A 57,097-nucleotide genomic window follows, 5' to 3' on the forward strand; every position below is an offset into this window, starting at 1 on the left:
GGCCATGTACTTGCCGATGATGGCAATCGTTTTGAAGGAAATTGGATTGGAATCTGGCTTGGAAGGCAACATGCAGCAGATTAGACCATAATTTAGTCGTCCTTTACAGGATCGCATCGTTGAAAGAAACCGTTTAGAGCCCATATGTCAATTATTAAAGCCGTCTTGTTCGATCTCGACGACACCCTGTGGCCGATCGTGCCGGTGATCAAGCGCGCCGAGAACGTGCTGTATGATTGGCTGACGGTGCATGCGCCGGCGGTTGCGCAAAGCGTCACCATCGAAAGCATGCGCGAACGTCGGCAAGCCTTGATGGCAAGCGATCCGGTGTACCAGCTGGATCTGCGCCGCCTGCGACGTGCCGTGTTGCTGGAAGCCTTTATCGGCGCGGGACTGGATCCCGCGATGGCGGATCAGGCAATGGATGTGTTTTCGCGAGCGCGCAACGAGGTGACACCGTTTGAAGATGTCTTGCCGACACTGGGCAGTCTGCGAAACCGTGTGGCCCTTGGCTCGGTGTCAAACGGAGTCGCGGATTTGCGGGCGATTGGCATTGCGCATTTCTTCCAGGTTTCCGTAGCGGCCCATCACTTTGGCTGCGCGAAACCCGACGCGGCCATTTTCCATGCCGCGTGCGACGCGCTTGGCGTGTTGCCGGAAGAAGCCGTCTATATCGGCGACGACCCTTTGCTGGACGTGGAGGGAGCGCAAAGAGCAGGCTTGCAGGGCGTGTGGATGAACCGCCTGGAATTGAAGCCGGTACGTGTCCTGCCGGACCATGTGCGACCGGATGCTACCTGCACAAGTCTGTATGAGCTGGATCAATGGCTGAACGAGCGGATGGTAAAAATCTGATAACAATCAACCGTTAAGACGACCCAGTCCTGCAACACACTATGGCGGCTGCTACAGCGGCTCGTTACAATACCAATATGCAACTCGATACTCGCGCACAGACCTTGCTCAAGGCATTGGTCGAACGATACATCGCCGACGGTCAGCCGGTCGGTTCGCGCGCCCTGTCCAAGATCTCCGGACTGGAATTATCCCCGGCGACCATTCGCAACATCATGGCGGATCTGGAGGACATGGGTTTCGTTGCCAGCCCGCATACCTCGGCTGGCCGAATTCCAACGCCGCGCGGCTATCGGGTGTTCGTCGATACCTTGCTCACTGTGCAACAGATCGATGAAACCACGGTGGAGTCGAAGCTGCAGTCGCGCCTGCAGAGCAATTCACCGCAAAAAATCATTTCCAATGCGGCACAAGTGTTGTCGTCGCTGTCGCAATTTGCCGGCGTGGTGCTGACGCCGCGACACGAATCCGTCTTCCAGCAAATCGAGTTTCTGCGGCTTTCCGAAAAACGCATCCTGTTGGTGATCGTCGCACCGAACGGCGATGTGCAGAATCGCCTGCTGCTGACTGATGTCGACTACACGCCATCGCAACTGGTACAGGCCGCGAACTATATCAACCAGCATTACGCAGGCCTGAGCTTCGATGATGTGCGCGTGCGTCTGCAGAGCGAATTACGCCAATTGCGCGACGATATGACGCGCCTGATGCAGGCGGCAGTGGAAGCAGGCAGCGATGCGATGGCTGAAAATGAAGACGAGGTCGTGATTTCCGGCGAACGCAACCTGCTCAGCGTAAGCGACTTGGCCTCCAATATGAGTTCGCTGCGCAAACTGTTCGACCTGTTCGAGCAAAAGACGAGCCTGATGCAACTGCTCGATGTCTCCAGCAAGGCAACCGGTGTGCAGATTTTCATCGGCGGCGAGTCGCAACTGGTGCCGGTGGATGAAATGAGCGTGGTGACCGCGCCCTATGAAGTCAACGGCAAGATCGTCGGCACGCTCGGGGTGATCGGCCCGACGCGCATGGCTTATGAACGGGTGATACCGATCGTGGACATCACTGCGAAACTTTTGTCGAACGCCCTCAGTCATTCCTGAGACCGGGCTCGCATGCGAACGCGGCAAGACAATGGCGCGCCAGATCAGAGCATGAGTTCGGCCAGCGTCTTGTTGTTCGCAGCATCCAGATGGACGAACTGCAAGCCGACCCGAAAGCCGTCGGTGCCGCCGAGAATGCAGTAAATCACCTTCGCGGTTGCGCTCACCTTAACCATATTGCCGTTCAGCGGTGCTTCGAAGATCACATTGCAGCTAAGGCCAAGCGCAACTTGTTCGGTCAGCTGCAAGCATACGCCGCCCAGCGACAAATCCTTCGCACGCCCGCGCAACACTGCACCGCCCTGCAAGATGACCGCGGCATGGCCGTGAACCACCTTGCGCGTGAAGTTTCTTGTTTCCGTCTTCATTGCTTTATTGAATGACATCTTTGCGCGCCGGCTCCGCGATGATTGCATGCGGATGCCCGGCACGGAATTGAAATTGCAGAGATGGGATTAGTATGGTTGAATGCGCGCCTTACGCAAGGCTTGCACGGCGCGAGGTTTCATCGCGGCCGGTGCGGGCAATCCTTCTTGGTGCAATGACCGTACAGCGCCAACGCGTGCTCGGCGATATCGAATCCATGCTCCCTGGCCACGCCTTGCTGACGTTTTTCGATTTCTTCATCATAGAACTCTTCCACCCGTCCGCAATCGAGGCAGACCAGGTGGTCGTGATGCGATCCCTCATTCAGCTCAAAAACGGCCTTTCCGGTTTCGAAATGATTGCGATGCAACAAACCGGCCTGCTCGAACTGGGTGAGCACACGGTAGACCGTTGCCAGACCGACATCCATGTTTTCGGTCAGAAGGATCTTGTAGACATCCTCGGCGCTGAGATGGCGCACCTGGCTGTTCTGGAAAATATCGAGGATCTTCAAGCGCGGCAAGGTTGCTTTCAGGCCGCTGGCTTTCAACTCGGAAGGATTGCTAGGCATGTTATTGGTCGGATTACGGTTATCTGCTTTATCATATAGCGTTTTGGCCCAATTGCTCAATGAATTGAATCCCTTTATGCGAATGTCATCCTGCCGCACCAATCGTACACCCGCCTTGGCCGGTACGCTGATTCTGGCCCTTGCAGCCTGCCTGACAGGGTGCGCATCCAGGAACCCATTGATGGAAGAGCCTGCGCCATCAGCGGCCGCGAGCGCAGCCAAGCCGGCCGAAGCGGTCGCACAAAACGCAGCGTCTGCGCCTGCAGCGACCCCGGCCCCGGGTGCAAGCGGCGTCACGACCACCAAACCCACCGGCGTGCAGCGCTTCCTCGGCATCTTTACTCCGTACCGGATCGACGTGCAGCAGGGGAATTTCGTTTCGCGCGAAATGGTCAACCAGCTCAAGGAAGGCATGCAGCGCAAGGAAGCGATCACGCCGGAGCAAGTGCGCTTCGTCCTTGGTACGCCGCTGCTGACCGATATTTTCCACGCGAATCGCTGGGATTATGTATTCCGTCTCAAGAAAGGCAGCGGCGAGGTCATTTCCAGCCGCGTCACCGCCTACTTCAAGGATAACCGCCTGGTTGGTATTGACAGCGGCGTGCTGCCGACCGAGCAGGAATACCTTGCCTTCATCGCCGGCGCCGCACCGGGGTCGGCGCCGAACAAATAACAATATCGAGCATCATCATGAATCAAATGAAAATCGCCGTTGCAGGCGCATCCGGCCGCATGGGCCATATGTTGATTGAAACCATCCAGAATGCGGACGACGCCGTGCTGACCGGCGCGCTCGATGTCGCCGGCTCGCCGGCGATCGGCAACGACGCCGCTGCCTTCCTTGGCAAGCCGGCCGGGGTGCTGATCGAATCCGACCTCGCGAAAGGCCTGGCCAATGCCCAGTTCCTGATCGATTTCACCCGCCCGGAAGGTACGCTGAAGCATCTTGAATACTGCGCTGCGCACGGCATCAAGATGATCATCGGCACGACCGGTTTCGACGAGGCCGGCAAGGCTGCAATCGCCGCGGCGGCCGAGAAAACCGCCATCGTGTTCGCGCCCAACATGAGTGTCGGCGTCAATGTGACCATGAAATTGCTGGAAATGGCGGCCAAGAGTTTCTCGCACGGCTACGACATTGAAATCATTGAAGCGCACCATCGCCACAAGGTCGATGCACCATCGGGCACCGCAATCAAGATGGGCGAGGTCATCGCCGATGCGCTCGGGCGCAAGCTGAAGGATGTCGCGGTCTACGCGCGTGAAGGCGTCACTGGCGAGCGCGATCCGTCCTCCATCGGATTTGCGACGATCCGCGGTGGCGACATCGTGGGCGATCACACGGTCTTGTTCGCCGGCATCGGCGAACGCATCGAGATTTCGCACAAATCGTCCAGCCGTGTCAGCTACGCGCACGGCAGCCTGCGTGCAGCCCGCTTCCTGGCCGACAAGACAGCTGGCCTGTACGACATGCGGGATGTGCTAGGACTGCACTGATGCCCGAGATGTCCCGGCCGTGAAATTCGCGCCGCAAGCCCTTGCCATCGCGGCCACCCTGTTGTTGCATGCTGCAGTGGCCGCGATAGTGGCAGTCGGCCTGTTTCTTGATCAGAAACAAGCAACACCCTCCAAGTCGGTCGAAATCCGCCTGATGCCGTCGCAACCGCAGGCCGCACCGATGGTACAGGCAGCGCCGCCCGCGTCTGCACCCACACCTGCACCTGCACAACCCAAGGCCAGGCATCAAGCAAGTTCGAAACACCGCCCACAGCCGAAGTCTGCCGTCGTCGAACCGCACGAAGCTCCGCATATGGCGCCGCCCGAGGCCAGCACGGAATCAAAGGCAGCTTCCGCCAGCCCATCTGCCACCATTGCTGCGCCGGCCGCCGCTCCGGCTGCGGTCCCCGGCCCACCCGTGAAGACATCCGCATCCGATGCAGCTTATGCCTCGAGCAACCGTGTGCCGCCGTATCCGCGGCTGTCGCGCATGAATGAAGAGCAAGGGACCGTCGTGCTGCGTGTCCTTGTCAAGGGCGACGGTACGGCCGGCGCGGTTGAAATCAAGAGATCCAGCGGATATCCGCTGCTCGATGAATCAGCGCGAAGCACCGTGCAGACGTGGCGCTTCAAGCCGGCGACGATTGACGGCAAACCAGTCTCCGAGTGGTATCAAGTTGCCATTCCGTTTACACTTCAGAACAATTAATTCTTCTTCGTACACCATGAATCAAACACTGGGATTTGCTCATTACTGGGCACAAGGCGACGTCATCACCCATTCGGTCGCCTATCTGCTGCTCTTGATGTCCGTGGTCAGCTGGTACTACATTTTTTCCAAGGCGTGGAGTTCATGGCGCATTCGCAGAAGCGCCGGTGCGCTGGACGGGTTCTGGAAAGCACCGACCCTCAATGACGCTATTTCCATCGTGAAAAATGCCGACAGCGAAAATGTTTATGCACCACTCGCGGCGCAAAGCGCGCAGGCCGCCAATGTCAGCTCGCAAACCGGCTCCCTGAATGCCAATGTCGATCCCAGCGAACTGATCACGCGCACCTTGCGCCAGGAAATCAACCGCGTCTCCTCGCGCCTGGAAAGCGGCCTGACACTGCTGGCCTCGGTCGGCTCGACCGCGCCATTCGTGGGCCTCTTTGGCACCGTCTGGGGCATTTACCATGCACTGGTGGCGGTGTCGACCGCGGGCACAGTGCAAATCGACAAAGTGGCCGGCCCCGTCGGGGAAGCCTTGATCATGACTGCGCTCGGACTGGTGGTGGCGATTCCGGCCGTGCTGGCCTATAACGCGTTCACCCGGGTCAACCGCGTGACGCTGGCCGAACTGGATGGCTTTGCGCATGACCTGCATGCCTATCTGACCACCGGCGCCCGCGTCGGCAAGCAATAGCAGAGGCAATCATGGCATTTGGCGGATTCAACGACGACAAGCATCAGGCCCCGATCGCGGACATCAACGTCACTCCAATGGTGGATGTGATGCTGGTGCTGCTCGTGATTTTCATCATCACCGCGCCACTGTTCACGCACGCGATCAAGCTCGATTTGCCGAGCGCGCAATCGGCCGCAGCGCCGGAAAAACCCGAGACGATCTCGCTGTCGATCAATGCCGAAGGAAAAATCTTCTGGAACAACGAGGCGATCGAACAAAAGGATCTCGGTTCGAAGTTCGCCGAAGCAGCGCAGAAGAATCCGCAGCCCGAGCTGCAGCTGCGCGCCGACAAGTCAACGCGTTATGAAACCATCGCGCAGGTGATGTCGGCCGCCCAAACCAGCGGAATGACCAAGATGGGGTTTGTCACCGAGGCAAAGGAAACGGCCCAGTAATGCCCTCCGTTCACCTGGATGGCCGGGAAATCAAGGACTGGCGCGCCTTTCACGCGCAATGCAAGACCGCGTTCGGCTTTCCGGATTTCTACGGGCAAAACATGGATGCGTGGATCGATTGTCTGAGCGGCCTTCGCGATGATGACGGCATGTCAAGTATCCGGCTTGGACCGGACGAGGTCCTTGAAATCTCCGTCCTGCATTCAAACAGCCTCCGGCAGTCGGCTCCCGGCATTCTCGCCGCGCTGGAAGATTGCGCCGCCGAGGTCAACCAGCGTTACGTCGAACAGGGCGAAAAGCCGGCCCTGGCTCTGCTACTGCGCTGATTTTTCGGCCAAATTAGCGCCCTCGGGCGGCGCTATGGACGGTGCTGAACCAGTATAATGGCTGGTTTACATCCACTTCCAGCTCCATTCGTCATGCAAGAAAAATATCTCCCCGCCGATGTCGAAAAGGCGGCGCAAGACCATTGGCACGCGATCGACGCGTACAAGACCGTCGAACATGCGAAAGACAAGAACGGCAAGGACAAGAAGAAGTTCTACGCCTGCTCGATGCTGCCCTACCCCTCGGGCAAGCTGCACATGGGTCATGTGCGCAACTACACCATCAACGACATGCTGGCGCGCCATCTGCGCATGAACGGCCACAACGTGCTGATGCCGATGGGCTGGGATGCATTCGGCCTGCCGGCGGAAAATGCGGCGCTCAAGAACGGCGTGCCGCCGGCCAAATGGACCTACGAGAACATCGCCTACATGAAGAAGCAGATGCAGGCGATGGGTCTGGCGATCGACTGGTCGCGCGAAGTGGCGACCTGCGATCCGAGCTATTACAAGTGGAACCAGTGGCTGTTCCTCAAGATGCTGGAAAAGGGCATCGCCTACCGCAAGACCCAGGTCGTGAACTGGGACCCGGTCGACCAGACGGTACTGGCCAACGAGCAGGTGATCGACGGCCGCGGCTGGCGCACCGGCGCGCTGGTCGAGAAGCGCGAAATCCCCGGTTACTACCTGAAGATCACCGATTACGCCGAGGAATTGCTGGACCATGTACTGCACAAGCTGCCCGGCTGGCCGGAGCGTGTGCGCATCATGCAGGAAAACTGGATCGGCAAGAGCGAAGGCGTACGCTTCGCCTTCCCGCATGAGATCCGCGATGCACAGGGCAACCTGATCCAGGACGGCAAGCTGTACGTGTTCACCACCCGTGCCGACACCATCATGGGTGTGACCTTCTGCGCGGTGGCTCCGGAACATCCGCTGGCAACGCATGCGGCGGCATCCAATACCAAACTGGCTGCGTTCATCGAGGAGTGCAAGCGCGGCGGCACCACCGAAGCCGAGATGGCGCTGAAGGAAAAGGAAGGCCTGCCCACCGGCTTGTTCGTCACCCATCCGCTGACTGGCAAGCAAGTCGAGGTGTGGGTCGGCAACTACGTGCTGATGAGCTATGGCGACGGCGCCGTGATGGGCGTGCCTGCACACGACGAGCGCGACTTTGCGTTCGCGAAGAAATATTCGCTGCCGATCCAGCAGGTCATCGCCGTCGAAGGCGAGACCTACTCCACCGACGCGTGGCAGGAATGGTACGCCGACAAGCAGCGCGGCGTGACCGTGCATTCCGGCGCCTATGACGGCCTGAACTACAAGGCCGCTGTCGACAAGGTAGCAGCCGACCTGATCGCCAAGGGCATCGGCGAGAAGAAGACAACCTGGCGCCTGCGCGACTGGGGCATCAGCCGCCAGCGCTACTGGGGCACGCCGATTCCGATCATCCACTGCGAAAGCTGCGGGTCGGTGCCCGTCCCGGAGAAGGATTTGCCCGTCGTGCTGCCGCAGGATTGCGTGCCCGACGGCACCGGCAATCCGCTCAACAAGCGCGAGGACTTCCTGCATGTCGACTGCCCGCAGTGCGGCAAGCCGGCGCGTCGCGAGACCGACACCATGGATACCTTCGTCGATTCGTCCTGGTACTTCATGCGCTACTGCGACCCGAAGAACGACGACAAGATGGTGGCCGAAGGCGCGGATTACTGGATGCCGATGGACCAGTACATCGGCGGCATCGAGCATGCCATCCTGCACCTGCTGTATGCGCGCTTCTGGACCAAGGTCATGCGCGATCTCGGCCTGGTGAAGGTCGACGAGCCCTTCGTCAACCTGCTGACGCAAGGCATGGTGCTCAACCACATTTATTCGCGCCGCACGCCGCAGGGCGGCATCGAATACTTCTGGCCGCAGGATGTCGAGAACGTGTACGACGATGGCGGTCGCATCATCGGGGCAAAACTCAAGAGCGACGGTTCGGCCGTGAACTACGAAGGTGTGGGCACGATGTCGAAGTCGAAGAACAACGGCGTCGATCCGCAGGAGCTGATCAATCAGTTCGGCGCCGACACCGCACGCCTGTTCGTCATGTTCGCCTCGCCGCCGGAGCAGACGCTGGAGTGGAACGACGCCGGCGTCGAAGGTGCGAACCGCTTCCTGCGCCGCGTCTGGGCCTACGCGCATGCACAGTCGGACCGCGTGAAGGCTTCGTCGGAAATCGACTTCAGCGCCCTGCCCGAAACGCACAAGACACTGCGCCGTGAAATCCACAAGATCCTGCAACAGGCCGATCACGACTTCCACCGCCTCCAGTACAACACCGTGGTGTCCGCCTGCATGAAGATGCTGAACACGCTGGAAGGCGCCAAGCTGGAAGACTCGGCGCAGACCAATGGCGTGATCGCGGAAGGCCTGTCGATCTTCCTGCGCGTGCTGTACCCGGTCGCGCCGCACATTACCCACGTGCTGTGGCAGGAACTCGGCTTCGCGACGGCGTTTGGCGATCTCCTCGATGCACCGTGGCCGCAAGTCGATCCGGCTGCGCTGGAGCAGGCTGAAATCGAGCTGGTGGTGCAGGTCAACGGCAAGCTGCGCGGCAGCGTGAAAGTGCCGAAGGATGCCGACAAGGCCGCGATCGAAGCGGCAGCGCTGGCCAACGAGAACGTGAAGAAATTTGTCGAAGGCACGCCGAAGAAGGTCATCGTGGTGCCCGGCAAGCTGGTCAATATCGTCGCTTAACAGTTTTCACTGGAGCCTGCATGAAACGCCGAGCCGTCCTTGCCATGACATCTGCCCTTGCCCTGTCCGCATGCGGTTTTCAGCTGCGCGGCGCGAACGGCCAGGCCAACCTGCCGTTCAAGACGATCTACATCGGCGTTCCGGAAACTTCGCAGCTCGGCGCGGAGCTGCGCCGGAATATCCGTGCCAGCGGCGAAACGACCATCGTGAGCGATCCGAAAGCGGCGCAAGCCATTGTGGAAGTGCTGTCGGAGACGCGCGACATCGCGATCCTCTTGAATGCGCAGGGCCGTCCGCGCGAACACACGCTGTACTACAAGCTGCGTTTTCGCGTGACGAATCCCAAGGGCGCGGAAATGCTTGCTCCGACGGAAATCACGCTCAAGCGTGACCTCAGTTTCAACGAAGCGCAGGCAATCGCCAAGGAGAAGGAAGAGGAAATGCTGTACCGCGACATGCAGACCGACCTGGTGCAGCAGATCATGCGCCGGCTGGCCGTCCTCAAGCCTGCTTGACGAGGACGACACATGCAATTGCGGCTCGACGCCCTCGAAGCGCATCTGGCGAAATCGCTCGCGCCGCTCTATGTGATTACCAGCGACGAGCATTTGCTGGCGCTGGAAGCAGCCGACAGGATACGCAAGACGGCGCGCGCACAAGGCTTCACCGAACGCGAAGTGCTGGTGGTCGAGCGCAGTTTCAAATGGGGCGCGCTGCTTGCCGCGAACCAGTCGCAGTCGCTGTTCGGCGAACGCAAGCTGATCGAACTGCGCATCCCGACCGGCAAACCCGGCAAGGATGGCGGACAGGCATTGCAGGAATACGTTGGATCACTCAATCCTGACAACGTGACCCTGATTGCCCTTCCCAAACTCGACTGGCAGACGCAAAAAAGCGCATGGGTAACAGCCTTGCAGCAGGCCGCAGTGTATATCGACATTCCGCTGGTGGAGCGCGCCGCGCTGCCGTCCTGGATCGGCACCCGGCTTGCCGCACAGCGCCAGAGCGCCGACCGGCAGAGCATCGACTTCATCGCCGATCGCGTCGAAGGCAACCTGCTTGCCGCGCATCAGGAAATCCAGAAGCTCGCGCTGCTGCATCCCGAAGGCAAGCTGAGTTTCGAGCAAGTGCAGGATGCGGTGCTGAACGTGGCCCGCTACGACGTGTTCAAGCTGAACGAAGCGATGCTGGCCGGTGATGCCGCACGGTTGGTGCGCATGATCGAAGGACTGAAAGGCGAAGGTGAAGCCTTGCCTCTCGTATTGTGGGCGATGGCCGAGGAAATCCGCACGCTGCTGAAGATCAAGGCCGGCGCAGCACAGGGCAAGGCGATCGGCATGCTGATGAAGGAATACCGCATCTGGGGTCCGCGTGAAAAACTGATGGAACCGGCGCTGCGCCGCATGAAGCTGTCGACGCTGGAAGGCGCGCTGCAGGAGGCGGCGCAAATCGATAAGATGGTCAAGGGTTTGCGCGCCAGGATGTTTGCCGGCGATGCCTGGGACGCCTTGTTGCAACTCGGACTGAAGGTCGCGCGCGGTTGATTCCCGTGCAGAATGCAGAAAATTTCAAGCAGGATTTTGCAAAAATGGATATCAAGCATTACATGAACGAAGTCGGCCAGCGTGCGCGCAAGGCGTCGCGCGCGATGGCCAAAGCCGATACCCGCGCCAAGAATCAGGCGCTGTCCCTGATCGCCGCCGCGATTCGCCGCGATTCGGCTGCGCTGCGCGCCGCCAACCAGAAGGATCTGGATGCCGCCCGTGCCAACGGCCTGGCCGAAGCCATGCTTGACCGCCTGACACTGTCGGACAAGGCGATCGCAACGATGGCGGAAGGGCTGGAACAGATCGTCGCCCTGCCCGATCCGATCGGCGAAATCTCGAACATGAAGTATCGCCCGACCGGCATCCAGGTCGGCCAGATGCGCGTGCCGCTGGGCGTGATCGGCATCATCTACGAAGCACGTCCTAACGTGACGGTGGATGCGGCCGGTCTCTGCATCAAGAGCGGCAATGCAACCATCCTGCGCGGCGGTTCGGAAGCCATTCACTGCAACCAGGCACTGGCAAAGCTGGTGAAGGAAGGCCTGGCGGGCGCAGGATTGCCGGAAGATGCGGTACAGATCGTCGAGACGACCGACCGTGCCGCCGTCGGCGAACTGATCACCATGCCGCAGTATGTCGACGTCATCGTGCCGCGCGGCGGCAAGGGTTTGATTGAACGCCTGATGAAGGAATCGAAGGTGCCGATGATCAAGCATCTCGACGGCATCTGCCATGTGTATATCGACGACAAGGCCGATATCGAGAAGGCACTGAAGATTTCCTTCAATGCCAAATGCCACCGCTACGGCACCTGCAATACGATGGAGACGCTGCTGGTGGCGCGCGGCATCGCGCCGCAGGTCTTGCCCCGGCTGGCGGAACTGTACGGCACCAAGGACGTGGAACTGCGGGCGGACGACGAAGCGCGCAAGATTCTCGCCGGCTATCCGCATCTTTCTGCGGCAACCGAGGAAGACTGGCGCACGGAATACCTGGCAGCGATTCTAGCGGTGAAGATCGTGGATGACGTCGGGCAGGCGATCGAGCATATCAATACCTACTCGTCGCAGCATACCGATGCGATCGTGACCGAGGATTACAGCCGCGCGATGCGCTTCCTGCGCGAAGTCGATTCGGCATCGGTGATGGTCAACGCTTCGACGCGCTTTGCGGACGGCTTCGAATACGGCCTGGGCGCGGAGATCGGCATCTCGAACGACAAGCTGCATGCGCGCGGGCCGGTCGGACTGGAAGGGCTGACCTCGCTGAAGTATGTCGTCTTTGGCCACGGCGAAACACGAGAATAATTCACAAAAAAGGGAAACGCATGCTGATGCTCTGGGTGAAGGCGTTGCACATCTTCTTCGTCGCGTCCTGGTTCGCGGGGCTGTTTTACCTGCCGCGCATTTTCGTGAACCTGGCGATGGAAACCGATCCAACCGCCACGACGCGCCTGCTGATGATGTCGCGCAAGCTGTATCGCTTCATGGGCCTGTTGGCTGTGCCGGCGCTGGCGCTTGGTCTGGTGCTTTGGCTCTATTACGGCATCGGCAAGACGGGGCCGGGCAACGGCTGGATGCATGCCAAGCTCGCCATCGTTGTGCTGCTGGTGATTTATCACCACTGGTGCGGCAGGCTGCTGAAAACCTTTGAAAACGGCGCAAACAAGCGCAGCCATGTCTGGTTTCGCTGGTTCAATGAACTGCCGACCATCGGCTTGCTGCTTGCCGTGATCTTCGTCGTGGTCAAACCTTTCTAAACCCGATACAGGAGGCTGCGATGGCCAAGTCGTGCGAATACTTCTTTGCCCCGCAGTCGCCGTGGGCGTATCTCGGCCATGAGCGTTTCGTCGCGCTGGCAAAACAATATGGCGTGCAGATCGACATCAAGCCATGCGACCTGGGCAAGGTCTTCAATGTGTCCGGCGGCCTGCCGCTGGCAAAACGCCCCGCGCAAAGGCAGGCTTACCGCCTCGTGGAATTGAAGCGCTGGAGCGAGTTCCTGCAAATCCCGCTCAATCTGCATCCGAAATTCTTCCCGGTTCCGGCTGACGCGGCGGCCAAACTGATCATCGCAACCCGGCTCGCGCATGGGACCGACGCCGCGCTCAATGTCGCCGGCGCCGTGATGCGCGCGGTATGGGCGGAAGAAAGAAACATTGCCGATCCCGATACGCTGGCCGCGATCGCGCAGGAATGCGGCCATGACGGCAAGTCCTTGCTGAAATCGTCCGAGACCACCAGCGTGCAGAGCGAGTACGACCGCTTCACGGATGAAGCGATTGCCGCCAATGTCTTTGGTTCGCCATGGTATGTCGTTGATGGCGAGGGTTTCTGGGGACAGGACAGGCTGGATTTTGTCGAGCGGGCGTTTGCCAGATTGGCTTGACGAACGTCGATTGATTTTTCACCAAAAGCATTTGTCCACGGAAAGCACGGAAAACACGGAAATTTTCAATCTGATTCAGCGGGCTGGTTGCCGACATGAGTTTGTTTTCCGTGCCTTCCGTGTATTCCGTGGACAACGTTTTTGATTTTGCATCTCACTACGGATAAAGGGTTCCCCATGTCATATTCATTTTTCTGTCCCTGCCCACGCGGGCTGGAGGCTGCACTGGCCGAAGAGATCGGCGAAATCGCACAGCAAAGCCGGACACTGAAAGTCCATAACCAGGTGCCGGGCGGCGTGCATTGTTCCGGTTCGCTGACGGACAGCTATCGCATCAATCTGCATTCACGCATCGCTTCGCGCGTCCTGCTGCGCATTGCGAACGGCAGCTATGCCAACGAGAACGACATTTACGATCTGACGCTGGGGCAGGCATGGGAAGAATGGTTCGATGTCGACCACACGATTCGCGTCGACCTCACTGCGATCAAGTCGCCACTCAAGAGCCTGGAATTCACGACGCTGAAGATCAAGGATGCGGTGTGCGATCGCTTCCGCGATCTGTATGCGAAGCGTCCGTCGGTCAACACGAAAACGCCCGACATGCGCATCGTTGGTTTTCTCGACGCGCACACCTACACGGTGTATCTCGATACTTCCGGCGAGGCCTTGTTCAAGCGCGGCTGGCGGCAGGAAACCGGCGACGCGCCTCTACGTGAAAACCTCGCGGCCGGCTTGCTGCGCGTGGCTGGATGGAAGCCAGGTACCGTGTTGTTCGATCCGATGTGCGGCTCCGGCACCATTGTGGTTGAAGCCGCTCAAATCCTTGCCGGCATTCCGCCGGGTGCGCGCCGCAGCTTTGCGTTTGAAAAATTTCTCGGCTTCGACAGCGCCGAATGGCTGGCCATCAAGGGCAGCTTCAAGCCGAATCCGCTGCCGACCGCGCTGACCATTTTCGGCAGCGATATTTCCGGCGACATGATCGTGATGGCGCGTAACAATCTGCGCAACGCGGGCATCCAGTTCGAAGTGCCGCTCAAGCAGATCGAAGCGCAGGAAGTGAAACCGCCGAGCGAGACGCCCGGCATCATCCTGACCAATCCGCCGTATGGCGAGCGGATCGGCGTGCGCGGCGACCGCACGCAGGAGCCGGATGAAATGGCGGCCGCTTTCTACCGGGAGTTCAGCGGCACTTTGAAGCAGCGCTTTGCCGGCTGGCAGGTTTTCCTGTTCACGGCCGATCTCAGCCTGCCGAAAATGCTGCGTCTGAAGGAATCGCGCAAAACGCCGTTCTTCAACGGCGCGCTGGAATGCCGTTTGTTCCGCTTCGACATGGTGGCCGGTTTCAACCGGCGGGAAGAAGCGAAGCCGAAGCAAGACTGAACAGCGCCCGGATTTCCTGACAAATTCTCCTGACACAATGCTGTCAGGAGTCCTCCTGCATGATGCGTCCATGCCATGTGGCATATCACTCAATGGAGAGCGACATCATGCAAACAAAAATCAACTGGTTCGAAATTCCTTCCGCCGACTTTTCCCGCGCGGTCAAATTCTACGAAACGATTTTCGACAGCAAGCTGAAGGTCGAACAATTCGGCGAATTCCCGATGGGCATCTTCGGCGGACCGGACGGCGATAGCGTCGGTTGCGTCATCCACGGCGAGCATTTCGCGCCGAATCCGAACGGCCCGGTGCTCTACATGGACGCCTCCTCCGGTCTCGACGCCGTGCTGTCGCGCATCGAGGCAGCGGGCGGCCGTATCGTGATGGAGAAGATGGAATTGCCGCAGGACCTGGGCTACATTGCACACTTCATCGATACCGAGGGCAACCGGCTCGCCTTGCATGCGATGCATTGATCAACTGGACGCCGCGGCGTCCCTTTGACAGAATGCCATCATGAATGCCCTACGCCTGTTCCATCGACGCACGTCCGGAGTGGCCTCCTGATGCGTCGCGCCGACCGCTTGTTCCAGATCGCCCAGTACCTGCGCGGCCGTCGCCTGACGACCGCCAGGCAGCTGGCCGATTGGCTGTCGGTGTCGGAACGCACGATTTATCGCGACGTCCGCGACTTGTCGCTGTCCGGCGTGCCGGTCGAAGGCGAAGCCGGCATCGGCTATCGAATCAAGTCCGGCTATGACTTGCAGCCGCTCATGTTTTCTCCCGATGAAATCGATGCACTGGTCATTGGCATGCGCATGGTGCAAGCGTGGGGCGGCCCGCAACTGGCCGCATCAGCCGCCGCAGCATTTGCGAAAGTCACGCTGGCATTGCCCAGGGATAAGCGGGAATTCGTCGAGGCAAGCGCCCTGTTCGCACCGAGCTTTCACATCGATCCGGCGCATGGCGAGCGGCTGGAATTGATCCGGCAGGCGATACGCGTGCGCTGCAAATTGCACCTTGAGTATGCCGATGTGGAAGCCAGAGTTTCGGAGCGTATCGCATGGCCGCTTGCGCTGTATTTCTTCGGCGGCACCTGGTTGCTCGCCGCCTGGTGCGAGCTGCGCCAGGATTTTCGTTCATTCCGTCTCGACCGCGTGCGCATGCTGGAGATGCGCGACAACTATCCCAGCCAGGAAGGACGACGCCTGGCGGATTTCGTGCGCATCATGCAGAGCCGAAAGCGCTCCCGCTGAGCACGCAAGCAAGGCGGCAACGATTGGGTTATGCTTGATTTTTTGCCCACTTCGTACGGAGACGAGTCATGCAACAACAGGCCAAAGGAATACCTCAACTCAATGACGCCGCTCTGCTTCGCAATCAAGCGTACCTGAACGGCATATGGATCGGCGCGGAGTCGACATTCCCGGTCACCAATCCGGCGGACGGGAAAATCATTGCATCGGTTCCCAACATGGGCGCGCAACAGGCCCGCGATGCGATCGATGCGGCCAATGCCGCCTTCCCCTCATGGTCGTCGAGGACCGCCAAGGAGCGCGCGGCAGTCATGCGCAAATGGTTCGAGCTGCTGCTCCTGCATGCGAACGATCTGGCGGCCTTGATGACTGCCGAGCAAGGCAAGCCACTGGCGGAGGCGAAAGGCGAAGTGATGTACGGCGCCAGTTTCGTCGAATGGTTCGCGGAAGAAGCCAAGCGCGTATGCGGCGATGTGCTCGCATCCACCTGGAGCGACAAGCGCATGGTGGTGTTGAAGCAAGCAGTCGGCGTGTGCGCGGCGATCACACCATGGAACTTCCCGATTGCGATGATTACCCGCAAGGTAGCGCCTGCGATTGCGGCCGGCTGCACCATCGTCATCAAGCCGGCCGAACAGACACCGCTGTCCGCCCTGGCGATGGCGGAACTGGCGCATCGCGCCGGTCTGCCGCCCGGCGTCATGAACATCGTCACCGCCGATGCAGAACGTTCGATCGAAGTCGGCAAGGTCTTGTGCGACAGCCCGATCGTGCGGCATCTCTCGTTCACCGGATCGACGCCTGTCGGCCGCATCCTGATGCAGCAATGCGCGCCGACCGTGAAGAAACTGGCACTGGAACTCGGCGGCCATGCGCCGTTCATCGTGTTCGACGATGCCGATCTGGATGCTGCGGTGGAAGGCGCCCTGGTATCGAAATACCGCAATGCGGGTCAGACCTGCGTCTGCACCAACCGGATTTATGCCCATGAATCGATTTACGATGCCTTCGTCGAGAAACTCGCTGCCGGCGCGGCCAGGATCAAGGTCGGAAGCGGCTTTGATGCGGGCGTCGCGCAGGGGCCGCTGATCGACGACCAGGCCGTTGCCAAGGTCGAAGAGCATGTCGCCGACGCGGTGGCCAAGGGTGCGAAGGTGCTCACCGGCGGCAAGCTGCATGCGCTCGGCGGGCATTTCTATGAGCCGACAGTGCTGTCGAACATCAGCAGCGACATGAAGATCATGCGCGAAGAAACCTTCGGCCCGGTAGCCGCTGTGGCCAAGTTCAAGACCGAGGAAGAAGCGATCGCCGCGGCCAACAATACGGACTTCGGCCTGGCGAGCTACTTCTATTCGCGCGACATCGGACGCGTCTGGCGCGTGGCGGAAAAGCTGGAATACGGTATGGTCGGCATCAACACCGGCATCATTTCCAACGAGGTGGGCCCGTTCGGCGGCGTCAAGCAGTCCGGCCTCGGCCGCGAAGGTTCCAAGTACGGCATCGAGGAATACCTGGAAATGAAGTATCTGTGCATGGGCGGCATCTGATCGCTCGGGCATGATCGTTGGCCGACGGCACTCACCGTCAGCCAACGAACGTCATACCGAGAGGAATTGTTGGCGTTTTGTCATGGCGCCATAGGCACTCTTTCCAAGTGACAAGGGCTGTGGGATATGGTTATATTCCGACAAGGAGGGATGAACCTTGTCGGAACTCGATCCTCGCTCACTGGTCTTCGTGGCAAGCTTGCTGGGCCTCATGTGCTCGGTGATCCTGTTCATGCTGCGCCGCAGTTTTCCTCCGACCATCGGCGGCCTCGTACACTGGAGCCGCGGCCTGTTCGGCATGGTGATCGCCAGCACCCTGTTCGGCCTGACCGGCCTCGTTCCCGTCTTCTTTTCCGTCATTCTCGGCAATGCCATGCTGGTTGCGGGCATCATGTCGTTTTACGCAGGATTTCGCCATTTCGCCGGCATGCCGCCGCAAACCCGCTTGCTGTTCGTGGTGCTGGCGCTGCTGACCAGTTATGTCGCGTGGTTCACCTATGTCGACAATCGATACCAGGCGCGCGCATTGCTGGTGACCTTCACCGACACGGTCTTGTTTTTCGAATGCATGCGGCTGGTGTACGCGACGAGCGGCAAGACACTCGCCGGTCGTTTTACCTGCATCGTATTCGCCACCATTGGTACAATCTCCGCCGTTCGCGCCATCATGTTGCTGTTCCATGTCGATTCCGCCGCCGATTTGCTGGAACCCACCATTGCGCAGAAAGCGTACCTGGCAGCGATGGCGTTTTCCGTGCTCGCGATCACCCTGGGTGCCATGATGATGGCCAACGAACGACTGCGCAGCACGCTCGAATTCATCGCGTCCCACGATCAGTTGACCGGCGCTTTCGCGCGCAGCGCCTTCCTCGAATTACTGACGAAGGAGCTGGCCCGCGCGCGCCGCACCGGACGCCTGCCGGCCTTGCTGATGTTCGACCTGGACAACTTCAAATCGATCAATGATCGCTTCGGCCACGTCGTCGGCGATCATGTGATCGTCGATTTTGCCCATCGCGCCCGCGAACTGCTGCGCGGCCCGGATTCGCTTGGGCGCTACGGCGGCGAGGAGTTTATTGCCCTGCTGCCCGAGACCACGCTGGAAGAGGCCAAAGCCGTCGCCGAGCGAATCTGCGGCAGGATTGCGGCGGGCACCTCGACCGACTTGCCGCCCTACACCGTGAGCGTCGGTGTCGGCGCCGTCACGGCCGGCAGCACGGATGTGGACAGCTTGCTGTCGAAGGCCGACCAGGCGCTGTACCGTGCGAAGGCCAACGGCCGCAACCGCGTTGAAGTGACGGAATTGGAGCCACCGACAGACATGCGTTTGTTCTCGTGAGCCACAGCCGGACAAAGCGCATTTGCATACCGGCTTCAATCCCGCGTAAAATGCGGGTTCCGCGGGTGTAGCTCAATGGTAGAGCAGAAGCTTCCCAAGCTTACGACGAGGGTTCGATTCCCTTCACCCGCTCCAGGTCAATCGGGCACCGAGCGGTGCCTTTTTTATTGACAAATTCACCCTTCATCGAGCATGTCCGACAACCACTCCGACGACGCCAACCGGCAGATGCTGTACGACCCGACGGAACGCCGCATCCGCAGCTTCGTGACGCGCGCCGGACGCCTTTCCACCGCGCAGGCGAAAGCGCTTGAGACGCTGGGTCCGCAATTCTGCATTCCCTATGTCAAGGCGCCATTCGACTTCGACCAGGCGTTCGGGCGATCCGCACCGACCATCCTGGAAATCGGCTTCGGCATGGGCGACACCACGGCGAAGATCGCCGCCGGCATGCCTGAAAAGAATTTCATCGGTGTGGAAGTCCATACGCCGGGCGTGGGCAGCCTGCTCAAACTCATCGGCGAACAACAACTCGCCAACCTGCGCATCATCCAGCATGATGCCTTCGAGGTGATCACGCACATGATCGCAACTGAGTCGCTCGACGGCGTGCACATCTTCTTTCCCGATCCGTGGCACAAGGCGCGGCATAACAAGCGGCGCCTGATCCAGGCGCCCTTCGTGAAGCTGCTGGTGTCGCGCCTCAAGCCCGGCGCCTACATCCATTGCGCGACCGACTGGCAGGATTATGCGGAGCAAATGCTGCAGGTATTGGGCGACGAACCTGCCTTGCAGAACACAGCCGATGGCTACGCGCCGCGCCCTGCATATCGTCCCGTGACGAAGTTCGAGAATCGCGGACTCCGACTTGGGCATGGCGTGTGGGACCTGGTGTTTGTAAAGCGTTGAATCGGGGCGATTGAACGATCGCACCGCGCAATCAAGAATGAGCGTGATGCGAGGTAAGCTTCACATCTCTTTTCTGCGCAGAACCATTCATCTCGGCAAGCACGTCGCAATAATTTTTCTGCATTTCCTCTCCATGGGGAAATTAATTTCCTCTTCGTGCTCATTCTTCGTCCAATAATTTCCAAGCATTAATGGAATGCGGTGACGCGCCGCCATTTCGTTTGACCTCGATCAGACTTTCTTAACTCTCAGTCAAAAAATTCCCCCCACGCACTGAGCTGTTTGTTTCTCATCAACTCGCAAATCAGAGCTTGGCGGAAACTGCTTTCCAGTCATCACGAGTTCTCCGATCGGCAACGTTGGATGAGCAGCTTCAATGATCAACGGCAATGCCGATTTAGAACAAGCAAGTTGCAATCTTCATTCAACCTCTAGGGAGTTCACTATGAATGCAATCAAGAAGTTTCTTCTCGATGAAAGCGGTGCTGCTGGCGTGGAATATGGTTTGCTCGTTGCATTGATTGCTGCGGTTATCGTTGCTGTTGTAGCGTCGTTGGGTACCACATTGCAAACAGCATTCTGCAATGTGTTGAACGCAATTCCGGGCCACGACGTTGCTGCCGGCTGCTGACATCGTCACCGCCTCGAGGCCTTCCGCAAAACATCGCGCAACAGGCATCAGCGTGGACGTATGACACGCTGGCCGATCGACACTTTCCGACAGAACTGAACAGGCCACGGCAACATCGGGCCTGACTTCCGGTACGGCGATTTCCTGCCGAGGGTGTCGCTCGCTTGATGAAAACGCAGTTTGCCAGCTTTTCGTCGAGGCCGGATGATCGTTGCCGACTGCGGCTGCCGCTTCCGGCAGCCGCCTTCCGCGACAGGCATCGATGAAGATGGAACCAAGCAAGTACCCTGGGGAAGCCGAGATGGAATTCCTGACTCCTGCAAACGTTGCCGCCGTCGTTGTCGCCACTCTGTGCGCACTGCTGATCGCCGCAACGTGGTCCGACATCAAGCGCTATCGCATTCCCAATACGCTGGTGTATGGCGGCGCGGTCCTGGGTCTCCTTTTCAACTGTTTTCTTCCCGAAGGAAACGGATTCGCCAGCGCGCTGCCGGGCGCGCTCGGCTTGCGCATGGCGCTGTATGGTCTGGGCCTCGGACTCGCCATCATGCTGCCCCTGTATGCGCTGCACATCGTGGGCGCCGGCGACGCCAAGCTGATCACCATGATCGGTGCATTTCTCGGCCCGCACGCGATCGTCTACGTCATCGCGTTCATGATGCTGACCGGCGGTCTGCTCGCGATCGGTTTCACACTTTACTCCGGTTCATTCGGGCGGATGTTGCGCAATCTGCAGACCATGCTGCTGGCAAGTTATTTCAAGGCGAGCTTGCATGAGGCGCCAGTACTGGACGCCGTTCCCGATTCCGCCGGCAGGCTGCCGTATGCGAGCGCCATCACGCTCGGAACATTCATTTACCTGGGGCTGGCTGCACTCGGCCACCGGGACGTTTTCTACTTCTATTCATGGAGCCGATGATGCGCAGCCAGGACATCAATACTTCATGACCGATTTCCTCGCGCAAGGGAGGGCTCCATGCCTGGCATGGAAGTCGAATCGATCATAACAACATGCAGAAGGCCATATGAAAAACACCAGAGCAATCATCATGATCGGCGTGTCCATTCTCGCGGCGATTGCTGCGGTCCTGTTTGCATCACAGTGGATCTCCGAAAAGGCTGGCCTCTCCACCAACAAGGTGGTAGTGGCCGCCACCGACATCAACCTCGGCACGCGGCTGACGCCCGACATGATCCGGCTGGTCGACTGGCCGGCGGGAAGCCTGCCCACGGGCAGCGCCAATGACCTGAAGAAGATCGACACTCGCGTCGCGCGTGTGAGCCTGCAGCGTGGCGAGCCGGTGCTCGAGTCGAAGCTCGCGCCGGTGGGTACCAAGGGAGGACTGTCGGCGGTAGTGGCCGAGGGCAAGCGCGCGATGACGGTGCGCGTGAATGACGTGGTGGGCGTGGCGGGCTTTGCGCTGCCCGGCAACTATGTCGACATCCTGGTCAGCACGCAGTCGGAAAACAAGGACAAGAGCAGCGGGCGCGACAACAACATTTCCAAGATCGTGCTCGAACACATTCTGGTGCTGGCCGTCGCGCAGGAAGCCAGCCGCGATGAAACCAAACCGAAGGTGGTGAATGCGGTCACGCTCGAAGTGACGCCGGAGGAAGCGGAAAAACTGGACCTGGCGCGCAGCGTCGGCCAACTCTCGCTCGCGTTGCGCAATCAGATCGATCCCACGCCCGCACAAACCGACGGCGCGACCAAGCAGTCGCTACTGAACCCAGTGGCCTATACGCCACAAGCGAACGCGCCCGCTCCCAAGCCGGCATCGGTGAAGAAAGTCCGCGCGGCGAAAAGAGCCACCGCCCCGAAGCCGTCCGCGCACAAGGAGCAATGCCAGGAAGTGATCACGGGCGACGGCCGCATCACCCAATGCTACCAACTGCAGGAATAGAGGAAGAGCCATGAAAAATAATACCAAGCCGGCATCGCACGCCATCGACCGCTTCTGCCCTTGCCTCCTGACGGTCGCCACCCTCCTCGCGCTCGGACTGCCGCCCGCCGCGCAAGCGCAGAGCAAGAAGGACGAAGCCTCTGCCACTTCGAAGGAAGTCGTGACCAAGGCCGTCGCCAAGCCCGGCGACAAGAAAGCGGTGAAATCCGGCACGGCGCCCGCCCCGCTGGCGACGCCGACCTGCGTCGATGAACTGGCGCCGACCGCCTACATGAGCGTGCCGGCGGCGAAATCGGCGCTGCTCGACTTGCGCCAATTGAACTTGCCCAGTCCGGCGTGGCTGCGCACGGTCGGCGATCCGGATATCGTCCAGGTCGAACCGATGACCTCGCCGACGCCGCGCGCCATGTTCTTCCTGTTCGGCAAACAGATCGGGTCGACCAACCTGATGTTCCAGAACAAGGAAGGCCGCTGCGCGATGGTGGAAGTCGCAGTCGGCGTGGATACGGCCTCTGTCGAGGCCAAGCTGCGGCAATTGCTGCCCGCCGAGAAGAACATCAAGGTCGGTGCGGTGGCGGATTCGCTGGTCCTGAGCGGCACCGTGGCCGATGCGCTAGCAGTGGAGAACGCGATTTCGATCGCCAGCGCCTTCGTGCGCAAGGGCGGCGGCAAAGGGGCTGCAGGCAGCACAAGCGACGAACGCATCGTCAACATGCTGGCGGTGGCCGCGCCACAGCAGGTGATGCTGGAAGTGAAGGTGGCGGAAATTTCCAAGACCTTGCTCGACAAACTGGGCGTGAACCTCTCTGGCACCCTGCATCGCGGCGACTGGACGGCCTCGCTGTTGTCGAACTTCCTCTCCGATGGTGCCGGCAAGCTCAACATCACGAAATCGCCCAACGGCGATTCCGTCACCGTCGACGCCGAGAAGAAGGACGGCCTGGTGAAAGTCCTTGCCGAACCGACCGTGATGGCGGTCAGCGGACAGGAAGGCAGCTTCCTCGCCGGCGGCAAGATCTTCATCCCGGTCTATTCGACCACGAGCGGCGTCAACCCGGTCAACACCATTACGCTGGAAGAGCGCGAGTTCGGCGTGAGCCTGCGCTTTACGCCGACGGTGCTGGACGGTGGACGCATCAACCTGAAGGTCGCTCCCGAGGTGTCCGAACTGTCGCGCGAAGGCGCCGGCATCTCCTCGCTCGGCACCACGTCGATCCTGCCGCTGTTCACGACGCGACGTGCTGCGACCACTGTGCAACTGCATGACGGCCAGAGCTTCGCGATCGGCGGCCTGATCAAGAACAACGTCACCGAAAACATCAAGGCCTTCCCCTTCCTCGGAGAAGTCCCCGTGCTGGGCGCGCTATTCCGCAGCAGCGAGTTCCAGAACGACCGCACCGAGCTTGTATTCGTCGTAACCCCGCGCCTGGTCAAGCCGCTGGCGCCGAATTATCCGCTGCCCACGGACGGCTTCGTGCCGCCCAGCCGCGGCGAGTTCTTCCTCGGCGGGAAGCTGGAAGGCTCCGCGCCGGCCAAGCCCGCGCAGCAATCTGCCGCGCCCGCGGCCTCGTCCTCCGGCGGACCGTCCGGCTTCGAACTCAAATAGGAGATGCGCATGAAAACCGCACTGACCGTGTCCACACTCATCGCCTGCGCAATGTTCGCCGGATGTTCGTCCACGCCCAACCTGGACAGCCGCTTCGGCGACAGCGTCAACATCCTCAAGGCGCAGCAGACGATGGATCCGTCTGCCTCCTCCAGCACCAAGGCCATCCAGGTCGACGGCCTGGCTGCGAAGGAGGCGATCGGACAGTACAAGAAGTCTTACAGCCAGCCGAAGGCGCCGACCAACTCCTTCAGCATCAACATCGGCGCCGGGTCGAGTTCCGGCTCGGGCTCCGGCTCGCGCTGAACGTCGCCCGCCTGCATCGGCCGTGAATGCGCTATGGAGACAAGGATGAATCGCAAGCCCTGCTTCATGAAACGCCAGGAGGGCGCCATCGCCGTCATGGCGGGCATCCTCCTGTTCCTGCTGGTGGGCATGCTCGCGCTGGTGGTCGATCTTGGCCATGTCTATATCGCCAAGACTGGCCTGCAGAACGGCGCGGATGCGGCCGCGCTGGCCGGGGCGAAGCGGCTCAACGATTCGCTCGCCGGCGTCAACGCGGGTGTGGCCGATGCGATCGGCATTGCTCGCCACAACGTTTTTGATTTCTCCCTGCCGGTGGGAACGGACGCGGCTGACGGCGGATTGGACATCCGTGTCGGCAGCTGCCCCGATCCGGATTGCATGGTTTCCCTCGGCAGCGTCACCTCCGATGGCGCCGCTACCGGATTGTCTTACATCGAGGTCGACACCCGCAAACGAACGCTCGATTCCTGGTTCGCGGGGATCTGGAACATCCTGAATTTCGACCTGTCCGCCAGGGCCGTGGCAGGGCGCTACGTCATCAAGGTTACCCCCGTCGGCGTATGCGGCATTTCCAGCGACCCGGCCACCGAATTCGGGTTCATCCGGGGTGTGGCGTACAACATTCCGGACCTCAATCCGCTGACGCCGGGCGATCCGATCTGGATCAATCCGGTAGACACGCCGGGCAGCGGCGTTGCCTGTAATTCGAACAACGGCAGCACAGCAGTGATGGTTCCGTATGTATGCACCGGGCGCTCCGCCGTCGACATCCAGCTTCCCGGCGGTCGTGTCTATATCAATACCGGGACCCAGGAAGCGCTGGAACGCGCACTCAACTCGCGCTTTGGCGACCCGAAATCCTACTCGGGCGGCCAGGCATGCGACCCTTCCACCGCGCCTCCAGATACGAATGTGCAGCCGTACGACTGCGTCAACAATGCCAAGCCCAGCCTGCCGACGGGTTTGACGCAGGTGGAATGCGCCAACGGCTCGCCGTCATCCTCGGATGCGCGGTGGATGACGCCTGCTCCCGTCGGCCAATCCATTGCGACCTGGAGCAGCGGAGCCAATACAGGCAAACCCTTCTACTTCCCGAAGAACACCCACTTGCCCATGACATCCTCGGGAACGCGTCCGCCCGGCCCGACTGCCGCCGATTTCGCCAACTACGGCGTACTGTGGTCGGCCATTCATGAGTCGAATGCCAGCGGCCAGGAGTACACGACCGGCAACTGGCCCACGCTCTATGGCGGCAACGCCAACGCGTATCCCGATCCGCCGCCCTATCAGCAACGCGTCGCGCCCTACTTCCAGGCTCCAACAGCATCGAGCGCCTATATGCCGCGCCCGGGGCGCCGGGTTCTCACCCTGGCCATCATTGATTGCGAAGGCGTCGTGAAGAGTTCCGGCATGTGCAAACAGGAGCTCCCGGTCCTCGGTGTCGGCCAGTTCTTCATGACGAAGCCGGCCAACCTGCCGAAAGAGATCGTCGGCGAATTCATGGGCCTGGCGACACCGCCCAAGCCTTCCGCGCAAATAACCCTGTTCCGGTGACCGATCATGTTTCCTGTCTTCGCCACACGCACAGCACCACGCAGGCAATCCGGCTCGGCTGCGGTGGAGTTCGCGCTCCTGCTGATCCCGTTGCTGCTCATGGCCGGCGTGATCGTCGAACTGGGCCGCGCCTTCTGGTATTACGATGCGCTCGCCAAATCAACGCGCGACGCCGCCCGCCTGCTCTCGATGGCTGCGCCGGAAAGCTTCGCCACCGACGGCATCCCGAGTGCCGCGGCGCTTGTCGTGAATGCGGCACATGCGGCAGGCGTGCCGGCCGTACTGGACGCGGACGACGTCGCGGTAACCTGCTACGACATCGACTACCGGGAGGAAGCTTGCGCCGACAACGATCCCCCCTACTACCTGCGCGTCGATGTCAGCTACAGCCTGACCGTCGGCGACCTGTTCCCGGTGGTTTTCCCGGCCGGCAGCCTGGCGCCACTTCCCGTCACGCTCGCGCCGGCCACGACGATGCGCTACATGTGACAGGAGGAATGTCGATCATGCTCCGAAAGCCTCCCTGCCCACAACACGGTGCCGCCAGCGTCGAATTCGCGCTGGTTGCCGTCGCTTTCCTGACCGTCGTCTTCGGCATCATCGAAATGGGCCGCCTGTTCTATCTCTGGAACACCGTGCAGGAGGTCACGCGCCGCGCCGCGCGTGAAGCCGTGGTGCGCTATGTGGAGGACGCGCCCGCCATCCAGCGCTATGCCGTGTTCCAGCCTGATGCCAGCGGCGTCGTGCAACTGCCCGGTGCCGCCGAAATCAGCAATCTTGCGGTCGACATCCGCTACCTGAACCGGGTCAATGCATCCGGCGTCGGCGTGCCCGCCGACCCGCTGCCGCCAAGCCCGGTCGACAACATCACTGCCTGCGTCAGCAAGACGCCAAGCTGCATCAATTTCGTCGAGGTGACGGTCTGCATGGGGGAGGATGGTGCATGCACGCCGGTGCAGTACGTGCCGCTGTTCGGCATGTGGCCATTCAATTTGTTCGCCGTTGACATACCGGGCTCAACCGTTGTCATGCCGGCAGAAAGCCTCGGCCTGCTGTGACGGGCCGGTAACCAGTTCAGGGGATAACATGAAGATCGCAATCATTTCGTCGAACACGGGCACGACCGAGGGCATCCGCTACATGCTCCAGGCGGGAGGTGACCAGCATGGCGTTTCGTTCCATGAAGGCAGCCTGGAACAGATCGAGCGCGTGGCGAAATGGACGCGGCCCGACCTGATCATCGTTGATTACCGCAATGGCACCGAGGACGGCCTCGGCAAGCTGGAAAACGCGGATGTCGCACATCTGGATGCGAAGCTGATCATCCTCTGCGACAGCGTGTCGCCGGACTTCGTGATCGGTGCCATGCGCGCCGGGGTCAAGGACGTCCTGAAACTGCCCGTCACCGCCGACGTCCTGCGCGCGGCCATCGGTCGTATTGAACAATCGCTGGCCAGAAAATCCGTCCAGCATGGCGGCTGCCAGGTACTCTCGTTCATCTCGGCCAAGTCGGGCGCCGGCACCACCTTCCTTGCCACCAATCTTGCCTACACGCTGGCAGTGGAACAGAACAGGAAAGTTGCACTGCTCGATCTGAACCGCCAGTTCGGCGACGCGCTGATGTTCCTCTCCGACCAGACGCCCGCCACCACGCTGGCCGATGTCGCGCACAACATTCAACGGCTCGATGCCGCCCTTCTCGCCTCCAGCATGACCCAGGCCGGACCCGGCCTGGACGTCCTGGCCGCGCCCAATAATCCGGTCGAGGGCATGGAAGTCCGGCCGGAACACATCGACCGCATCGTCGGGATGGCGCGCGAGCTCTACGATTTCGTGGTGCTCGATGTCGGCTGCAATTTCGACGCACAGACGATCAAGGCGCTGGATCAGGCCGACGCGATCTATGCGGTGATGCAGGTCTCCCTGCCCGTGATCCGCGATGCCCGGCGCCTGCTGGATGTCTTCCATACGCTGGATTACCCGAGCAGCAAGATACATCCGGTGGTCAACCGCTACGCCAAGGGAGGCGACATCCAGCTTTCCGACCTCGAGAAATCGCTCGGCATGAAGCTCTCGCGCATCGTGCCGAACCATTACGACGCGGTGACGGCCTCGATCAACCAGGGCATTCCGATCGGGCTGCTGAGCAAGACGAGCCCGGTTGCCAAGGCACTCAACCAATGGAGCACTTCACTGGTGCAGGGCGAGAAACAGGAAGAAATCCCCTGGTTCAAGCGCATGCTGAAACGCTACGAAGGCGAGCGCGGCAGCGGCACGCATGCCAGCCGATAGCCGACCCGGACAACACGACAGACCATCAAAGCAAGGAGCGGCTTCATGTCTTTAAGAACACAGTTCAACATCGGCGCAAGCAGTGCAAAGGAATCCGGCGCCACAGGACTTGTGCCCGGCAGCGTGCGCACCATCGACAACCAGGCCTACCGCGAACTGAAAGCCCGCCTGCATCAGACACTGCTGGACCGGATCAATCTGAAAGCGATGGAAAACCTGGGGGAGCAGCAACTCAAGGAAGAACTCAAGCGCCTGGTGCAGGATCTGCTCAAATCCGAAAACGTCGTTCTCAACGATGCGGAACGGCGCGCGGTGGTGCGCGACATCCAGTACGAAATGATGGGCTTCGGCCCGCTGGAGCCGCTGCTGGTCGACCCGAGCGTAACGGACATCCTGGTGAACACCAGCAGGCAGGTGTATGTCGAGCGCTTCGGCAAACTGCAGCTGACCGATGTGAAGTTCAACGACGAAGCGCATCTGCTGAAGATCATCGACAAGATTGTGTCGGGCGTCGGGCGGCGCATCGACGAGTCGAGCCCGATGGTGGACGCGCGCCTGCCCGACGGATCGCGCGTCAATGCAATCATTCCGCCGCTGGCGGTGGACGGTCCCATCCTGTCGATACGCCGCTTCTCCGCCAAGGCCTTGACCATGGATGACTTCGTGCACCTCCAGAGCCTGATTCCAGACATGGCGCTGATGCTGGAATCCCTTGCGAAAGCCAAGATCAACATGGTGATTTCCGGCGGTACCGGCAGCGGCAAGACGACACTGCTGAACATCCTGTCCGGCTATATCGACGCCAGCGAACGCATCGTGACCATCGAGGACGCAGCAGAATTGCAGCTGCAGCAACCGCATGTGGTCCGGCTGGAATCGCGCCCGCCCAACATCGAAGGCAAGGGCGAGGTCACACAACGCATGCTGGTGCGCAATTCGCTGCGCATGCGGCCCGACCGCATCATCGTGGGCGAGGTGCGCGGCCCGGAAGTGATCGACATGCTGCAGGCAATGAACACCGGCCATGAAGGCTCGCTTACCACCATCCATGCCAACACGCCGCGCGATGCGCTGACACGCCTGGAAAACATGATCGGTCTTGCCGGCATGAGCCAGCCGACGAAAGTGGCGCGTTACCAGATCAGCTCCGCGATCACGGTGGTGGTGCAGGTGGCGCGGATGCTCGATGGCAAGCGCAAGGTCGTGAGCATCCAGGAAATCACCGGAATGGAAGGCGACGTGGTCACGATGCAGGAAATCTTCGGCTTCCGGCAAACGGGCGTGACGAAAACGGGCGCGGTGCAGGGCTATTTCCATGCTCTCGGGGTGCGGCCCCGTTTTCTCGAGCGTCTGCACATCCGCGGCATCGACCTGCCTGAAACGATGTTCGATCCGAACCGGCTCTATGAAGTGACGACGTGATTGGGGAACAGCATGGGATACGCCTATATTTTTTTCGTCATCGCGCTCTTCATCGCGGTGGTGCTGCTGCTGGAAGGCTTGTACCTGACATGGAACGCTTCGCGCGGGCCCGTGGCAAGGCGGATCGCGCAGCGTCTCCAGCTCATGTCCAGCGACGGTCGCGCCGCCGGGAACTCGTCCATCTTAAAGGAGCGGCTTTTCAGCAAGATGCCATCGCTGCAACGCTTGCTGTCGCGCATACCCCACGCACACATTCTCGATCGCTGGCTTGAACCGTCGGGAATCGACATGAGCGTGGCGCGCTTCTGCGCTGCCTCGCTGGGATGCTCTCTGGGCGCGTTCGTGCTGTTGTGGATGATGCATGTGCCGGTCGCGGTTGCCATTGCTTGCGCGCTTGTCGCGGGCGGCATTCCGTTCGCCGTGGTGGCCACCGCCAAACGCAGGCGGCTGAGCACCATCGAAGCACAGCTCCCGGATGCTCTGGAGCTGATCAGCCGTGCGCTCAGGGCCGGACACTCCTTTTCTTCCGCAGTGCAAATGGTCGGACAGGAGCTGCGCGATCCGCTGGCGTCCGAGTTCCGGATCGTGTTCGACGAGGTGAACTACGGCATTCCGATGCAGGACGCCCTCAAGCACCTGGCGCTCCGCGTGCCCGGGACGGATATCGGCTATTTCGTCGTCGCGGTGCTGATCCAGCGCGAGACCGGGGGCAACCTGGCCGAGCTTCTGGTCAAGATCGCCACGATCGTGCGCGAACGGCTGCGTTTGTTCGGCCAGATCCGCGTCTATTCCGCCGAGGCGCGCCTGTCCGCATGGATCCTCGGACTGCTGCCGATCGTTCTTGCCCTCGTGCTGAACTTCGTCAATCCGCGCTTCATGCGGGTACTCTGGACCGACCCGGCGGGTGAAAAAATCATTGCCGTGATGATGATACTGATGATCATCGGCGTCATCTGGATGCGCAAGATCATCCGGATCAAAGTGTGACGTAAAGACAAGGAGCCACGATCATGTCAGTCGTCCAGTTTTTCTTCCTTGGCGCCGTGTTCATTTCTGCGTTTGCAGGAGCCATGTTCTTGATTTCGTATCTCGTGCCGAGTCCCGTGCAGCAGCGCCTGCGACGCCATGCAAACGACGTCGCGTCCGCCGAGACGGGCCCTGGCGTGAATTGGGTCGTGCGCCTCGCAAAGCTGTCCGGCCCGCTGGCGAAGCTGTCGGTGCCGGCCGAGGGCTGGGAAAATTCGGCGCTGCGCACGCGCTTCATGAATGCCGGTTTTCGCGGCGACGGTGCACCCGCGGTGTACTTCGCCGCCAAGACATTGCTGGCCATTGCCGCCCCGTCCCTGCTCTGGCTCGCCCTGCTGGCAAGCCCCAGCCCGATGAAGGCCAATCAAATCCTGCTCATCCTGGTCATTGCGTCGGCCGCCGGCTTCTTCCTGCCCAACCTTGTGCTGACGCATATCGTGAATGTGCGCAAGCGTGAAATCTTCGAACGCTTTCCGGAAGTCCTGGACCTTCTGACGATTTGCATCGAAGCCGGCCTCGCCATCGATGCGGCGATCGCGCGCATCGCGCAGGAAATGGCTGAGACCTCGCCGGCCCTCAGCGAAGAACTGCATCTTGTCACGCTCGAACTGCGCGCCGGCAGCACCAAAGACAAGGCACTGCGCAACCTGGCTATGCGCACCGGCGTCGAAGACATCGATTCGCTGGTCGCGATGCTGATCCAGGCAGAGCGCTTCGGTACCAGCGTGGCGGAGTCCCTTCGGGTGCATGCCGAAAGCCTGCGCATCAAGCGCCGCCAGCGCGCCGAGGAAGCCGCGGCGAAAGTGGCATTGAAGCTGCTGTTCCCCTTGATCTTCTGCTTCTTCCCGGCACTGCTGGGTGTGCTCATGGGGCCGGCTTTCATCCAGATATCGCGTGCCCTGCTGCCGGCCATGGCAGGACATTGACCCCCCTTCGCACGAGAGGAACGGACATCATGAAAAGAATACTGCGTCTGCTGCCCCTGGCATCCAGCATTCCCTTGCTGCTGAGCTGCAGCACTTTCAACCAGAGCGAGCCGAAGGAGAAAGCGGCGCTACGGGTCGAGCCCGTATTCGCAATCCGCCATGCGGGCAGTGACGCGCAGGATTATTACCAGCTGGGTCGCTATTACCAGGGGCAGCAGCGCTTCGACCTTGCCATCGACGCCTATCGCAAGGCGCTCGACATCAACATGGATTTCGTCGAGGCGCATAACGCGATCGCGACGAGCTATGCCGCGCAGGGTGAATACGACAAGGCGATTGCCGAGTTCCTTTCCGCGCTGAATACGGCGCCGCAGGCCGCGCATCTCTATAACAATCTCGGCTACACCTATTTCCTGCAGAAGAATTACGTCAGCGCGGTTGCCGCCTACGACAAGGCACTGGCGCTGGACTCGCGGAATGCGCGTACAGCGAACAACCTCGCGCAAGCCTATACGCAATTGAACGAGGATGAAAGATCGCAGATCGCGACGATGCGTGCCCAGGTGAAGCCGGTAGTCAGCGCAAGTCCGACGGATCGGCCGACGGCTGTTGCCGAACAAGAGAAAGTCCAGCCCGCAGCGCAGCCCGCTGTTGTCCAGACATCACCCATCGTGCTGCATCCGGACGCCGCATCGCCGGCTCCGCAGCTGCTGCCGGTCAAGCTTGAGCCTGCGCCAGCCAGGGTCGAATCCAATCCGCTCAAGCCAGTCCGGCTTGAAATCTCCAACGGCAACGGGATCAACGGCATGGCAAAGAAGGCGGCGAATGCACTCGCGCAAGAGGGAATTGCAACCGCTCACCTGACCAACCAGAAGCCGTTCCGCCAGCTGGAAACGGTCATTCAATATCGTGAAGGTTTCCGGGAGCAGGCGGTCGGCCTGAGTCAGAAATTCGTGAACCCGCCAAGCCTGCTGGCGACCACCAGGCTGCGCGGCAGCACGGATGTGCGTCTGGTTCTCGGCTGGGATTTGCGGGGAAGCCACCGAGCGGTATTCGTTTCGGACAAGGCCGCTTCAAAACTGGCGCTGGATACGCCTCACTCGCCTGGCGAAAAATAAGGATGCGTCGATCGCGGCCGCGTGCCGCGATCAGTCCATCTCCGCGATCAGCGAAATGATTTCTTCGCCATAGGTTTCGAGCTTCTTCTCGCCCACGCCGGAAATATTGCGCAGGTCGCCGATCGATGCCGGTTTCGCCTTGGCGATTTCGCGCATCGTCGCATCGTGGAAGATCACATAGGCCGGCACATTGTGCTTGCGCGCGGTTTCGACGCGCCACCAGCGCAGCTTCTCGAAAATCGCCTGCTCCGCCGAGGACAGGTCGCTTTCCACGTAGTTTTTCGTCCGGGAAGTTTCGCGCTTCTTCTTCGCCGGTTTTTGATATTGCCGCAGTTGCACTGTTCGCTCGCCGCGAAGGACCGGCCGCGCCTCATCGGTCAGCTTCAGCGAACCGTAGGCGTCGTGGTCGACCACCACCAGTCCCAGCGCAATCGCCTGGCGCAGGATGGCGCGCCATTCCGCTTCGCTGGTCTCGCTGCCGATGCCGAAGGTGGACAGTTTTTCGTGCCGCCACTGCTTGATCTTTTCCGAATCGGCGCCGCGCAGCACATCGATCACATGCCCCGCGCCGAAGCGCTGATCGACGCGATAAATCGTGGACAGGAGCTTTTGCATCTGCACCGTGCCGTCGAACGATACCGGCGGGGAAAGGCAGATGTCGCAGTTGCCGCACGGCCCGGAAGCTTGCCCGAAATAATCGAGCAAGCGCACGCGCCGGCAGTTCAGCGTCTCGCACAAACCGAGCATGGCATCGAGCTTGGCGGTCTGCACGCGCTTGAAGGTCTCGTCGGCTTCCGATTCGTCGATCATGCGGCGCTGCTGCACCACGTCCTGCAGTCCGTACGCCATCCACGCGTCCGCCGGACCGCCGTCACGGCCTGCGCGTCCGGTTTCCTGGTAATAGCCCTCGATGCTCTTCGGCAGGTCGAGGTGCGCGACGAAGCGCACATCCGGCTTGTCAATGCCCATGCCGAAGGCAATCGTCGCCACCATCACGATCGCATCCTCGCGCAGGAAGCGCGCCTGATTGGCGGTGCGCGTCTTCATGTCCATGCCCGCGTGATAAGGCAAGGCCGTCACGCCATGCGCATTCAGGAACTCCGCGGTTTCCTCGACTTTCTTGCGCGAGAGGCAATAGACAATGCCGGCTTCGCCGGAATGCTCTTCCTTGATGAAATCCAGCACTTGCTTGCGGCCATTGGATTTCTCGACGATCTGATAACGGATATTGGGACGATCGAACGAAGACACGAATTGCATCGCGTCGTCGAGTTGCAATCGATGCGCAATCTCGGCGCGCGTCTGCGGGTCGGCGGTCGCGGTGAGTGCAATGCGCGGCACTTGCGGGAAGCGCTCGTGCAGCACCGACAGCTTGATGTATTCCGGCCGGAAGTCGTGGCCCCATTGCGAGACGCAATGCGCCTCGTCGATGGCAAACAAGGCGATCTTCGAGGCTTCCAGCAACTCGAGGCAGCGTGGCGTCATCAGCCGCTCGGGAGCGACGTACACCAGATCGAGCTCGCCGTTGCGTACCTTGCGCTCGGTGCGCATTGCTTCGTCGAAGCTTTGCGTCGAGTTGAGAAACGCCGCGCGCACGCCCACTTCGGCCAGCGCATCGACCTGATCCTGCATCAGCGCAATCAGCGGCGAGACAACCACGCCGACGCCGTCGCGCAGCATTGCAGGAATCTGGTAACAGAGGGATTTGCCGCCGCCGGTCGGCATCAGCACCAGCGCATCGCCGCCGCCGGCGACGTGGTTCACGATCTCGGCTTGCTGGCCGCGAAACGAGGGATAGCCGAAGACGCTTTGCAGTATGTGCAAGGCACGATTGTTCTCAACCTGCATGTGCGTATTCTAATCCACCCATGCCACCATGCCGCTGTACGCCGTCGCGATGATGACAAAGCCAAACACGATCCGATACCAGGCAAAGGCGCTGAAGTCGTGCGAGCTGATGTAGCGCAGCAGCCAGCGCACGCACAGGAAGGCCGAAATGAAGGCGGAAATCGCACCGATGCCGAACCACGGCAGGTCGGCCGCCGACAGCAATGCGCGTTCCTTGTACACGGAATAAATCGTCGCCGCGAACAAGGTCGGGATCGCCAGGAAGAAAGAGAATTCGGTGGCCGCCTTGCGCGACAGGCCGAACAGCATGCCGCCGATGATGGTCGCTCCGGACCGGCTGGTGCCGGGAATCAAGGCGAACGCTTGCGCGCAACCCACCTTGAAGGCATCGAGTGCCGTCATGTCATCGACCGATTGCACGCGGCTTTCGACCGGCTTGATCCTGTGTCTGCGTTCCACCCACAGGATGATCAGGCCGCCGACGACAAAGGCGAGTGCCACTGGCACCGGCGAAAACAATACCGCCTTGATCTTTTTGTTGAAAAGGAAGCCAAGCGCGGCGGCGGGCAGAAAGGCAACAATCAGGTTGATGGCAAAACGCTGCGCCTTGGCATCGCTGAACAGACCGGTGAGGACGTTCGCAATCCGTACCCGATATTCCCAGCAGACCGACAGCATGGCGCCCGCCTGAATCGCGATCTCGAATACCTTGACCTTTTCGCCAGTGAAGTTGAGCAGGCTGCCGGCCAGAATCAGATGTCCGGTGGACGAAATGGGAAGGAACTCCGTCAAGCCTTCGACGATGCCCATGATGAGCGCTTTGAGCGCAAGTGCGAAATCCATGTTTGCGTGGTGGTCGATTCAATAAAAAAACCCGCCGGTACCAAGGCCGGGCGGGTCGCGGCTGAACGCGCGATGCAAGCGCCGAGCGCTTATCTGGCGGGCTCAAAGGTTACCACGAGCGCGTTTGCTTTGGTCGTGATTTTTGTCGGAATCATGCTCGTGCCGGCGTAGTGCAAATCGCCCGGGCGCAATGTGTAAAGCGGTATATCTTTCAACAACTCCTCGGCAAGCAGGCGGCCGACTTTCGCGATCTGGTTCGCGTACAAGGGATCCAGCCCGCTCACGTTGAAGGTTTCCACGCGCGGATCGCCGAGGACGAGCGCATTGCGCGAGGGATCGAATTTCAACTGGCCCGATACCGCGAAATTGCCGGCCCACGACCGGTTGGTCAGCGGCGGCGCGATCGACGCATCCATGCTGGTCAGGATGCGATTGGAATCCGGCTGCAAGGCGACGTGCGGATTGGTCAGGCGGATGTCCAGCAATTCGAGATAGCGGTTATTGAACGGAAAACGGTTGGCAACCGCCTCTTGCAGGCGTGCCAGCGGAATTTCCACGTCGCGGGGACCGAGCATCGATGCGCAGGACGCCAAAAATGCCGTGACAATCATTGCAAACCAGACAGCGCGCAATTTCATCGCGTTTCCTTCAGTCATGAGGTCAGTTTGTCGAGCAGCGACAGATATTGCAGCGCATGCTCGCGCGTGTCGCCGCACATCTCCAATGATGGCTGTAGACTTTCGCACACCGCGGGGCGTTCCGGTTTGCCGAAAATCATGCACTGGTTAAGCGCATTGAGTTGTGCGCAACGAACCCCGGCCGGTTTGCCATTCGGCATTCCCGGTATGGGCGAAGATATCGAGGGAGCAATGCAGCAGGCGCCGCATCCGCTGCGGCAGGAAAAGTTGTTCATAAGGTAAAGCATGGATTGGCAACGGCAATGCGCCGATTCTACCGGCTACCCGGAGCTGTTTCTGGCTGTTTTGCAACAGAGCTGCGTGGCATATTTTTGCTGGATGGGATGGTCGCGCCGCTTGACGGTGCAGGCATAGGCGCTTATATTACTGACTCGTTAGTAAGTTATTTGGTTCCAGCCATCCGCCATGAACTGTCCTTTCAAGAAGCGCTGGGAACGGCGTAAAGAAGCACGTCCGCAAGAATTGCTCGCTGCGGCGCTCGACCTATTTGTAGAGCGCGGCTATTCCGCGACCCGCCTGGATGATGTTGCGGCACGCGCCGGTGTCTCCAAGGGAACTCTGTACCTGTACTTTGCCAACAAGGAAGAGCTCTTCAAGGCAGTCGTGAGGGAAAACATGGTGCCGGTTCTGGGAGAAGCGGAAGATACGGTCGAGAATTTTGAAGGATCCACCGCCGACCTGTTCCGCGAGATCATTCTTGGATGGTGGGAACGCATCGGCAGCACCAAGCTGTCAGGCATTGCCAAGTTGATGATGGCCGAGTCCAGCAATTTCCCGGAAGTCGCGCAGTTCTACTTCGAAGAAGTCATCTCGCGTGGCAATGCGATGATTGTAAGCATGCTGGAGCGCGGCATCGAGCGCGGTGAATTTCGCTCCATCGACGTGAACCAGGCGATGAATGTGGTCTGCGCACCGATGCTGATGCTGATGATGTGGAAACACTCGTTCAATGCCTGTCGCGTCGATCCGCTGCAGCCCGAAGCCTATTTGAACAGTTTTATCGACTTGCTCCTGAACGGATTGCTGAGCGACCGTTCGGCAATTCCGCAATGAATGGATCTGCCATGCTAAAACGCCGTTCCTTCTGGATCATTCTCGTTGCCTGCCTGCTGGCGGCGGGCGTCGCCGCAGCCATGCTGAAGAAGCAGAACAAGGCGCCGGTGATTCCTGCCTCGGAGCCCACGGTGACGTTCATGGAATTCCTGCCCTCCGACGTCACCCAGGTCAACGAGCGCGAGCTGCGGCAACTGTTGCCGCTGTCCGGCTCGCTGCGTGCGGTCAACCAGGCCAGCGTCAAGGCCAAGGTGCCGGGCGAAGTGCGCGAGGTGCTGGTGCGCGAAGGCGAAGCCGTCAAGACCGGCCAGATACTGATCAAGATGGACGTGAGCGACTACCAGGCACGCGTGGACCAGGCCAAGGGCGCACTGCAAGCCGCACGAGGCCAACTCGAAATCGCCACCAAGACACGCGACAACAACAAAGCCTTGCTCGACAAGGGCTTCATTTCGAAAACGGCATTTGACAACGCGGAAAGCCAGTTCGACATCGCACGCGCAAATGTGGAATCGGCCAAAGGTGCGCTCGATGTGGCGCAAAAAGCGCTGGCCGATACCATCATCCGCGCGCCCATTTCGGGATTGGTCAGCAGCCGCACGGTGCAACCGGGAGAGAAAGTCTCCGCCGACAACCGGCTGCTCGACGTAGTCGATCTGAACCAGATGGAAATGGAAGCCGCGGTGCCCGCCGGCGACATCATGCATGTGGCTCTCGGACAAGAAGTCCAGGTGCGGGTGGAAGGCATGCCCAAGCCGATCGCCGGCAAGGTCGTGCGCATCAATCCCGCAACCCAGGCAGGCTCGCGTTCCATCATGGTCTACGTCCAGATCGACAATCCGCAAGGCGCCTTGCGCGTTGGCATGTTCGGCGAAGCACAACTGACGATCGCAAAGAAAGCCGGCGTGCTGAGCGTGCCGCAATCGGCGATTCAGACCGAAGCCGGCAACACCTTCGTGTATGCCATCGAGAACAGCAAGCTGGTGCGCAAACCGGTGACGCTCGGCATGCGCGGCGATGACGGCGATGGCGCGGCAGTCGAAATCGCCGACGGCCTGTCACGCGGCGCACAGATCGTGAAAACGAATCTCGGCAGTTTGCGCGTCGGCACGACAGTCAAGTTTGCGCAGGCCGGCAATCCCGCAGTCACAAACAGCAGCAAGGCTGCAGCCCAGTAGGCATGCGGCCGCAGGCAACCTCGAATAAGCTCCCTGCCCGCATGACGAATCCGTCAATCAAGGCGCGCGTCGCAACGCAAAGGAAATCCTAAGCATGTGGTTCACCCGCATCAGTATCGGCAACCCGGTCCTCGCAACCATGATGATGGCGGCGTTCATCGTGCTGGGTTTGTTTTCCTACCAGCGCCTGCGCGTCGACCAGTTCCCGGACGTGACCTTCCCGGTGGTCGTGGTACAAACCGACTATCCCGGCGCATCGCCCGAGACCGTCGAGTCCGACATCACCCGCAAGGTGGAAGAGTCGGTCAATACCATCAACGGCATCAAGAACCTGTTCTCCCGCTCGTATGAGGGCAGCTCGGTCGTCATCATCGAATTCGATCTGACCATCGACCCTGCGATGGCCGCGCAGGATGTGCGCGAAAAGGTTGCGATGGTGAAAACCGTGTTCCGCAAGGAGGTCAAGGAACCGCGCGTGATGCGCTATGACCCGGCGGACCGGCCGATCATTGCCATCTCGGTGACCAATAATGACAAGATCAAGCACCGCGACCTGCGCGACCTGACCACGATCGCCGATCAGGTAGTCAAGAAACGCCTCGAAAACGTGCGTGGCGTCGGCTCCGTCGCACTGGTGGGCGGCGTCGCACGCGAAATCCAGATCTATGTGAAGCCGGGCGAAATGGAAGCGCTCGGCGTCGGCATCGATCAGGTGATGAACGCCTTGCGCAGTGAAAACCAGGAATTGCCGGCCGGCGCCATCCGTTCGACAGCCGATGAAAAAGTGGTGCAGATCCAGGGCAAGATCAAGAATCCGCAAGACTTCGGCCGCATCATCGTGGCGCGCCGCGGCGGCCAGCCGGTCACGCTGTCGCAGATCGCGACCGTGGTCGATGGCCAGGAAGAGCAGGAAAACCTGGCGCTGTACAACGGCCAGCGCACCCTGGCGCTGACCGTATTGAAAGCGCAGGGCGAAAACACCATCGACGTGGTCGACGGCATCAAGACTGCGCTGAAGGAACTGGAACCGCGCATGAACGCGCTCTATCCCGGCGTCAAGATCGACGTCATCCAGGACAGCTCGCGCCAGATCCGCGTCGGCGTCGACAACGTGCGCCGCACCATGATCGAAGGCGCCGGACTGACCATCCTGATCGTGTTCCTGTTCCTCAATTCCTGGCGCTCGACCGTCATCACCGGCCTGACCTTGCCCGTGGCGATCATCGGCACCTTCCTGTTCATGTACATCTTTGGCTTCACCATCAACATGATCACGCTGATGGCGCTGTCGCTCTGCGTCGGCCTGCTGATCGACGATGCCATCGTGGTGCGTGAAAACATCGTGCGTCATGCCGGCATGAAAGTCCATGGCAGGTTCAAGGACCACAAGACCGCCGCGCTCGACGGCACCGCAGAAATCGGCCTGGCGGTACTGGCAACCACCTTTTCGATCGTCGCGGTGTTCCTGCCGGTGGGCTTCATGGGCGGCATCATCGGGCGCTTCTTCCATCAGTTCGGCGTCACTGTCGTCGCAGCCGTAATGATTTCGATGTTCGTGTCCTTCACGCTCGATCCGATGCTGTCCTCGGTATGGCCCGACCCGGCGGTGCATGGCGAACATGGGGACCGAAAAGGCATCTACGACCGCACCATCGGTCGTGTCCTTGGGCTTTTCGATCGCTTCGTGAAATGGCTGTCGCGGACTTACCAGACGCTGCTGGACTGGTCGCTCAAGCACCGCATCATGACGCTGGTCATCGCGGTCGCCACCTTCTTCATCGGCTTTGCGATTCCCGCAAGCGGCCTGATCGGCACCGAGTTCGTGCCGCAGGCGGATTATTCGGAAACCGGCGTCACCTACTACACGCCGGTCGGCTCCTCGCTCGAATTCACGGAAACCAAGGCGCGCCAGGTGGAAGCCGTGCTGCGCGAATTCCCGGAGGTGCGCGATATCTACACCACGGTCAATACCGGCTCGGCGCAAGGCAAGAACTATGTGACGACTTTCATCCGCCTGGTACCGCGCACGGAGCGCCAGCGCAGCACCGCGCAAATGGCCGTCCCGCTGCGCAACCGCCTGTCGCAGGTCGCCGGCATCACGGTAACGCACATCGGCTCCCTCGACGGCGTCGGCGGCGACAACAAGCAAATTCGTCTCAGCCTGCAGGGAACCGACCTGAAAGAACTGAGCAGGCTGAGCGAAGAGGCCATGAACAAGATGCGCGCGATTCCCGGCCTGGTCGATCTCGACTCCAGCCTGAAGGCTGAGAAACCGACAATTTCGGTGGAGCCCAAGCGCGATATCGGATCCGATCTCGGCGTCGGCGTGGCACAAATCAGCGGCGCCTTGCGTCCCCTGCTTGCAGGCGACGAGACCACAACCTGGCGTGCGCCGGACGACGAAAACTACAACGTCAAGGTGCGCCTCGCGCCATCCGACCGCAACAACACCGAAGACCTTGCGCGCCTGATGCTCGCCAGCTCGCAGAACAACGCCGACGGCACGCCGAAGATGGTGGCCCTGCGCCAGGTCGCCACCATTACCCCGGCGACCGGTGCCAATCAGATCAACCGTCGCGATCTCAACCGCGAGGTCGAGCTGTCGGCCAACGTGGTCAACCGCTCGGCCGGCGAAGTGAGTGCCGACGTCAAGCGCGTTCTGGAAGGGATGAACTGGCAGCCGGGCTATCGCTATCAGATGGGCGGCGCCACCAAGAACATGCAGGAATCCTTCGGCTATGCCTTGTCCGCGCTGGCGCTGGCGGTGATCTTCATCTACATGATCCTGGCGTCGCAATTCGCCAGCTTCCTGCAGCCGGTGGCGATCATGTCGGCCTTGCCGCTGACACTGATCGGCGTGTTCCTGGCGCTGATGTTCTTCCGCTCGACGCTGAACATGTTCTCCATCATCGGCTTCATCATGCTCATGGGCCTGGTAACCAAGAACGCGATCCTGCTGGTGGACTTTGCCAACCAGGCGCGCAAGGCGGGCGCCGACCGCACTGCCGCATTGCTGGAAGCCGCGCACGTCCGCCTGCGCCCGATCCTGATGACCACGCTGGCCATGGTGTTCGGCATGGTACCGCTGGCGTTCGGCCTCGGCGAAGGTTCGGAGCAGCGCGCGCCAATGGGACAGGCGGTCATCGGCGGCATTATCACTTCGTCACTGTTGACGCTGGTGGTGGTGCCGGTGATCTATACCTATCTGGACGATTTTGCAATGTGGGTCCGGCACAAATGGCGCCACGACGAACCTGACCGGCATCAAGGCGCGCCTGCAACACTGGTGCTGCAGAGCAAAAAAGACGATGCTGTTTGATAAAATGTGGTCTTTCTTCATTAACCCTCGAGTGCCGACATGAATATCGAACAAGCCCGTTTCAACATGATTGAACAGCAGATCCGCACCTGGGACGTCCTCGATCAGGATGTTCTCGACCTGCTGATGGTGGTCAAGCGCGAAGCCTTTGTGCCGCCCGCCTACAAGAGCCTGGCATTCGTCGACACCGAGATCCCGCTGCCGAACGGCGAGCACATGTTTGCGCCGAAAGTCGAAGCGCGCATCCTGCAGGAACTCGTGATCAAGAAGCATGAGACCGTTCTCGAAGTCGGCGCCGGCTCCGGCTACATGGCTGCCCTGCTGGCACACAAGGGACGTTTTGTGACGACCGTCGAGATCGACCCGACCCTCAAAGCCATGGCGCAGAAGAACCTGGCTGACTATGGTGTTGCCAATGTTGAAGTCGCTTTGGGCAACGGCGCGCAGGGTTGGGCCAATGCCGGCTCCGACGCTCCCTACGACGTCATCGTGATCTCGGGTTCGCTGCCGGTATTGCCGGATACCTTCCTCAAGCAGATCAAGGTCGGCGGACGCATCTTCGCCATCGTCGGCGAATCGCCCGCGATGTCGGCGCAGATCATTACGCGCATGTCGGACACGGCATACAACACCATCAAGATTTTCGAAACCGACGTCAAGCCGCTGCGCGAAGCACTGACGCCGTCGCATTTCGTGTTCTAAGGATTGTTCATGCAAACCATCACCGCACCGGAACTGGCCGCCTGGCTCGCAGATGAATCGCGCGCCAAACCGGTGCTGCTCGATGTGCGCGAGCCATGGGAATTCCAGACTTGCCACATCGAGGGCTCGCTGCCGATGCCGATGAACGCGGTGCCGGCCCGCCTGCAGGAACTCGACGACGACGCACCGATCGTCTGCGTTTGCCATCATGGCGGGCGCAGCATGTCGGTTGCGTCCTTCCTCGAACGCAACGGCTTTACCCAGGTCATCAACCTGACCGGCGGCGTCCATGCCTGGGCGCTGCAGGTCGATGGCTCGATGCCTACCTATTAACCCTTGTCTGATCGACTCCATCGGAGAACTGAATGCGGAATTCCGTTATCGCCACGCTGATTGCCGGCTCTTTCCTCTCAATGAATGCGCACGCCATCAATCTGCTGCAGGTGTATCAGGAAGCGCTCGCCAACGATGCGCCGTACGCCAGCGCGCGCGCATCGCTGACTGCTGGTCAGGAGAAATCGACACAAGGGCGCGCGGGCTTGCTTCCGACGGTCGGCGTAGGCGGAAGCTATAGCCGCTCCAACATGGATGCCACCGCCGGTGGTATTGCCTCCACCCGCGACTTCAATTCCAATGGCTATACGGTATCCCTGTCGCAGCCGCTGTTTCGTCTTGCAAACTGGGAGCAGTACCAACAAGGCAAGCTGTCCGTCGCAGTGAGCGAAGCACAATTCGCGCAGGCGCAGCAGGACCTGATCGTCCGCGTTGCGCAAGCCTACTTCGATGTCCTGTCCGCGCAGGATGCGCTGGCATCGGTGCAAGCACAGAAGACCGCGATTACCGAACAACTCGCATCGGCCAAGCGCAATTTCGAAGTCGGCACAACGACCATCACCGACACGCACGAAGCGCAAGCGCGCTACGATCTGGCGGTGGCACAGGAATTCGCCGCGCAAAACGATCTCGAAATCAAGCGCACCGCGCTGCAACAGATTATCGGCAAACCCGCCGGCGACCTGGCAACATTGCGCCCTGGTGTGAAATTGACCGCTCCCGAACCTGCCGTTGTCGACAAATGGGTGCAAAGCGCGGAGCAACAAAACTACGGCGTCGTCGGACAGCAGCTCGGCCTGGAAATCGCGCAACGCGAGATCAAGCGCACTCGCGCCGGCCACTTCCCCACGGTCGATCTGGTCGCCAGCCGCAACCACACCAATCAGACCGGTAGTGCGCTCAGCCCGGTTGGCAGCGTTTCCGACACCAATACCGTCGGCGTGCAGTGGGCGATTCCCTTGTTCGCCGGATTTGCGGTCGACAGCAAGGTGCGCGAATCGATCGCGCTGGAAGACAAGGCCCGCTCCGATCTCGAGAACGCGCGCCGCGTCGCCGCCCAAGGCGCACGCCAGGCTTTCCTCGGCGTAAACGCCGGCCTCGCGCAAGTCAAGGCGCTCGAAGCAGCGGAAATCTCGAGCCAGTCAGCGCTCGAATCCAACCGGCTCGGCTACCAGGTCGGCGTGCGGATCAATATCGATGTGTTGAATGCGCAACAGCAGTTGTATTCCACGCGCAAGGATCTTGCCAAGGCACGCTATGACACCATCGTCAACGGCCTGCGCCTGAAATCCGCCGCCGGCACCTTGAAAGAAGAAGATCTGGTGCAGATCAACGCATTGCTGAATCAGTAAGTGCGACCGCCATGGTGCGCTCCGGCACCATGGCGAACCCAGGCAACATCTCAAATCGCCACCGGGCCACCGCAGAGCAGAGCAGCCCAAAAAAATCGAGAGATCCCTCTAAACGGATCCTTGGGGAAGATCCACTCCCTTCGCGACAGCTTCCCACTCGCAATCACGGGTACAACTATGCCTGAGAGCATGATTTGGCCGCAAAAGATTTCATTTTTGCAACATTGACTCCACTATTTCCAGGTGGTACTTTCATCCAGAATACCTGTATTGCAACTATCTGTAACACCTACGCTGCGCTAAGGAAATACCCACTAGATGAAAAATCACGGTTTTACACTTATCGAGCTTCTGGTGGCTGTCGCGATCGTGGGCATTCTTGCTGTCATCGCGTATCCGTCATACACGCAGCATGTGATCAAGGGACGACTAGTCGAGGCCACGAGTCAATTGTCAACCAGTCGGGTTCAACTTGAACAGTATTACCAGGACAACCGTACCTATGGATCAACCAGCAGCGCCTGCGGCAACAGTATCGGAACACTCAGCGGCGACATGTTCGATTTCAGTTGCAACTTTGGAAGCGGTACCGCAGGCCAAAGCTTCGTGATCACTGCAACAGGGAAAAATGCGATGACCGGTTTTGCATTCACGATCGACCAAGACAACGTCCGCACGACTACCAACTTTCCCGGTGCCAGCGGCTTGCCGAAAAACTGCTGGCTTTCGGTGGCGAGCGAGTCGTGCTGAAGTCCTTGCGCAACATTGTCCGCGCGGCCGGCTTCAGCCTGGTGGAGCTGCTGGTCGTCGTCGGGATCCTGTCGGTCCTCTCGGCATTGGCCGCTCCCAGCTTCAGCCTGATGGTCGCCAATAATCAGGTAAGAACCGGCGCCGAAGGCATCCTGAGCGGCCTGCAACTGGCGCGGACCGAAGCAATCCGGCGCAATACGAACGTGTCGTTCACCCTCAACAGCGGCACCGGCTGGACAGTCGCCACCGTAAGCCCCGCAAGTAACATTCAAACCCGACCGGCGAACGAGGCTGGCCGAAATCTTCAGGTAACGAGCCTGAATGGTCAAACGTCATTGACGTTCACCCCGATGGGTGAAGTTTTCAACTACAGCACCGGCGGCAATCTGACGAGAGTGACCGTTGCTCCGTCTGCCGCCATCTCTAGCGGCGACAACCTGCGCATCGATATTTCCGCGGCAGGCCAGATTCGCATGTGCAGCCCGGCAATCACAATCACCAATGATCCGAGGATATGCTAATGCAAGCGACAATCCCGGGGCGAAAGCAAAGCGGCTTGATGTTGCTTGAGACACTCGTCGCCATCCTGATCTTCTCCTTCGGCATCCTTGGTCTTGTCAGCATGCAAGCAAACGCGATCAGCCTGAATACCGACGCGAAGTACCGCGCCGATGCTGCCCTTCTCGCAAACCAGTTGATCGGGCGGCTTGCCGTTTCGTCGCCAGCATCCGCTGCCAGCTTCGCACATCGTTCCAGCGGTACACCCTGCTCTCCCTCCGGCAGTGACTCCAGCGACGCCGCCGTCACGGATTGGCTTGCCGAGGTCAATGCCACTCTTCCCGGCGCGGACAGCGCGAAGCAGCAGATTACGGTCGACACCAGCAATAACGTTGTCGTGATCGCGCTTTGCTGGAAGCCGACCAACGGCACCCAGCACAAGCATATCGTCACCACTCAAATGCAGTGGCAATAAACATGACGACAGCTCCCACCCTCCCGAATCCGAACGTTCATAGCGCTCGCCAAAGCGGTTTTTCCCTGGCCGAGCTGATGGTCGGCATTGCCGTCGGATTGATTGTGACACTCGTTGTGGTCAGCACAATGGGCACCATGGGCTTGCAGCGTCGTACCGCAGTCTCGGGGAATGATGCCAAGGAGAGCGGGCAGGCCGCGCTCAACGTGATGGAGCGCATCGGAAGGCTCGCCGGGACCGGCCTCTTTTACAACGGCAGGCTGATTTGCGGCCGAATCAATGTCTATTACAACGGAGCGACCCTACTGAATGGCAGCGTGCTGATGCCGGTGAAGATTACCGACGGCGGTAGCACGGGCTCAGACAAGGTCACCTTCACCTACGGCAGCGCGACCGGCGGTCATTCCATCAGCCACCTGGTCGACAACATGCCCAACACCTCTGCCAACTTCACGGTCGGGAATGCGGGCAGCCTGGCGGATGGCGAGCTCGCCGTCGTCGGCGTTCCGGATATTGATCGTCCTTGCACACTTTTCCAGGTCACGGGATTTCCACCCGGCGGCGGCAACTGCAACAACATTACATCGAGTTGCGTCGACGTTCAGCACAACTCCGGCATCGCCGGACCTTATAACCCGTCCAATCCCAATAACGCGTTCACCGACGCGCCGAACTACGGATACGAAACGTCGGGTAGCGTAATCGGCCCTGCCGTCATTTCGCGCATCGGCACCTTCCACAACGACACCTATGAAGTGCTTTGCAATTCGCTGGTTTCCCATGCCGCGACTTCAACGGCAAGCTGCAACGGATCGCCGGTGTCATTCACCAACGCCACGCCCTGGGTCAGCAACATCGTGATGATCAAGGCCCAGTATGGCATCAGCGACAATATCAACAGCGACGTGGTCACGCAATGGGTCAATGCGTCCGATACCGCATGGAGCAATCCCGGCGCCGCCGACGTGCCGCGCATCCGCGCAATTCGCATCGCAGTCGTCGGCCGCAGTCCGGAAGCCGCCTTGTCCGAAGTAACCTCGGCATGCACCAATCAGGCTGGCGTCGCCAATACCGGCCCGTGCGCGTTTCAGGATGCCGACAGTCCCGTGATCAATCTCACGGCGGTGCCCGTCGTCAGCGGGAAATCATGGCGGAATTATCGCTATCGCGTCTATCAATCCGTGATCCCGCTAAGGAACGTGCTATGGAATTACTGATGCGCTCAGACCGGTGCCGAAACAGGGAATCGGGAATTGTTCTGCTTGTCACGCTCGTCGTCCTCATCGTTTTGACGCTCGGAACGATTGCCATAGTCAGGTCCATGGACACGAGCAACCTCATCTCCGGCAATTTCGCCTTCAAGCAAGCCGCAACGCACGCGTCGGATCGCGGCATTACTGACGCGACCAATAATCTTTCAACCATCGTGGCGGCCGACGGCGGCAACGCCGACCAGGCAAATCGCTATTTCAGCATCCGTCAGGCCAGTCGTGACTCGCTCGGCGTTCCCACCTCGATCAACTGGGCGAACGTCCAGTGCCGCGACGAAGAAAACAATTCCTGCGATCCGGCCGTCGACAACGGGAAATACCGCGTTCAGTACTACATCGAACGCCAGTGCAATGCCAATCCGGTTCTGAACGACCTGAAGAGCATCAAGACCAACTGCGATTACGAAGTCACACAAACCAGCCCGGAACAACTTGCCATCAACTATCGCATCATCGTCCGCGTGCAGGGGCCACGGAATGCCAGCGGCATGTACGAGGTCATGATCAGCGGCCCGGCATCCATCTAGTCGAAGCGAGCCTGATATGCATTCTTACCCGAGGAGATCTTGCATGCGTTTTTTTAGCGCAGGGTTGCTTGTCGCGGCGGCGCTGAATGCCTACGCGGGCACGACCGATATTTCCGATATGCCGATGGCGGTAAAGAACAATGTACCGCCGAACTTCATGTACATGATCGACAATTCCGGTTCGATGAGTAACATCGTTCCGGATACGCCCTACTCGGCGTCGACCCCCTACCTGAGCTGCCCAAACTCAAAGCTGGTTTCCAGCGGATTCACTGATCCGACCAATCCTCCGAGCTCACCGACGTATGACATCATCATCAAGAGCGATGGAACGGTATCGTTCAAGAGCGGATCGACGTCTTACAAGTTCGGTACCGGCACCGGCCAAGTCTGCTTTGACGCCACAAAGTATTACAATTTCCGCCTGCTCGCGGATTCCGAGTCGACATGCGGCTCGGGCAACACAACGTGCAAGACACCCGGCACCTATCTCGATTCAGTCTATAGCGGCAATTACCTGAACTGGTATTTCGGCGCGGCGGCGGCTCTCGACTATGCGAGCGGTCGCAAAACTGGTACGAAAACGCGCCTGGAAATAGCAAAAGACAGCGCGTCGGCGGTATTAAGCGCAATCCCTCTCAAGACTTCGCCCGTGAAAGCCAAGGCGAGAGTAGGTCTTGCGACCTACAACGGAGCCAACGGAAGCGAGGGAGGTGTGCTGCTTAGAGACGTAGCGGATCTCGATGCCACGCATCTGGCCAACTTGACAACCAGCATCGCAGGATTATCTGCAGCAGGCAGCACCCCGCTCTCGGAGACCCTCGCCGACATCGGCCACTACTTCACGATCCCGTACACGGGGAATCTGAAGCTTCACCCCGACGCAAGCACCCCGACAGTTGCCTCGGTCTCCAATGTGTTCAAACAGGGCGGCAGTACGCCGCACAAGCTCGCCGGAGCGCCGACATCGGGTGGCCCGGTTCAGTACTGGTGCCAGCGAAACTATGCAATCCTGATGACAGACGGCCGCCCGCAGTCGGACCAGGCGCTCTCGACCAATTCCTATCTGTGCGACTACGACGGAGATTCCGGCGGCTGCACGACGAGCGGCGCCAAAGCCTATGACAAGAAAACCGGCAGCGCTGCCTCAAATCACCCCGGACATATCGGTCCCGGCGTTCACAGTTACGAACCTGCCGGCTCGGACTACTTGAACGATGTTGCAAAGGCTTTGTACGAAATCGACCTGCGCCCGGATTTGACCGCACCTCAAGGCCGCAGCAAGAAGAACAATATCCGCACTTACACTGTCGGATTCGCCGACGACCAGGCGAAAAACGATCCGCTGCTGAAAGAGACCGCGGCTGAGGGCGGTGGCATTTTCGCGACCGCAGGGAACTCGGCGGAATTGGTAGCGGCGTTCAACAGCGCGATGAACGATGCATTCGCCAAGGACAGCGCCTCGGCCGCCGTCGCCGTGGTGAACACGCAGCTGACAGTCGACAACACAGCCTACGCATCCAGTTATAACTCGGGTTATTGGGTTGGCGATCTTCAGGCATATACCATCGACACCACCACCGGTATTCCGAGCTCCACGGCGTTATGGTCGGCACAGGCGAAGCTCGACGCCCTTGCCTCTCCGGCCACCAGTCGCAAGATCATGACTTTCAGCGGAAGTGCCGGCACACCATTTCGTCCGACTAACGTTACTATCAGCAGCTCGAACAACACGGATCTGATCAATTACCTGCGAGGTGACAGGACTAATGAAGATGGCGTGAATTTCCGCCGCCGGAAAAACCTGCTCGGCGACATCATCAACGCCGAACCCGTGGTGGTCAAATATGGCGATGGAACGCCGGTCGTCTTCCAGGCCGCCAACGACGGTATGCTGCACATCTTTAACGGATGCGGCTCCCCAAGCGCATCATGCGCCTCTTCCGCCGGTCAGGAACTATGGGCATATGTACCAAAGATGATTTGGGACAGCTTGGGCAATACCGGTGGAGGATTGGCCGACCCAAGCTACACGCACAAGTACCTGGTGGATGCGACACCGGCCGTTGCGGATATTTCAGATTCCGGATCAACGACGAAGCTGTTGGTCGGCGGCTTGGGTAAAGGTGGAAAGGGCTATTACGCGCTGGATGTCACCTCTTATTCGGCAGGCAACGAAAGCTCTCTGGCAGGCAAGGTCAAATGGGAATTCCCGGCCAGCGCTTCCAGCGTAAGCGGGAGCGTTGGATACAGTTATGGCACGCCGCTGATCGTCAAGTCCCCAAGCGGATGGGTGGTACTGGTAAGCTCCGGATTGAACAACAGTGACGGTTCCGGGAAGGTCTTCGCACTCAACCCGCTCACCGGCGCTGTCGTGCACACCATCGACACAGGCGTCGGCAGCGCGTCCAATCCCGCCGGACTTGCCCACATTTCGAAACTGAGTACGGCCGCACCAGGAGATGTGATCAATCAGGTCTATGGCGGCGATTTGCTGGGAAATGTCTGGCGCTTTGATTTATCCACTTGGACGGCTGCGAAGATTGCAGTACTGCGGGACGGCGCCGGGAATATTCAACCCGTTTCAACCGCGCCCGCAGTCGGTCGTGTCACCGGTTCATCCAGCAAGTATTTCGTGTATGCCGGAACCGGTCTTTACCTCGGCGATACCGACATCCCCGGCAACGGCACGGTCAACAGCTTCGCAACCCAAACCCAGTCGCTGTACGGCATCATCGACAATACAACGATCGCCACCCCACCGCTGCCCAATATCCGTGGCAGCAATGGCGCATCCTGCCCGGATGGTGGCGGCGACGGCGCGTTTGTCTGCCAGAGCCAGGGATCTGCTACCGATGGAAACTACACCGGCACGCATTACACGGTCAGCGCCTCCCAGAGCGGATGGTATTTCGATTTCCCCATTGCCAATTCCCGTTCCGTCACGCATCCACAACTGACCTCGGGCGGCGCATTGGTATTGACGCTCAATACCCCCACCAACCAGGTGTGTGATCCAGGCGGATCCAGTTCATTCGTCAACGTCGACGCCAGCAACGGCGGAGCGGTCGCCACCACGTCCGCAGCGACCAATTATTACCCCAGCATCTCCTTCATTGGTTTCGCACTCGCAAGCCGGCCCGTGGTCGTCAAGACCGCCAATGAAAAGCGTGGCGTGATTCGCCTGTCCGACCAGACCTTCACCAGCCCGATCATTCATGAGCCTCCGGTTACGAGTCCGGCCCCCGCAACGTGGAGGCGCATCTACTGGCGCGAGCTGATGTAATCAGATGCAGCACGTCTGGCGTTTACAGCACCGGTCCAGGTCAATCAGGGAGAAAATGACTCGGACTCGCGCAAGGCCACCTGGTTCTTGAGAAAATCGGCCATCAACTCCGGCGGCTGAGGCTCGGAAAAATAGTAGCCTTGCATGATGTCGCAACCGGCCTTGCGCAGGAATTCAAGCTGGAGGCCGGTCTCCACACCTTCCGCAACAACGGATAATCCCAGGCCATGCGCCATGGCGATGATGGCGGAGGTGATCGCTTCGTCGTCGCGATCGCCGGGAATGCCATGCACGAAAGTGCGGTCGATCTTGACCTGATCGATGGGGAATCGCTTCAGGTAGGCCATCGACGAATAGCCGGTGCCGAAATCGTCGATGGACAAGCGAATGCCCGCCGTCTGCAGCCGGTTGAGCAAGTCGACATTGGCATGCACGTTTTCCATCAGCACGGTTTCGGTGATTTCCAGTTCGAGCTGATTGGGGGATACCTCGTTCTCGCGCAGCGCGGCGAGGATGTCATGCATCAGGAGAGGGTCCTTGGTCTGGCGCGCGGAGAGGTTGACCGACACCTGAATTGCGCCAAGGCCGGCTTCGCGCCATGCCGCCACTTGCCGGCAGGCTGCTCGCAGCGTCCAGCGCCCGATCGGCACGATGAGGCCGCTGTCCTCCGCCACCGGGATGAATTCATTCGGGCTGACCATGCCCAGCTCGGGATGCTGCCAGCGCAGCAGAGCCTCCAATCCGACCAGCTTGCCATCACTCAACCTGATTTGCGGCTGGTAGTACAGCGCCAGTTCGCCGCGCTCAAGCGCCTTGCGCAGCTTGGTCTCGAGCGACAGGCGCTTCTGTACGCGCTGGTCGAGTTCAGGATGGAATTTCTCGCAGGCGTTCTTGCCCTTGCCCTTGGCCTGGTACATCGCGGTATCGGCGTTTCGCGTGAGGGTTTCCAGGTCACCCGCATCTTCGGGAAACATGCTGATGCCGATGCTCGCAGTAACGTAAATCTCGTGCACATCCACATCGAAAGGCGGGGCCAGCGTCACAAGGATTTTTTCCGCCACCGAAGTGCTGTCGCTTCCGGAGGCGACGTCGAGAATGACCGCGAACTCGTCACCGCCGATACGGCAGATGACATCGCCGCGCCGCATGCATTCAAGCAGCCGTTGCGCCACCAGTTTTAGTAGCAGGTCGCCGCTGTGATGGCCCAGGGTGTCGTTGACGATCTTGAAGTTATCGAGGTCGAGCAGCAGCAATCCGATGCTGCCGCCGGATTGATTCACTTTCGCCAGCGCCGATGAAAGCCTTTCGTTGAATGCATGTCGATTCGGCAGTCCGGTTACCGGATCGATATGGGCAAGGTAGTGAAGATGCGCTTCGGCGCTTTTGACCAACCTGCGCATGCGCGCCACCAGCAGGTAGGCGACCGCGAGCGAGCCCAGCGCGACCATCAGCGTCAACCCGGCGTAGCTGGCCAGGCGGGCATACAGTTGACCCAGGTTGGCGCGCAAGACGACATAACCGATGCCGCGGCCGTCGATATCGATGCGCCTCGCCAGTTCCACGTGATCGAGGCGGAATTCATGACCTGCCTCGACCAGTGAAAGTGGCGGCGCAAGGACCGGCTCCGCGCCATCACGACGGTAGGATGCCAGCCGCTTGCCCTCGAGGTTGAAGATGCCGGCGGCCTGGATAGCGGGAGACGCGTCGAGTATCGCGAGCGTTTCGGTGCTGGCCTGGCTATCGTTGAAGAGGAGCGCCGCTGTGCTGTTTTCGCTGATGATCCGGGCCTGCACCCCGATATCTTCGATCAAGGTCCTGCGCAAGGCGAGGAATTGAAACAGGATCAGCAGGAAGCTGGCCACCAGCAACGCAGTTGCCGCTGTCGCCAGATTGGCGAGGGTCATCCAGCGGCCGATTCGCGGTGAACCGATTGAAGGCAGCTTGCTCATTGCACCGTCCGCGCCAAACGCAGCAACTTGGAGCTCAATACCAGGCGCGCCTGCCGCGCGGCGCGCAGATTGATGTCGAACACAATCCGATTTTGTTCGGCCGACAATGCGATGATGCTTCCGTCGTGCGCTATTTCTTCGTCATCCGTGATCGTGAGCACGCTGGAATCTGCGAGCGCCTTCCTGATGTCGCTCCAGTGTTCGCGGTCGCTGCTGTCGAGGAACAATACCTGGCAACCGTGCAGGCCGCTTATTGTGTCGACTTGCCTGATGACGATGCGCTTGCCCTTGATCAATTTCTCTCTCAGCCCCCCGAGCGGTTGGCGAAGCGCGCTCACCGGATTGATGCAGATATTCATGGCGCCACCTTCAAAAGCAAGTTCAGCCGGCCACTCGGTGAACAGCGCGAAGTTATAAACGAACGCGGCCTTCAGCTCATACTCCGGGACCGGCTGCGCTGACAGGACCAAGGGCAGCAGCATCAGTGCAGTCGCCAGACATCGTGCCATGCAGCGTTTCAGCCCGCGTTTCATATCAGAAGTCGATAAGCAGCTTGAGTCGAAGCGTGCGTCCGTCCTGCACGATCGCATCCTGCACATGCTCTTCGGCGCCGGGGTCGGCGTAACGCCGATCAAACAGGTTGTACGCGCTTGCCGACAATTCCACGCCGGGCGCTAGCCGCATTGACGACAAGGTCATGTTGGCAAGCCAGTAGCCACCGGTTTCGCTCGACAGGGTCTTTCGCCTGCCGACATACTGCCCTTCCAGTCCGACACGCCAGCCGAGTTGGAAGACCGGCGCGGACAGGTTGAGTTTTGCCAGATGGCGCGGCGAGTTGGCAAGCTCGGTATCGGTCAGCTCATCGCGGGTTATCTGCCAGCTATAGCTCGTCCGCAGCCGTGTGCCGCCGCTCCATGCCTTTTCAAATTCAAGCTCCGCGCCATGCGCCCTCGCACGCGACAGATTCCTGAACACCAGCAATCCGTCGGAGGGATCCATGGTTTGTGTGATCAGGTCCGATACCGTGTTTCGGAATAAGGATGCGGTGATACGCGCGTCGGTTGCAAGATGATGTTCCGCGATCAATTCGTAGGTGCGGATGCGCTCGGCCTTCAGGTCCGGATTGGATTTCTGTCCTCCGGCGCTGAGAACCTCATAGTACATTTCGTAAGTGTTCGGTGCGCGAAATGCGGTGCCGTACAAAGCCTTGAGCGTCGTTGCCGGCGCCGCCTTGTAAATCAGAGCAAGCCGGGGATTGAAGGTGCCGTCGGTCGAAGAAATATGGTCATAGCGAATGCCGGCATTGAGCAGCAGGTCATTGCGCAGCGTGATTTCGTCCTGCAGGTACACGCCTGCCCGATTGCCGGTCCTGTGGTCGTCCAGGTAGGCCGAATAGGGATCAAGGTCGAAGTTGAACTGGTCGCGCCGATAGTCCTGCTGATACTCGACGCCGCCTATCAGCTTGTGGCCCGCATATCGCGTCACCATCAGTTTCGCCTCGGCGCCCCACCAGCGCGCTCCCGCACCATCGCGGTTGATGGTCAACGGCGGATAATCGTAGGCATAATCGCCGCGATAGTCATACCGGCCGCCGTACAGACGGGATGAAAACTCGCTCTGGTCAGCGAGCGTGGTCCGATAGCCGAAGTCGATGACGCTCTGCGTATCCACGCTGTATGAGCGCGGGTCGTTGAATGCCTGGCTGAATGACGCCGTCGGAATTCCCTTGGTGCGCTCGCTGTGCGCCGCAGACAGGCTGAAAGGTCCGAGCGCCCCCTTGACGAACACGCTATTGCCACGGTCGTAGTCGAGATTTCGGGCGATGCCATTATTGGTCGCGGGCGAATCGAATTCGCGGAAGTAGAGATCGGCCCCGCGATCGTGGAAGGCACTGGCCGACAACAGCCACTCGGCGCCGTTCTCGCCGCGCATGCCATAGCTTGCCCGCGCTTTGCTGGCGCCGTAACTGCCGGCTTGCACCGATGCCTGCGCCCCGTGCAGGTCGCGGCCGCGCTTGGTGATGATATTGATGACGCCAAAAAAGGCATTGGCGCCGTAGATTGAAGAGCCCGGGCCGGGCGCGAACTCCACGCGTTCGATCAGATCGACGTCCAGCATGAATTCGCTGCCGATCGAGGCCTGGTCATACAGCGCATCATTGTTGCGAACGCCATCCACCAGCAGCAGGAAACGCGTGTTGTAATCCCCTGGGCGCAAGAAACCCCGCGCGCCCAGGTAACTGTAATTGCGGTCATTGGTGACGTACAGGCCGCGCATGCTGCGCAGGATATCGGCAAGCGTCCGCCAGCCGAAGGCCTTGATATCGGCCGCGGAGACGACGGACACTGCCGACGGCGCGTCGCTAACCTTTTGCACGAACTTTGATGCGCTATAGACTTCGAGGGTGAGGAGTTGTTCGATCGGTAGTGCCGCAAGATCCAACTCGCTGGACACGGCCTGTGCATCGTTTTGCCCCGCCATCGCAACAGCAAACGCGCAAAGGCCGCCGATGCGTCGCAGCGGAAGCGACGACAAGGAACAAATCAACTGGTTCGGCATGTTCTCCACCCTTGCTCGAATTGGCGAGCGCGTCCCGTCAGGGACTCCACTATCCGGTCACTTCCGCAATGTGGCGGGGCATTTACAAAAGATGCCGGGCGTCAATATTTTACCCGAGTCCGCGGCTCGGGATTACGAAAACTGAATCCGTTTCTGACAAGCTGTCGCTGTCGGCACAGTGCTGGCGCGCTCAATAGCATTTTGTCTACTGATTGGAAAGTGCAAACAGGATCGAAAGGTTTTCGATAAAATAAGTAAGGTTTGCTTACAATCCAACCGATCGTGCGGGGCTTTCCGGCCTGAAATCCCCTCTTCCGGAATTTTCCCTGGTCTTGCCGTCCGACCGTCGTAACGACGGAGGCCTTCTTATTGTTCTGCGAGTTACTTATGACTTCAGTGAGCCGTTTTTCAGCAGTTGTCGCGATTATTTTGATGGCGTTCGGCATGACCGGATGTGGTGAGAAGAACGCGGCCGCGCAGGCACCCGGCCCCGGCATGCCGCCGCCCGAAGTATCGGTCGTGACGGTCGCGCCAGAGCGCATTGTCATGACAACGGAACTGCCCGGACGGCTGGAAGCGACGCGCGTCGCGCAGGTCCGCGCACGCGTGCCCGGCATCGTGCTCAAACGAACCTTCCAGGAAGGCAGCGACGTGAAGGCGGGCGAGGTCTTGTTCCAGATCGATCCGGCACCCTTTCAGGCTAACTACAACAGTGCGCAAGCGACGCTGGCAAGAGCCGAGGCCAACCAAGCCCAGGCCAACCTGAAGGTGCAGCGCTACAAGCCTCTGGTCGACACCAATGCCATCAGCAAACAGGAATATGACGACGCGTTGACCGCGCAGAAGCAGACCACCGCCGATATGGCAGCGGCTAAGGCCGCTGTCGAGACCGCACGCCTGAACCTCGGCTATGCCACGGTCAAGGCGCCCATCTCCGGCCGCATCGGCCGCGCACTGGTCACCGAAGGCGCGCTGGTCGGACAAGGCGAGGCAACTCCGCTGGCAATGATCCAGCAGGTCGATCCTATCTACGTCAACTTGACGCAATCCGCGTCCGAATTGCTGCAACTCCGGCGTGCGATGGAGAGCGGCCAGCTCAAGCGCGTCGGACCGGACCAGGCAAAGGTGACCCTGGTCATGGAAGACGGCACTTCGTATTCCCACTCGGGCAAACTGCTGTTCTCGGACATGAGCGTCGATGAAGGCACCGGCGCCGTCACGCTGCGCGCCAAGTTCCCCAATCCCGACCGCTTCCTGCTCCCCGGCATGTATGCACGGGCGCGACTGGAACAGGCGGTTGACGAAAAGGCCATCACGGTCCCGCAACAGGCTGTCATCCGCAACCAGGACGAAGCGTCAGTCATGCTGGTCGGCCCGGACGGCAAGGTGAGCACGCGAACCATCAAGACAGGCTCGGCACAGAATGACAAATGGATCGTGCTGCAAGGCTTGAAGGCGGGCGACCAGGTCATCGTCGAAGGTCTTCAGAAAGCAAAACCGGGCGCAAGCGTGAAACCGGTACCGTGGAAGAATTCCGGAGCCGGCTCGGACGCCGGTACAGCATCAAGCGCTACTTCAAGCACTACTTCGCAGCCCGCAAAAAAACCTTAAGCAAGGAATCCGCCAGATGGCAAAGTTCTTTATTGACCGCCCCGTATTCGCTTGGGTGATTGCGCTCTTCATCCTGCTGGCGGGCTCGATCTCGATCACCCGCTTGCCGATTTCGCAGTACCCGACCATCGCACCGCCGTCGGTTGTTGTTACCGCAACCTACCCCGGTGCATCTGCCCGCACACTTGACGATAGCGTCACCAGCCTGATCGAACAGGAAATGAACGGCGCGGAGGGCTTGCAGTACATCGAGTCGCAAAGCCAGGCGAACGGCCAGACGCAGATCACCGTCACCTTCCTCCCGGGCACCAATCCCGATCTCGCCGCCGTCGACGTGCAGAACCGCATCAAGCGTGTCGAGTCGCGCCTGCCGCAAGCGGTCGCGCAGCAG

57 protein-coding genes and 1 tRNA gene (2 of these 58 only partly in view) are annotated in these 57,097 nt (G+C 60.1%); 48 read left to right on the forward strand and 10 right to left on the reverse strand.

Features of this window, described 5'->3' with window-relative positions; genetic code table 11:
* Positions 1–72: the start of an NAD kinase gene (locus E6W33_RS23470; protein ID WP_136419803.1), read on the reverse strand. The gene continues 846 nt to the left of window position 1, outside the view; the window shows 72 of its 918 coding nt (coding positions 1–72); the start codon lies at positions 70–72; its stop codon lies off the left edge, out of view.
* Positions 73–144: 72 nt separating this feature from the next.
* On the opposite strand from E6W33_RS23470, the gene E6W33_RS23475 reads away from it, so the two are divergent.
* Together E6W33_RS23475 and hrcA are read left to right on the forward strand one after the other, a co-directional pair.
* On the forward strand, positions 145–855 hold the full coding sequence (locus E6W33_RS23475) for an HAD family hydrolase (RefSeq protein WP_136419804.1): 711 nt from the start codon (positions 145–147) through the stop codon (positions 853–855).
* A gap of 77 nt (positions 856–932) precedes the next feature.
* A complete protein-coding gene (hrcA, locus tag E6W33_RS23480; protein WP_136419805.1) occupies positions 933–1,955 on the forward strand; it encodes a heat-inducible transcriptional repressor HrcA in 1,023 nt (340 codons plus the stop codon).
* Positions 1,956–1,999: 44 nt separating this feature from the next.
* Here hrcA and E6W33_RS23485 read toward each other — a convergent pair whose 3' ends face one another.
* Positions 2,000–2,341, reverse strand: coding sequence for a PilZ domain-containing protein (locus E6W33_RS23485; RefSeq protein WP_168798734.1), 342 nt, complete (start codon positions 2,339–2,341; stop codon positions 2,000–2,002).
* Between the two features lie 119 nt (positions 2,342–2,460).
* Positions 2,461–2,892 carry a ferric iron uptake transcriptional regulator gene (gene fur, locus E6W33_RS23490; protein WP_136419807.1) on the reverse strand — a complete coding sequence of 144 codons (432 nt, stop codon included), beginning with the start codon at positions 2,890–2,892 and terminating at the stop codon, positions 2,461–2,463.
* A gap of 181 nt (positions 2,893–3,073) precedes the next feature.
* On the opposite strand from fur, the gene E6W33_RS23495 reads away from it, so the two are divergent.
* From E6W33_RS23495 to E6W33_RS23650, 32 genes are all read left to right on the forward strand, one after another.
* A complete protein-coding gene (locus E6W33_RS23495) occupies positions 3,074–3,565 on the forward strand; it encodes an outer membrane protein assembly factor BamE (RefSeq protein WP_348983173.1) in 492 nt (163 codons plus the stop codon).
* Between the two features lie 17 nt (positions 3,566–3,582).
* A complete protein-coding gene (dapB, locus tag E6W33_RS23500) occupies positions 3,583–4,389 on the forward strand; it encodes a 4-hydroxy-tetrahydrodipicolinate reductase (RefSeq protein ID WP_136419809.1) in 807 nt (268 codons plus the stop codon).
* 19 nt (positions 4,390–4,408) lie between these two features.
* A complete protein-coding gene (locus E6W33_RS23505; protein ID WP_136419810.1) occupies positions 4,409–5,098 on the forward strand; it encodes an energy transducer TonB in 690 nt (229 codons plus the stop codon).
* Between the two features lie 16 nt (positions 5,099–5,114).
* Positions 5,115–5,795, forward strand: coding sequence for a MotA/TolQ/ExbB proton channel family protein (locus E6W33_RS23510; protein WP_136419811.1), 681 nt, complete (start codon positions 5,115–5,117; stop codon positions 5,793–5,795).
* Between the two features lie 11 nt (positions 5,796–5,806).
* Positions 5,807–6,232, forward strand: a complete 426-nt coding sequence (locus E6W33_RS23515) for a biopolymer transporter ExbD (protein ID WP_136419812.1) — start codon at positions 5,807–5,809, stop codon at positions 6,230–6,232.
* Positions 6,232–6,558: a barstar family protein gene (locus E6W33_RS23520; RefSeq protein ID WP_136419813.1), complete on the forward strand. Its 327-nt coding sequence runs from the start codon at positions 6,232–6,234 to the stop codon at positions 6,556–6,558. The genes E6W33_RS23515 and E6W33_RS23520 overlap by 1 nt, the downstream gene beginning before the upstream one ends.
* Positions 6,559–6,651: 93 nt before the next feature.
* Positions 6,652–9,300: a leucine--tRNA ligase gene (leuS, locus tag E6W33_RS23525; RefSeq protein ID WP_136419814.1), complete on the forward strand. Its 2,649-nt coding sequence runs from the start codon at positions 6,652–6,654 to the stop codon at positions 9,298–9,300.
* Between the two features lie 20 nt (positions 9,301–9,320).
* Positions 9,321–9,815, forward strand: a complete 495-nt coding sequence (lptE, locus tag E6W33_RS23530; protein ID WP_136419815.1) for an LPS assembly lipoprotein LptE — start codon at positions 9,321–9,323, stop codon at positions 9,813–9,815.
* 12 nt (positions 9,816–9,827) lie between these two features.
* A complete protein-coding gene (holA, locus tag E6W33_RS23535) occupies positions 9,828–10,844 on the forward strand; it encodes a DNA polymerase III subunit delta (protein ID WP_136419816.1) in 1,017 nt (338 codons plus the stop codon).
* Between the two features lie 44 nt (positions 10,845–10,888).
* A complete protein-coding gene (locus tag E6W33_RS23540) occupies positions 10,889–12,154 on the forward strand; it encodes a glutamate-5-semialdehyde dehydrogenase (protein ID WP_136419817.1) in 1,266 nt (421 codons plus the stop codon).
* Between the two features lie 26 nt (positions 12,155–12,180).
* Positions 12,181–12,606 (forward strand): CopD family protein, encoded by a 426-nt coding sequence (locus E6W33_RS23545; RefSeq protein WP_136419861.1) that lies wholly within the window; start codon positions 12,181–12,183, stop codon positions 12,604–12,606.
* A gap of 20 nt (positions 12,607–12,626) precedes the next feature.
* Positions 12,627–13,235, forward strand: a complete 609-nt coding sequence (locus E6W33_RS23550; RefSeq protein WP_136419818.1) for a 2-hydroxychromene-2-carboxylate isomerase — start codon at positions 12,627–12,629, stop codon at positions 13,233–13,235.
* Positions 13,236–13,412: 177 nt separating this feature from the next.
* Positions 13,413–14,618, forward strand: coding sequence for a THUMP domain-containing protein (locus tag E6W33_RS23555; protein ID WP_136419819.1), 1,206 nt, complete (start codon positions 13,413–13,415; stop codon positions 14,616–14,618).
* 107 nt (positions 14,619–14,725) lie between these two features.
* The gene (locus E6W33_RS23560; protein WP_136419820.1) at positions 14,726–15,094 is read left to right on the forward strand and encodes a VOC family protein; all 369 of its coding nucleotides are present in this window, start codon (positions 14,726–14,728) and stop codon (positions 15,092–15,094) included.
* A gap of 90 nt (positions 15,095–15,184) precedes the next feature.
* Entirely contained in the window at positions 15,185–15,874 is a 690-nt protein-coding gene (locus E6W33_RS23565) for a YafY family protein (RefSeq protein ID WP_136419821.1), read from the forward strand.
* A 68-nt stretch (positions 15,875–15,942) separates the two neighbouring features.
* On the forward strand, positions 15,943–17,421 hold the full coding sequence (locus E6W33_RS23570; RefSeq protein WP_136419822.1) for an NAD-dependent succinate-semialdehyde dehydrogenase: 1,479 nt from the start codon (positions 15,943–15,945) through the stop codon (positions 17,419–17,421).
* A 157-nt stretch (positions 17,422–17,578) separates the two neighbouring features.
* Entirely contained in the window at positions 17,579–18,760 is a 1,182-nt protein-coding gene (locus E6W33_RS23575; RefSeq protein WP_136419823.1) for a GGDEF domain-containing protein, read from the forward strand.
* 61 nt (positions 18,761–18,821) lie between these two features.
* Positions 18,822–18,895, forward strand: a tRNA-Gly gene (locus E6W33_RS23580).
* A 57-nt stretch (positions 18,896–18,952) separates the two neighbouring features.
* Positions 18,953–19,669, forward strand: a complete 717-nt coding sequence (trmB, locus tag E6W33_RS23585) for a tRNA (guanosine(46)-N7)-methyltransferase TrmB (RefSeq protein ID WP_247869758.1) — start codon at positions 18,953–18,955, stop codon at positions 19,667–19,669.
* Between the two features lie 376 nt (positions 19,670–20,045).
* Positions 20,046–20,300: a Flp family type IVb pilin gene (locus tag E6W33_RS23590; protein WP_247869759.1), complete on the forward strand. Its 255-nt coding sequence runs from the start codon at positions 20,046–20,048 to the stop codon at positions 20,298–20,300.
* A 268-nt stretch (positions 20,301–20,568) separates the two neighbouring features.
* On the forward strand, positions 20,569–21,219 hold the full coding sequence (locus tag E6W33_RS23595; protein WP_168798735.1) for a prepilin peptidase: 651 nt from the start codon (positions 20,569–20,571) through the stop codon (positions 21,217–21,219).
* A 106-nt stretch (positions 21,220–21,325) separates the two neighbouring features.
* Positions 21,326–22,204 carry a Flp pilus assembly protein CpaB gene (cpaB, locus tag E6W33_RS23600; RefSeq protein ID WP_136419825.1) on the forward strand — a complete coding sequence of 293 codons (879 nt, stop codon included), beginning with the start codon at positions 21,326–21,328 and terminating at the stop codon, positions 22,202–22,204.
* A 10-nt stretch (positions 22,205–22,214) separates the two neighbouring features.
* Positions 22,215–23,810 (forward strand): type II and III secretion system protein family protein, encoded by a 1,596-nt coding sequence (locus E6W33_RS23605; protein ID WP_247869760.1) that lies wholly within the window; start codon positions 22,215–22,217, stop codon positions 23,808–23,810.
* 9 nt (positions 23,811–23,819) lie between these two features.
* The gene (locus tag E6W33_RS23610) at positions 23,820–24,116 is read left to right on the forward strand and encodes a hypothetical protein (RefSeq protein WP_136419826.1); all 297 of its coding nucleotides are present in this window, start codon (positions 23,820–23,822) and stop codon (positions 24,114–24,116) included.
* Positions 24,117–24,161: 45 nt separating this feature from the next.
* Complete coding sequence (locus E6W33_RS23615; RefSeq protein ID WP_168798736.1) at positions 24,162–25,670, forward strand: Tad domain-containing protein; 1,509 nt, start codon at positions 24,162–24,164, stop codon at positions 25,668–25,670.
* Between the two features lie 6 nt (positions 25,671–25,676).
* Positions 25,677–26,159 carry a TadE/TadG family type IV pilus assembly protein gene (locus tag E6W33_RS23620; RefSeq protein ID WP_136419828.1) on the forward strand — a complete coding sequence of 161 codons (483 nt, stop codon included), beginning with the start codon at positions 25,677–25,679 and terminating at the stop codon, positions 26,157–26,159.
* 17 nt (positions 26,160–26,176) lie between these two features.
* Entirely contained in the window at positions 26,177–26,728 is a 552-nt protein-coding gene (locus E6W33_RS23625) for a TadE family protein (protein ID WP_136419829.1), read from the forward strand.
* A 28-nt stretch (positions 26,729–26,756) separates the two neighbouring features.
* Positions 26,757–27,962, forward strand: a complete 1,206-nt coding sequence (locus E6W33_RS23630) for an AAA family ATPase (protein ID WP_168798737.1) — start codon at positions 26,757–26,759, stop codon at positions 27,960–27,962.
* A 45-nt stretch (positions 27,963–28,007) separates the two neighbouring features.
* Positions 28,008–29,384, forward strand: coding sequence for a CpaF family protein (locus E6W33_RS23635; protein ID WP_136419831.1), 1,377 nt, complete (start codon positions 28,008–28,010; stop codon positions 29,382–29,384).
* A gap of 12 nt (positions 29,385–29,396) precedes the next feature.
* Positions 29,397–30,371, forward strand: coding sequence for a type II secretion system F family protein (locus tag E6W33_RS23640; RefSeq protein WP_136419832.1), 975 nt, complete (start codon positions 29,397–29,399; stop codon positions 30,369–30,371).
* Positions 30,372–30,394: 23 nt separating this feature from the next.
* Positions 30,395–31,336, forward strand: a complete 942-nt coding sequence (locus tag E6W33_RS23645; protein ID WP_136419833.1) for a type II secretion system F family protein — start codon at positions 30,395–30,397, stop codon at positions 31,334–31,336.
* Positions 31,337–31,365: 29 nt separating this feature from the next.
* Complete coding sequence (locus E6W33_RS23650) at positions 31,366–32,454, forward strand: LytR C-terminal domain-containing protein (protein WP_136419834.1); 1,089 nt, start codon at positions 31,366–31,368, stop codon at positions 32,452–32,454.
* Between the two features lie 30 nt (positions 32,455–32,484).
* On the opposite strand, the gene recQ is transcribed toward E6W33_RS23650, so the two are convergent.
* From recQ to E6W33_RS23670, 4 genes are all read right to left on the reverse strand, one after another.
* Positions 32,485–34,302, reverse strand: a complete 1,818-nt coding sequence (recQ, locus tag E6W33_RS23655) for a DNA helicase RecQ (protein WP_136419835.1) — start codon at positions 34,300–34,302, stop codon at positions 32,485–32,487.
* Between the two features lie 9 nt (positions 34,303–34,311).
* The gene (locus E6W33_RS23660) at positions 34,312–35,145 is read right to left on the reverse strand and encodes an undecaprenyl-diphosphate phosphatase (RefSeq protein WP_136419836.1); all 834 of its coding nucleotides are present in this window, start codon (positions 35,143–35,145) and stop codon (positions 34,312–34,314) included.
* 89 nt (positions 35,146–35,234) lie between these two features.
* Positions 35,235–35,783, reverse strand: coding sequence for a DUF1439 domain-containing protein (locus E6W33_RS23665; RefSeq protein WP_247869761.1), 549 nt, complete (start codon positions 35,781–35,783; stop codon positions 35,235–35,237).
* Between the two features lie 14 nt (positions 35,784–35,797).
* Positions 35,798–36,058 (reverse strand): YkgJ family cysteine cluster protein, encoded by a 261-nt coding sequence (locus tag E6W33_RS23670; protein WP_136419837.1) that lies wholly within the window; start codon positions 36,056–36,058, stop codon positions 35,798–35,800.
* A 190-nt stretch (positions 36,059–36,248) separates the two neighbouring features.
* Here E6W33_RS23670 and E6W33_RS23675 point away from each other — a divergent pair, with 190 nt between their 5' ends.
* The 12 genes from E6W33_RS23675 (at position 36,249) to E6W33_RS23730 (ending at position 50,587) form a co-directional block, all read left to right on the forward strand.
* Positions 36,249–36,896 (forward strand): TetR/AcrR family transcriptional regulator, encoded by a 648-nt coding sequence (locus E6W33_RS23675; RefSeq protein ID WP_136419838.1) that lies wholly within the window; start codon positions 36,249–36,251, stop codon positions 36,894–36,896.
* Between the two features lie 11 nt (positions 36,897–36,907).
* On the forward strand, positions 36,908–38,074 hold the full coding sequence (locus E6W33_RS23680) for an efflux RND transporter periplasmic adaptor subunit (protein WP_247869762.1): 1,167 nt from the start codon (positions 36,908–36,910) through the stop codon (positions 38,072–38,074).
* A 94-nt stretch (positions 38,075–38,168) separates the two neighbouring features.
* Entirely contained in the window at positions 38,169–41,393 is a 3,225-nt protein-coding gene (locus E6W33_RS23685) for an efflux RND transporter permease subunit (protein WP_136419840.1), read from the forward strand.
* A gap of 39 nt (positions 41,394–41,432) precedes the next feature.
* Positions 41,433–42,095 (forward strand): protein-L-isoaspartate O-methyltransferase, encoded by a 663-nt coding sequence (locus E6W33_RS23690; RefSeq protein ID WP_136419841.1) that lies wholly within the window; start codon positions 41,433–41,435, stop codon positions 42,093–42,095.
* A 9-nt stretch (positions 42,096–42,104) separates the two neighbouring features.
* Positions 42,105–42,428, forward strand: coding sequence for a rhodanese-like domain-containing protein (locus E6W33_RS23695; protein WP_136419842.1), 324 nt, complete (start codon positions 42,105–42,107; stop codon positions 42,426–42,428).
* Between the two features lie 32 nt (positions 42,429–42,460).
* Positions 42,461–43,780 (forward strand): TolC family outer membrane protein, encoded by a 1,320-nt coding sequence (locus E6W33_RS23700; protein WP_136419843.1) that lies wholly within the window; start codon positions 42,461–42,463, stop codon positions 43,778–43,780.
* Positions 43,781–44,098: 318 nt separating this feature from the next.
* Entirely contained in the window at positions 44,099–44,530 is a 432-nt protein-coding gene (locus E6W33_RS23705; protein ID WP_136419844.1) for a type IV pilin protein, read from the forward strand.
* Positions 44,524–45,051 carry a GspH/FimT family pseudopilin gene (locus E6W33_RS23710; RefSeq protein ID WP_168798738.1) on the forward strand — a complete coding sequence of 176 codons (528 nt, stop codon included), beginning with the start codon at positions 44,524–44,526 and terminating at the stop codon, positions 45,049–45,051. The genes E6W33_RS23705 and E6W33_RS23710 overlap by 7 nt, the downstream gene beginning before the upstream one ends.
* A complete protein-coding gene (pilV, locus tag E6W33_RS23715) occupies positions 45,051–45,503 on the forward strand; it encodes a type IV pilus modification protein PilV (protein ID WP_168798739.1) in 453 nt (150 codons plus the stop codon). The genes E6W33_RS23710 and pilV overlap by 1 nt, the downstream gene beginning before the upstream one ends.
* A gap of 2 nt (positions 45,504–45,505) precedes the next feature.
* Positions 45,506–46,720 (forward strand): PilW family protein, encoded by a 1,215-nt coding sequence (locus E6W33_RS23720; RefSeq protein ID WP_136419866.1) that lies wholly within the window; start codon positions 45,506–45,508, stop codon positions 46,718–46,720.
* 104 nt (positions 46,721–46,824) lie between these two features.
* Positions 46,825–47,301, forward strand: a complete 477-nt coding sequence (locus E6W33_RS23725; RefSeq protein ID WP_136419847.1) for a hypothetical protein — start codon at positions 46,825–46,827, stop codon at positions 47,299–47,301.
* Between the two features lie 43 nt (positions 47,302–47,344).
* Entirely contained in the window at positions 47,345–50,587 is a 3,243-nt protein-coding gene (locus tag E6W33_RS23730) for a PilC/PilY family type IV pilus protein (RefSeq protein ID WP_168798740.1), read from the forward strand.
* Between the two features lie 44 nt (positions 50,588–50,631).
* Here the strand turns inward: E6W33_RS23730 and E6W33_RS23735 are convergent, their stop codons facing one another.
* The 3 genes from E6W33_RS23735 to E6W33_RS23745 are packed head-to-tail and all read right to left on the reverse strand — an operon-like array spanning position 50,632 to position 55,095.
* Complete coding sequence (locus tag E6W33_RS23735) at positions 50,632–52,536, reverse strand: EAL domain-containing protein (RefSeq protein ID WP_136419849.1); 1,905 nt, start codon at positions 52,534–52,536, stop codon at positions 50,632–50,634.
* Positions 52,533–53,045, reverse strand: a complete 513-nt coding sequence (locus E6W33_RS23740; protein ID WP_168798741.1) for a YfiR family protein — start codon at positions 53,043–53,045, stop codon at positions 52,533–52,535. The genes E6W33_RS23735 and E6W33_RS23740 overlap by 4 nt, the downstream gene beginning before the upstream one ends.
* Before the next feature lie 25 nt (positions 53,046–53,070).
* Complete coding sequence (locus tag E6W33_RS23745; protein WP_247869763.1) at positions 53,071–55,095, reverse strand: TonB-dependent receptor; 2,025 nt, start codon at positions 55,093–55,095, stop codon at positions 53,071–53,073.
* A gap of 432 nt (positions 55,096–55,527) precedes the next feature.
* Here E6W33_RS23745 and E6W33_RS23750 point away from each other — a divergent pair, with 432 nt between their 5' ends.
* Both E6W33_RS23750 and E6W33_RS23755 read left to right on the forward strand, forming a co-directional pair.
* Positions 55,528–56,706, forward strand: coding sequence for an efflux RND transporter periplasmic adaptor subunit (locus tag E6W33_RS23750; protein ID WP_282183712.1), 1,179 nt, complete (start codon positions 55,528–55,530; stop codon positions 56,704–56,706).
* A 16-nt stretch (positions 56,707–56,722) separates the two neighbouring features.
* Positions 56,723–57,097, forward strand: the 5' end (the start) of a protein-coding gene (locus tag E6W33_RS23755; RefSeq protein WP_136419852.1) for an efflux RND transporter permease subunit. 2,772 nt of this gene lie beyond the right edge of the window; the window shows 375 of its 3,147 coding nt (coding positions 1–375); the start codon lies at positions 56,723–56,725; its stop codon lies beyond the right edge, outside the window.

Origin of the sequence: Herbaspirillum sp. ST 5-3, from assembly GCF_004804275.1 — a bacterium.
Classification (GTDB): Bacteria; Pseudomonadota; Gammaproteobacteria; order Burkholderiales; family Burkholderiaceae_D; genus Noviherbaspirillum.

Coding starts and splice junctions, on each gene's coding strand:
- E6W33_RS23475 (WP_136419804.1), top strand. CDS start 145: ATGTCAATTATTAAAGCCGTCTTGTTCGATCTCGACGACACCCTGTGG.
- hrcA (WP_136419805.1), top strand. CDS start 933: ATGCAACTCGATACTCGCGCACAGACCTTGCTCAAGGCATTGGTCGAA.
- E6W33_RS23485 (WP_168798734.1), bottom strand. CDS start 2,341: ATGTCATTCAATAAAGCAATGAAGACGGAAACAAGAAACTTCACGCGC.
- fur (WP_136419807.1), bottom strand. CDS start 2,892: ATGCCTAGCAATCCTTCCGAGTTGAAAGCCAGCGGCCTGAAAGCAACC.
- E6W33_RS23495 (WP_348983173.1), top strand. CDS start 3,074: ATGGAAGAGCCTGCGCCATCAGCGGCCGCGAGCGCAGCCAAGCCGGCC.
- dapB (WP_136419809.1), top strand. CDS start 3,583: ATGAATCAAATGAAAATCGCCGTTGCAGGCGCATCCGGCCGCATGGGC.
- E6W33_RS23510 (WP_136419811.1), top strand. CDS start 5,115: ATGAATCAAACACTGGGATTTGCTCATTACTGGGCACAAGGCGACGTC.
- E6W33_RS23515 (WP_136419812.1), top strand. CDS start 5,807: ATGGCATTTGGCGGATTCAACGACGACAAGCATCAGGCCCCGATCGCG.
- E6W33_RS23520 (WP_136419813.1), top strand. CDS start 6,232: ATGCCCTCCGTTCACCTGGATGGCCGGGAAATCAAGGACTGGCGCGCC.
- leuS (WP_136419814.1), top strand. CDS start 6,652: ATGCAAGAAAAATATCTCCCCGCCGATGTCGAAAAGGCGGCGCAAGAC.
- lptE (WP_136419815.1), top strand. CDS start 9,321: ATGAAACGCCGAGCCGTCCTTGCCATGACATCTGCCCTTGCCCTGTCC.
- holA (WP_136419816.1), top strand. CDS start 9,828: ATGCAATTGCGGCTCGACGCCCTCGAAGCGCATCTGGCGAAATCGCTC.
- E6W33_RS23540 (WP_136419817.1), top strand. CDS start 10,889: ATGGATATCAAGCATTACATGAACGAAGTCGGCCAGCGTGCGCGCAAG.
- E6W33_RS23545 (WP_136419861.1), top strand. CDS start 12,181: ATGCTCTGGGTGAAGGCGTTGCACATCTTCTTCGTCGCGTCCTGGTTC.
- E6W33_RS23550 (WP_136419818.1), top strand. CDS start 12,627: ATGGCCAAGTCGTGCGAATACTTCTTTGCCCCGCAGTCGCCGTGGGCG.
- E6W33_RS23555 (WP_136419819.1), top strand. CDS start 13,413: ATGTCATATTCATTTTTCTGTCCCTGCCCACGCGGGCTGGAGGCTGCA.
- E6W33_RS23560 (WP_136419820.1), top strand. CDS start 14,726: ATGCAAACAAAAATCAACTGGTTCGAAATTCCTTCCGCCGACTTTTCC.
- E6W33_RS23565 (WP_136419821.1), top strand. CDS start 15,185: ATGCGTCGCGCCGACCGCTTGTTCCAGATCGCCCAGTACCTGCGCGGC.
- E6W33_RS23570 (WP_136419822.1), top strand. CDS start 15,943: ATGCAACAACAGGCCAAAGGAATACCTCAACTCAATGACGCCGCTCTG.
- trmB (WP_247869758.1), top strand. CDS start 18,953: ATGTCCGACAACCACTCCGACGACGCCAACCGGCAGATGCTGTACGAC.
- E6W33_RS23590 (WP_247869759.1), top strand. CDS start 20,046: ATGATCAACGGCAATGCCGATTTAGAACAAGCAAGTTGCAATCTTCAT.
- E6W33_RS23595 (WP_168798735.1), top strand. CDS start 20,569: ATGGAACCAAGCAAGTACCCTGGGGAAGCCGAGATGGAATTCCTGACT.
- cpaB (WP_136419825.1), top strand. CDS start 21,326: ATGAAAAACACCAGAGCAATCATCATGATCGGCGTGTCCATTCTCGCG.
- E6W33_RS23605 (WP_247869760.1), top strand. CDS start 22,215: ATGAAAAATAATACCAAGCCGGCATCGCACGCCATCGACCGCTTCTGC.
- E6W33_RS23610 (WP_136419826.1), top strand. CDS start 23,820: ATGAAAACCGCACTGACCGTGTCCACACTCATCGCCTGCGCAATGTTC.
- E6W33_RS23615 (WP_168798736.1), top strand. CDS start 24,162: ATGAATCGCAAGCCCTGCTTCATGAAACGCCAGGAGGGCGCCATCGCC.
- E6W33_RS23620 (WP_136419828.1), top strand. CDS start 25,677: ATGTTTCCTGTCTTCGCCACACGCACAGCACCACGCAGGCAATCCGGC.
- E6W33_RS23625 (WP_136419829.1), top strand. CDS start 26,177: ATGCTCCGAAAGCCTCCCTGCCCACAACACGGTGCCGCCAGCGTCGAA.
- E6W33_RS23630 (WP_168798737.1), top strand. CDS start 26,757: ATGAAGATCGCAATCATTTCGTCGAACACGGGCACGACCGAGGGCATC.
- E6W33_RS23635 (WP_136419831.1), top strand. CDS start 28,008: ATGTCTTTAAGAACACAGTTCAACATCGGCGCAAGCAGTGCAAAGGAA.
- E6W33_RS23640 (WP_136419832.1), top strand. CDS start 29,397: ATGGGATACGCCTATATTTTTTTCGTCATCGCGCTCTTCATCGCGGTG.
- E6W33_RS23645 (WP_136419833.1), top strand. CDS start 30,395: ATGTCAGTCGTCCAGTTTTTCTTCCTTGGCGCCGTGTTCATTTCTGCG.
- E6W33_RS23650 (WP_136419834.1), top strand. CDS start 31,366: ATGAAAAGAATACTGCGTCTGCTGCCCCTGGCATCCAGCATTCCCTTG.
- recQ (WP_136419835.1), bottom strand. CDS start 34,302: ATGCAGGTTGAGAACAATCGTGCCTTGCACATACTGCAAAGCGTCTTC.
- E6W33_RS23660 (WP_136419836.1), bottom strand. CDS start 35,145: ATGGATTTCGCACTTGCGCTCAAAGCGCTCATCATGGGCATCGTCGAA.
- E6W33_RS23665 (WP_247869761.1), bottom strand. CDS start 35,783: ATGAAATTGCGCGCTGTCTGGTTTGCAATGATTGTCACGGCATTTTTG.
- E6W33_RS23670 (WP_136419837.1), bottom strand. CDS start 36,058: ATGAACAACTTTTCCTGCCGCAGCGGATGCGGCGCCTGCTGCATTGCT.
- E6W33_RS23675 (WP_136419838.1), top strand. CDS start 36,249: ATGAACTGTCCTTTCAAGAAGCGCTGGGAACGGCGTAAAGAAGCACGT.
- E6W33_RS23680 (WP_247869762.1), top strand. CDS start 36,908: ATGCTAAAACGCCGTTCCTTCTGGATCATTCTCGTTGCCTGCCTGCTG.
- E6W33_RS23685 (WP_136419840.1), top strand. CDS start 38,169: ATGTGGTTCACCCGCATCAGTATCGGCAACCCGGTCCTCGCAACCATG.
- E6W33_RS23690 (WP_136419841.1), top strand. CDS start 41,433: ATGAATATCGAACAAGCCCGTTTCAACATGATTGAACAGCAGATCCGC.
- E6W33_RS23695 (WP_136419842.1), top strand. CDS start 42,105: ATGCAAACCATCACCGCACCGGAACTGGCCGCCTGGCTCGCAGATGAA.
- E6W33_RS23700 (WP_136419843.1), top strand. CDS start 42,461: ATGCGGAATTCCGTTATCGCCACGCTGATTGCCGGCTCTTTCCTCTCA.
- E6W33_RS23705 (WP_136419844.1), top strand. CDS start 44,099: ATGAAAAATCACGGTTTTACACTTATCGAGCTTCTGGTGGCTGTCGCG.
- pilV (WP_168798739.1), top strand. CDS start 45,051: ATGCAAGCGACAATCCCGGGGCGAAAGCAAAGCGGCTTGATGTTGCTT.
- E6W33_RS23720 (WP_136419866.1), top strand. CDS start 45,506: ATGACGACAGCTCCCACCCTCCCGAATCCGAACGTTCATAGCGCTCGC.
- E6W33_RS23725 (WP_136419847.1), top strand. CDS start 46,825: ATGGACACGAGCAACCTCATCTCCGGCAATTTCGCCTTCAAGCAAGCC.
- E6W33_RS23730 (WP_168798740.1), top strand. CDS start 47,345: ATGCGTTTTTTTAGCGCAGGGTTGCTTGTCGCGGCGGCGCTGAATGCC.
- E6W33_RS23735 (WP_136419849.1), bottom strand. CDS start 52,536: ATGAGCAAGCTGCCTTCAATCGGTTCACCGCGAATCGGCCGCTGGATG.
- E6W33_RS23740 (WP_168798741.1), bottom strand. CDS start 53,045: ATGGCACGATGTCTGGCGACTGCACTGATGCTGCTGCCCTTGGTCCTG.
- E6W33_RS23745 (WP_247869763.1), bottom strand. CDS start 55,095: ATGCCGAACCAGTTGATTTGTTCCTTGTCGTCGCTTCCGCTGCGACGC.
- E6W33_RS23750 (WP_282183712.1), top strand. CDS start 55,528: ATGGCGTTCGGCATGACCGGATGTGGTGAGAAGAACGCGGCCGCGCAG.